This window comes from Sulfitobacter sp. TCYB15 (assembly GCF_040435955.1).
GTDB lineage: Bacteria > Pseudomonadota > Alphaproteobacteria > Rhodobacterales > Rhodobacteraceae > Sulfitobacter > Sulfitobacter pontiacus.
In genome coordinates this window covers 1,422,615-1,479,167 of record NZ_CP159193.1, presented here as the reverse complement: position 1 = coordinate 1,479,167, position 56,553 = coordinate 1,422,615, and the positions used below count along the sequence as shown (strand labels likewise).

The window sequence follows — 56,553 nt, the reverse complement described above, 5'->3', positions numbered from 1 at the left end:
GTCCAGCGACAGCCGTCCGCCTGCGCGAAACCACGTATTCACCCCTGTCAGCATCGCAATCACCGCCAGGGTCGCGATCTTGGTATCCGCGATGGCGAAATCCCCCGCCGCCGCCCCGTCGCGCAAGATCGTCTCTAGCCGGTCTTCATACTGGCGGCGCAATGCTTCGACCTCGGCGAAATTCTCGGGCGTGAGGTTGCGCAGCTCCATATAAGAGATGAACACCTCGTCCGGGCGGTCGGCGTGAAAGCGGATGTGAAAATCGACGAATTGGCGCAAGCGATCCACCGCGCTTTGACTGGGGTCACTGTCGCAGGCCGAAAGCAGGTCGTTCATATGGTCCTGCAAGAGGCTGAACAACAGCGTCTGCTTGTCCGGCGTGTAATTATACAATGCGCCCGCCTGCACCCCGACCTCCGTCGCCAGTGCCCGCATGGACACGGCAGCAAAGCCGTGACGGGCGAAAAGCCGCAACGCCGCCGCACGGATTTTGGGCCGAGTGATGTCAGAATGTGATCCGGTTGTACGCGCCATGGCTCAAAGGTTAATTGAACGCATGTTCAAAGGCAAACCCCTGCTTGCGCGATTTCCGTCGCTGGTGCATGACTGACCTATGACCCAACGTATCCTTCTTCCGCTCTGCCTTGCCGCGCTGACCCTGCCCGCGGCCTGCACGCAGTTTCCCGCGCTTGACAGCCGTGCCACGCCCGAGCTTCTCGCCTCGGACTACCCCGCGCTTGTGCCGGTCGATCCGCTGCTTGCCAAGGCCGAGGCCGGACAGGTGAACATCCCGCAAACCGAAAACGGGCTGACATCACGGGTCGAACGGTTGCAGGCGCGCGCGGCGCGTTTGCGCGGATCGGTTCTGTCGGGGTCGGAAAAGCAGCGTTTGTCCCAAGGTTTGCAATAAGGCGCATGCAATGTCGCGTTGCGTGCGCGGTGGGAAAGGGCTACATCGCGGCTAAACCCCCTAAACGCCGCAGCCCGCTGCCGCGCACCACCAAAAGGATTGCACCATGTCACAACCGCTTCGTCTTGGGATTGCCGGATTGGGCACCGTTGGGGTCGGCGTGGTGCGGATCATCCGCAAGCAGGCTGCCTTGATCGAGGCCCGCACCGGTCGCCCCGTCACCATCACCGCCGTCTCTGCCCGCAGCCGCGACAAGAACCGCGGTGTCACATTGTCGGGCTACGCGTGGGAAGATGATCCCGTCGCACTGGCAAAACGTGATGATGTGGATGTCTTTGTCGAACTGATGGGCGGCGACGAAGGCCCCGCCAAGGACGCGACCGAAGCCGCGCTTGCCTCGGGCAAGGATGTGGTCACTGCCAATAAGGCGCTGCTGGCGATCCACGGTCAGGCGCTGGCCGAACAAGCCGAAGCCGCGGGCTGTCTGATCCGCTACGAAGCCGCCGTGGCCGGGGGCATCCCCGTGATCAAGGCGCTGACAGAAAGCCTTGCCGGGAACGAGATCACCCGCGTCATGGGCGTGATGAACGGCACCTGCAACTATATCCTGACCCGCATGGAAGAGACCGGAAACGGCTATAACTCCCTGTTCGAAGAGGCCGAGGCGCTTGGCTATCTTGAAGCGGACCCGAACCTTGATGTGGGCGGGATTGACGCGGCGCATAAGCTGGCGATCCTGTCCTCGATCGCCTTTGGCACACAGGTGGATTTCGACGGGATCGAGATCGAAGGCATCCAGCGCGTCAGCATCGACGACATTCAGGCTGCCGCGAATATGGGTTATAAGATCAAGCTTCTCGGCGTCGCGCAAATGACCGGCCGCGGGCTGGAACAGCGCATGCAGCCCTGCCTTGTGCCCGACAGCTCTCCGCTGGGGCAACTCGCGGGCGGGACCAATATGATCGTGCTGGAAGGCGATGCCATCGGGCAGATCGTCCTGCGCGGCCCCGGTGCCGGTGAAGGCCCCACCGCCAGCGCCGTATTGTCTGACATCTGCGATATCGCACGCGGCTGGCATGGCCCGGTCTTTGGCCAGAAGGCGGCAACGCTCGCCTCGGCCACCGCGGCCCTGTCGCAGCGCCCCGCCGCCTTCTATCTGCGCATGGGCCTGCTGGACAAACCCGGAGCCCTGGCCAAAGTCGCCACCGTTCTGGGTGAGGCCGGGATCAGCATCGACCGCATGCGCCAGACCGAACACCGCAGCGATCAGGCACCCGTCTTGATCGTCACCCATAAATGTAGCCGCACCGCGCTGGACGAGGCTCTGGCCGCGATGGCGAAAACCGGTGTGCTGGCAAGCGATCCCGTGGCGCTACGGATCGAGGATCTGTAACCCCGAGGGGCGCGGCCGCCCCCCTGCCCTGCCCATTGTGGGGAGGATGGGACGGATGCCTTCGGCGAGGATTTTTGACCATTTGGAAGGGGGAGATGCATGAGCTTTCTAGGTGTTGATGCGTCTTTGACGGGGCGTCGCTGGGTGGGCCCCGGTGTCGAGGTGGAACGCGCGACCGAAGTTCTGGTGCAGCAGACCAGCCTGCCGCTGGCCCTGTGTCAGGTGCTGGCGCGGCGCGGTGTGGCGGCGGAAGAGGCCGAAGCGTTTCTTGCGCCGTCGTTGCGCGATCTGCTGCCTGACCCGCGATCCCTGCGCGACATGGAGAAAGCCGCGACCCGTTTTCTTGCTGCGGTCAAAGCGCGTCAGCGGATAGCCGTTTTTGCGGATTATGACGTGGATGGTGGCAGCTCTGCCGCGCTGCTGCTGGTCTGGCTGCGCGAGATGGGCTGCGCCGCGACGCTTTATGTACCGGACCGGGTCGACGAAGGATATGGCCCCAATGACGCCGCGATGGCCGAACTGGCGGCTGCCCATGATCTGATCGTCTGCGTTGACTGCGGGACCTTGTCCCATGGGCCGGTGGCCGCGGCGGTCGGGGCGGATGTCGTTATTCTGGACCACCACCTGGGCGGAGAGACCCTGCCCGACGCCTTGGCCGTGGTGAACCCCAACCGGCAGGATGAAGACGGTGCCTTGGCGCATCTTTGTGCCGCGGCAGTGGTGTTCTTGATGCTGGTCGAGGCAGGGCGCCAACTGCGCGAAGCGGGCACACGCGGGCCTGACCTGATGGCGCTATTGGATCTGGTGGGGCTGGCCACTGTGGCCGATGTCGCCCCGTTGATCGGCGTGAACCGCGCCTTTGTGCGTCAGGGGCTACGCGTCATGGCGCGGCGCGACAGATTGGGGCTTGCCGCATTGGCCGATGTGGCACGGATGGATACGGCCCCAGCGGCCTATCACCTTGGGTTTCTGCTTGGCCCGCGGATCAACGCGGGCGGGCGCATCGGGCAAGCGGACTTGGGGGCAAGGCTGCTGGCCTGCGATGATCCCCATGAGGCGCAGTCGCTTGCCGAAAAGCTGGACCTGCTGAACACCGAGCGCCGCGATGTCGAAACCGCCGTTCGCGCCGCCGCGCTGGATCAGGCAGAGGCCCGCGGCTTTGACGCGCCTTTGGTCTGGGCCTCGGGCGCGGGCTGGCACCCGGGCGTGGTGGGCATCGTCGCCTCGCGTTTGAAAGAGGCGTCGAACCGGCCGTCGATCGTGATCGGGTTCGAGGATGGCATTGGCAAAGGCTCTGGCCGCTCTGTCTCGGGGATCGATCTGGGCGCGCCGATCCAGCGGCTGGCGGCCGAGGGGCTGCTGATCAAGGGCGGCGGGCATAAGATGGCCGCCGGGCTGACCGTGGCCGAAGACAAGCTGGACGCCGCCATGGCGCGGCTGTCAGAGCTACTGGCCAAGCAGGGCGCGCATCTGGCCGGCGCGGCAGACCTGAAGCTGGACGGCATGTTGATGCCCGCCGCCGCGACGGTGGAACTGGCGCAGCAGGTGGAACAGGCAGGCCCCTTCGGGGCCGGTGCCCCTGCCCCGCGATATGCCTTTGCCGACATGCAGATCCGGTTTGCCAAGCGGGTGGGTGAAAGCCACCTCAAGATCAGTTTCGGCGACGGCAACAACACCAAAATGGACGCCATCGCCTTTGGTGCATTTGACGGCCCGCTTGGTCCGGCGCTGGAAAACCACGGTGGTGCACGGTTCCATCTGGCGGGCCGTCTGGACATCAATACCTGGCGCGGCCGACAGTCGGTGCAGCTGCGTCTGGAAGATGCGGCACCTGCGTAAAAATTTTTCATTTTCTTTCGATTTCTGCTTGCGCGCCTGCGCCGCATTCCTTAGAGAAGCGCTCACAAGCTAAGTGGCCCGTTCGTCTATCGGTTAGGACGTCAGGTTTTCAACCTGAAAAGAGGGGTTCGACTCCCCTACGGGCTGCCACTTGTGCCTTCACCCGACATTCAGAAGACACTGCGCCATGATGTTGGGCGAGATGTGTTTGCCATTGTTTCTGCGCTGTTTGATCCCGCGCGGCAGGCTGGACGGCTAAGCCCTGAGGTCTCTGACGGCGGTTTGCGGCTCGCCTATTACATCCGTAATCAGAAAACTGAGCTCAAAATCAGGTCAATTACATAAATCACGGCAGTCTTTAGGTGGGCATCAGGCACACCCGAGGATGACCACCATGAAAGCCAAGACCCTTACCGCCTAGGGTGGCGACGCGACGTTCGAAGCTGCCGACCTGCCCAAACCCATAGCGACCGACGGCCATGTTCTCGTTCGCATCATTGCCACAAGCATCAACACCGTGGATACGATGATCCGCTCTATGGGGGCTGATCTGCCGCTATCCCCTGCACTGCCGGCTGTTCTGGGCATGGATTTTGCGGGCGTGATCGAGGCTGTCGGTGACGGGGTGACCGCTTTTTCCGTGGGCGATGAAGTATACGGTTGCGCCGGCGGGGTCACCGATATTCAAGGCGCGCTGGCGGAATTCATACGCGCCGATGCCAGGCTGATTGCGCATAAGCCCAAATCCATCTCAATGCGCGAAGCGGCCGCCATGCCATTGGTCGGCATCACCGCCTATGAAGGGCTTGAGCGGGCAGGCATCGCGGCGGGCCAGAAGGTTCTGGTTCAGGGCGGTGCTGGCGGGGTCGGTCACCTTGCGGTGCAACTGGCCAAACACTTTGGCGCAGAGGTCTATGGCACAGGCACCGGCGACAAACAGATCGACGTCATCAAGGGATATGGCGCGACGCCGATTGATTTCGCCGCAGAAAAGATCGCCGATTACGTGGCCAAATATACCGATGGCGCGGGCTTTGATCTGATCTTTGACACCGTGGGCGGTGCCAACATGACAAACTCGTTCGAGGCCGCCGCCCTGAACGCCCATATCGCGTCGACCGTTGGGCTGCTGGAAATCGACCTGTCCCCTGCGCACTTCAAAGGGCTGTCGCTGCATATCATCTTTATGCTGCTTCCAATGCTTGCCAACCAAGGCCGTGCAAAGCACGGGGAGATCCTCACCAAACTGGCAGAGATTGTGGACGCAGGGGCGCTGAAGCCCTTGCTTGATGACCAGAGATTCGACCTTGATACGGTGGGCGGGGCCTATGACCGCCTGACCAGCGGGCAAGCCATCGGCAAGGTGGTCGTAGACGTCTGATCATAGCACCAGACTTGTGCAAAGGAGCTGCCAACGCACAGGCGATGGCAGCCCCTTATTGGCCCATTTCAACCGGAAACTGCTGGGCATCCCCCCATTGGCGCGGGGATTGCCCGTACATCCGCCTGAATTCGCGACTGAATTGCGACGGGCTGACGTATCCCACATCGACCGCCGCTTCGTTCACGGACATGCCGCCTGCGATCTTCATCGCCGCATTGTTGAGCCGCATGGATTTGACAAACTGGATCGGGGCCATCGTCGTCACCTGCTTGAACTTGCGGTGAAAGGCGGCGCGGCTCATCCCGGCGCGGGACGCCATATCATCAATAGAGATCGGCGCGTCCAGGTGAGAGGATACATGCGCGATCGACCGTGCGATCGCATTGCCCGCGCCGAAGGCCTGTCTGGCAAAACGCCCTGCCTCCCCCTTCAGGATCGCGTAGTAAAGCTCGCGCAGCCGTGCCTCGCCAAGGATCGCCGTATCCGCCGGATTGCCACCCAATTGCAGCAAACGCAGCAGCGCGTCGGCAAAGGCATCATCCCAAGCGGCCAGCCTGATCCCCTGCGCGCGCAAACCGCCTTTGACCTCGGGAATCACATTGCCGGTATTTTCCATCTCCATCGACAGTTCTGTCATCATCCGCTTATCGAGCGAAATGATAACCCCGTAGAGCGGGCTTTCGGCAGAGGCGGTCGGCGTGCCCGCCTTCACCGGCATCGACATCGGGCAGCACATATATCGGCTGTCGTCATAAATGTACCTCTGCCCGTCCAGCACGGCCTCTTTCGCGCCGCTGACGATAGCAATAACGCTGGGTTCATAGACCGCCGGCACGCAAGGAATCGCCTGCGTGGCCCGAAACAGGCGCACCCCGTCAATGCCGGTTCCCGTCAGCCCCTCTTGGGTCGCGTTGTTTCGGATTAGCTGTCTGATCTGGTCTTTGCTCATGAGGGCAATCTACTGCGTCACATCCGCTTTTCGCAAGCGCGTGATACAATCAGGCAAGTATTCGCGACGATCTCGCCTGTTTTGAGAGCCAACCGAGAGCTATTTACCCTTCAACACCAAACACAGCGCGCATCGCTGCCGCGCTGACATCGAAAAGGAACATGACGATGAAGGACACGACTTTCGGACCCAAAGGCTGGACACCTGATCGCCTTGGATCGCTCAAGGGGAAAACATATCTCATCACCGGCACGACGGCCGGTGCGGGCTTTCAGGCCACGCGCATCCTGCTGTCCAAGGGGGCAAAAGTCGTCATGCTGAACCGCAACGCCGACAAATCCATCGCCGCGGTCAAAACGCTCAAGGACACGTTCGGTCCCAACGCCGAGGTGAGCTTTGTGCGGATGGATCTGTCAGATCTGGCCAGCGTGCGCGCCGCGGCGGAGGAGGTACAACGCACCGTTCCCCGGATTGACGCGCTGATCTGCAACGCAGCCATCGCACAGGTGCCGACACAGCAACTGACCGTTGACGGGTTCGAAAGCCAGCTTGGCACCAACCACTACGGACACTTCCTGCTGTGCGGGATGCTGTTTGATCGCATTCAGGAAAGTGCGGGCCGGATCGTTGTGGTGTCCAGCCTCGGGTACAACATGGGGATCAAGACGATACAGTTCGACGACATGAACTGGGACAAGAACTATAGCGCCAACGCGGTCTACAGCCAAAGCAAGCTGGCGCAGATGATGTTTGCCTATGAGCTTCAGGACCGGCAGAAAGCCACCGACAGCCGCGTTGAAGTGTACGTCTGCCACCCCGGCGCGTCGGCGACCTCGCTGATCAGCACAAGCGGCGGGCTTTTCACACGGGTCACCTGGTGGATGATGAGCAAGACGCCAATGGTGCAATCCGCCGAAAAAGGCGCGTATCCCGAGGTCATGTGCGCGACCGAAGACGGGTTGGCACAGCGCGCGCTTTATGGCCCGACCGGATGGCTGCAAACCGGAGGGCCCGTTGGCAAAGGCACGCTGAACCCTCATGCCTACGACAAACCCGTGATGGAGAAACTCTGGACCGTCTCCGAAAAAGCGACGGGTCTTCACTGGGAAATCTAAGGGAAACGCGCGCCCGCATCCCGAGCGCAGCGCGCGTTTCACGCGACGATCCCCCCTCGCCATACGCCCCTTGAAGTACGGCATTAAAATCTGTGATTTTTTTGCCGTATTTCCCCGCTTTCTCATGCGGCTTGCACTTGCGCCCGCCGATGGCTTTGCCTAAAGAAGCGCTCACAAGTTAAGTGGCCCGTTCGTCTATCGGTTAGGACGTCAGGTTTTCAACCTGAAAAGAGGGGTTCGACTCCCCTACGGGCTGCCACTTGGTTTTCCATCCCTTTGTTATTTGCCTCTCGCCCGTTCTGCGGAACCGTGGCCTGCGTTATTTGCCTTTGTCCCGCGATGACGACCGCAAAAACGCAACTTGACGGGTGGGCGGACAACTGTCATCGAAACCGGGTCGGTTTCCTTCGGGAAATAATAGGGAATTCGCCATCCGCGCTTTGGTGTGGATGAACCGGAACTGCCCCCGCAACTGTAGACGGTGAGCTACCTCCATCATGCCACTGGGCCTCAAGGTCCGGGAAGGCGGGGACAGCCGCGATCCGTCAGTCAGGAGACCTGCCGACACTGAACCTGAAACACCGGGCGGGGTTGCTCGGGAGAGGATGATGATGGGACCGGATCTTACCACACGCGCAGACCAAAATGCGCCCGCGCGCCATTTGGCTGGCCCCTTCTCTTTCTATTCAAAGACCCCGGCATCGGACCAACCGGAGCCCTTGATATGAAACCAGTTTTTTCCAGCCTGACCCTGATTGCGAGCCTTGCGGGCAGCACCGCGCTTGGCGCAGAGACAGACTATCCGCTGACCATCGACAACTGCGGCCATACGCTCAGCTTTGACGCGGCCCCCCAGACCACTGTGACCATCGGGCAATCCACGACAGAGATCCTGTATCTGCTGGGCCAGCAGGACCGGATCGCGGGAACCTCTGTCTGGTTCAGCCCCGTTTTGCCAGAGTTCAAAGAGACAAACGATGCGATTGAACGGCTGGCGGACAACGACCCCAGCTTTGAAAGCGTGTTGGGCAAACGCCCCGATCTGGTCACCGTTATGTATGAATGGCATGTCGGCCCCGAAGGTATGGTCGGCACCCGCGACAGCTTTCACGAGGTGGGCGTGCCGACCTATGTGATGCCCACCGATTGCGCGGCCAAGGATAACTCTGTCGGCGCGGACGGCACGCGATCTGAACTGTTCACGACCCAGCAGCTGTATACCAGCATCGAAGAGCTCGCCCGTATCTACAACGCGCAAGACGCCGGTGCCACGCTGCTGGCAGACCTGCAATCGCGCGAGGCAAAGGCGGTCGAGAAAGCCAAATCGCTGAACCTGCCCCAAGGCACCTCGGCGCTGTTCTGGTTCTCGTCGTCCGAGATGGCGGCGGACCCTTATGTGGCAGGTCAACAGGGTGTGCCCGCCTATATGATGGACAAGCTTGGCGTCGAAAACGTCGTGACCTCGGCCGAGGAATGGCCGCTGGTCGGATGGGAGACTCTGGCGAAATCCGACCCGACCTTCATCGTGCTCGCCAAAATGGACCGTCGCCGCTTCCCCGCGGATGACATCGAGAAAAAACGCACCTTCCTGATGAACGACCCCGTCGCCCGCGAGATGACCGCGGTGAAAGAGGGCCGCATCATCACCATGGACGCCCATGCGATGGACCCGACCGTGCGTGCGATCTATGCGCTGGAAACGATGGCTGACGCGCTGTCCGGTTTCGATCTAGCCAAATGACCGCAATCGACCGCTCTGTGATGCGCAGGCCGCAGTGGCACTGGTGGGTGATCATCCCGCCGGTGCTGCTGGCCGCATTGCTGTTTGGTGCGGCCATCGGCGAGGTCTCTATCCCGCCGCTGGTGGTGCTGAAGGTGCTGGCCAACAAGGCGCTGAACGCGGGCTATGCGGTGGACAAGATCGACGAGGGCATCGTGTGGAACTACCGCATGGCGCGGGCCGTGGTGGCGATGTGCTGTGGCGCCGGTCTGGCGCTGTCGGGCGTCGTGTTGCAAGCACTGCTGCGCAATGCGCTGGCGGATCCCTATCTGCTGGGCATCTCCGCGGGGGCGTCCACGGGTGCTGTGGCGGTGACCATCCTCGGGCTGGGGGGTGGTGCCATCTCGCTGTCTATCGGTGCGTTCAGCGGGGCGCTGGTGGCCTTTGCCTTTGTCGCCTTGCTGGCGCAGGCGGCAGGGGGCGGTGTGGGTCTGCAAGCCGCGGGCGTGATCGTGCTGGCCGGTATTGCGGGCAGCCAGATGTTCAACGCTCTGACCGCGCTGATGATCACGAAATCGGCCAATGCCGAACAGGCCCGTGCCATCATGTTCTGGCTTTTGGGGAATATGTCGGGCGTGCGCTGGCCCGATGTACTAAGCGCCCTGCCCGCGGCGATGATCGGGCTGCTGGCCTGCCTGTGGCACGCCCGCGCGCTGGATGCCTTTACCTTCGGCAGCGACAGCGCCGCGTCCTTGGGCATTCCGGTGCGCCGCGTGCAGCTGCTGCTGATCGGCACGGCGGCGCTGGTCACGGCGGTAATGGTCTCGGTGGTGGGTGCGATCGGCTTTGTCGGGCTGGTGATCCCCCATGCCATGCGTATCGTCGTGGGGCATCGTCACGCGATCCTTGTGCCTGCTTCCGCACTGGCGGGGGCGGTGTTTCTGGTCTTTGCCGATGTAATTTCGAGGGTGATTGTACCGGGCCAAGTACTACCCATCGGCGTGGTGACCGCTTTGGTCGGCGCGCCGGTCTTTGCACTGATCCTGATTGGCAAAAGGACGTCGCCATGATTCTGTCCTGTCACGAACTGGGCTGGCGGGTGCGCAACCGCGCCATCGTCGATGACGTGTCCCTGTCCTTGCGGCCGGGCGAAAAGCTGGGGCTGATCGGGCCCAACGGGTCGGGCAAATCCACGTTACTGCATATGCTTGCCGGCATTCAGAAACCCTCGCGCGGGCGGGTCGAGCTGGACGGCGCACCGCTTGCAAAGATGCGCCAGCGCGATATCGCGCAGCGGCTGGCCCTGGTCGAACAACACGCCGATACCGCAGATCGCATCACCGTGCGCCATGCCGTTGAACTGGGCCGCACCCCGTGGTTGTCCGCCCTGCGCGGGTGGAGCGCAGGGGACGACGCCATCGTCACGCAGGCGCTGGCGGATGTGGATCTGTCGGGTTTTGGCGACCGCCACTGGCACACGCTGTCGGGCGGTGAACAACAGCGCGTTCATATCGCCCGTGCACTGGCCCAAAGGCCGCAAGTGCTGCTGCTTGACGAGCCGACGAACCATCTGGATATCCGCCACCAGCTGTCGATCCTTGAACTGATCCAGCGCTTGCCGACAACGGCGATCATCGCCCTGCATGACCTGAACCAAGCCACGCTCTGCGACCGGATCTGCGTCTTGCAAGATGGCAAGCTGCGCGCCATCGGCACCCCCTCCGAGATCATGACCGAAACCCTCCTGCGCGAGGTCTTTGGCGTCTGCGGGCATTTCCTTGTCGATCCGGCGGATAACGCGCAGGTGATCCGCTTTCACACGGCGACCCATTAAGCGCGCCAAGCGGCCACAGCTCTATCCAACTCCTTACGCATTTGGTCGGGAACCATCCGTCACGCTACAGGTTTTGCCTGTGGACCCTGAAGGAGTAGCTACAGATGACCGACAAGAAGCAAACCCCTCCCACAACCACAGACGCTGGCATTCGCGTTCAAAGCGATGAGCATTCGCTGACCGTTGGCCCCGATGGCCCGATCGTGCTGAATGACCACTATCTGCTGGAACAGATGGCGAATTTTAACCGCGAACGTATTCCAGAGCGCCAGCCCCACGCCAAAGGCTCGGGCGCATTTGGCACCTTCGAGACGACGCAAGACGTATCGAAGTACACGATGGCGAATATTTTCCAGCCCGGCGCGAAATGCGATGTGGTGATGCGGTTTTCGACCGTGGCAGGCGAACGCGGCAGCCCGGACACATGGCGCGACCCGCGCGGCTTCTCGGTCAAGATGTACACCGACGAAGGCATCTTTGACATGGTCGGCAACAACACCCCGATCTTCTTTGTCCGCGATCCAATCAAGTTCCAGCAGTTCATCCGCAGCCAGAAGCGCCGTGCGGATAACAACATGCGCGACCACGATATGCAGTGGGACTTCTGGACGCTCTCGCCCGAAAGCGCACATCAGGTGACCTATCTCATGGGCGACCGCGGCATTCCGAAAAACTGGCGCGAGATGAACGGGTATTCCAGCCACACCTATTCGCTGGTCAATGCCGAGGGTGAAAAGTTCTGGGTCAAGTTCCACTTCCACACCGATCAGGGCGACGGCAATGCCTACCTTAGCCAGGATGAAGCCGACAAGCTGGCGGGGACCAACGGCGATTACCACCGCGCCGATCTGTTCAACAACATCCGCGACGGGAACTACCCCAGCTGGACGCTCAAGTGGCAGATCATGCCTTACGAGGATGCCAAGACCTATCGCATCAACCCGTTTGATCTGACCAAGGTCTGGCCGCACGAGGACTACCCGCTGATCGAGGTCGGCAAGCTGACCCTGAACCGCAACCCCACCGATTTCCATACAGAGATCGAACAGGCCGCGTTCGAGCCGAACAATATGGTGCCGGGCGTCGGTCTGTCGCCAGACAAGATGCTGTTGGCACGGGGTTTCTCCTACGCGGACGCGCACCGCGCGCGGCTGGGTGTCAACTACAAGCAGATTCCGGTCAACAAACCCGTCTCGCCGACCCATAGCTATTCGAAAGACGGCGCGGGCCGGACTGAAAAAGTCTCTGATCCGGTATATGCGCCCAACTCATATGGTGGGCCCTCTGCGCAGCCGCATCAGCATGAAGCGGGCCTGTGGTATTCCGATGGCGACATGGTGCGTCAGGCCTATACCCTGCGCCCCGATGACGATGATTGGAGCCAGGCCGGCAAGCTCGTCCGCGAGGTGATGGATGCCGATGCCCGCGAACGTTTGGTGTCGAATGTGGTGGGGCACCTGTGCGACGGTGTCAGCGAAAAGGTGCTGGTCCGTGCCTTTGAATACTGGCGCAACATCGACAAAGACACCGGCGACAAGATCGAGGCCGGTGTGCGCGAGAAGCTGGGCGGGGAATCCAAAGCCCCCGGTATGGCCTCTGCCCTCAGCATCGGCGGCAAGTAACACCGCACCGTTCCAAGCCAAACGATCAGCGGGGCCTTAGCGGGCCCCGCTTTTCCATGTCTGGCCGACGGCGATTTAACCGACGGCGATATTGTCGATCAGCCGCACACCGGCCAGCCACGCGGCGGCCAACAGACGTGCGGGGCGGTTGGGTGTGGTCATCAGCTCCAACTGGTCAGCAGATCGCAGGTCAAGGTATTCCACCTGCGTAAAGCCCGCTCGTTCCACCCGCGACACCGCCGCCTCGCGGAGCGTTTCCAGATCGCCACCAGCAAGCAGCCCCTCTGACATCTCCTCCATCGCGCGGTGAAGTTCGGGGGCCCAGGTGCGGGCGCGGTCCGACAGCAGCAGGTTGCGCGAGGACATGGCCAGACCGTCTTCCTCGCGGATGGTGGGGCAACCGATCACCTCTATCGGCAGGTCCAGATCACGCGCCAGACGGGTCACCACCTGAAGCTGCTGATAATCCTTTTCGCCAAAGAATGCCTTGTCCGCCTGGGTCTGGGTAAAGAGTTTGGTCACGATGGTCGCAACCCCGTCGAAATGCCCTGCCCGATGCGCCCCGCACAGCCCTTGGGTGATGCCTTCGACCGACACAGTCGTCGCGAAACCGTTGGGGTACATCTGTTCCCCATCTGGCACATAGACGACATCCGCCTTCAGCGCGATCAACTTGCGCGCGTCCTCTTCCTCGGTGCGGGGGTAGTTCTTGTAGTCGTCAGGGTTGTTAAATTGTTTGGGGTTAATGAAGATCGTTACGATCACACGGTCGCACGCCTCTTTTGCGGCCCGCACGAGGCTCAGGTGCCCCTGATGCAGCGCGCCCATCGTCGGCACCACGGCGACGCTTTCGCCCGCGGCTTTCCATCCGGCGACCTTGCTGCGCAGTTCAACCAGCGTGCGGATAATTTCGGGTGTCATGTTTTGGAAACCTCGTCAGAAAATACATGCTCGGGTCCGGGGAAGGATCGCGCCGTGACCTCGTCGGCATAGGCCTGCACCGCGGCCTTTGCGTCATCGCCCAGATGGGCATAGCGTTTTACGAATTTCGCCTTGAAGGCGGTGAACAGCCCCAGCATGTCATCGACCACCAGAATTTGCCCGTCACATTGTGCTGACGCACCGATGCCGATGGTGGGAATGGCGACCGTTTCAGTGATCTGGTCCGCCAAAGCCTGCGGCACTTTCTCAAGCACCACGGCAAAGGCCCCTGCCCGCGTCACCGCCTGCGCATCGGCCATCAGCTGCGTGGCGGCCGCACCGCGCCCCTGCACCTTGTACCCGCCAAGCGTGTGGATCGACTGCGGCGTCAGGCCGATATGCGCCATCACCGGAATGCCGCGTTTGGTCAGGAAGGCGATGGTGTCTTCCATGACCTCCCCCCCTTCAAGCTTGACCGCACCGGCACCGGTTTCGCGCATCAAGCGTGCCGCGTTCTCAAAGGCTTGGGCAGGGCTTTGCTCGTAGCTGCCGAAGGGCATATCGATCACCAGCATCGACTGGGTCAGCCCGCGCCGCACCGCTTGACCGTGCAGGATCATCATCTCCATCGTGACCTCAAGCGTCGAGGGCAGCCCGTGCAGCACCATCCCCACTGAATCGCCCACAAGCACGAAATCGCAGATGCCATCCATCACTTGCGCCATCGGCGTGGTATAGGCGGTCAGGCTCACCAGCGGAGCCCCCCCTTTGCGGGCCAGAATATCCGTCGGCATGGGGGCGGTCTTGCGGGCTGTGGCGCTCATCTGTGGCGGTCCTTTTTGGTAAGGTCGTCATTGCAATCTATCGGGGCCATGGCGGGGCATGGGGCGGCTTGGCGATGCTTCTAGACCAAAACGTCGCGATGTAGGTAGCAAAAGAGCAAGAATTTTACCCATGTCGCTGCGTCAGTCGAATCCGATACTACTTGGGCGGGATCGGGGCCACTGGCTGCGCGCCCCGCCCCGTGGGCACGGTCAGCACCAGCAGGCAAAGCACGACCAGCCCGACGCCCGCCCAACCAAGGGGGGGCAAGCGTTCGCCCACCACGACAACGGCCAGCAGTGCTGCGACCACCGGCTCGATCAGCGTCAGGGTCGTGGCCGTACTGGCCCGCACCCGCGACAGCCCGTAGCCGAAACAGATATAGCCCAGAAACATCGGCACAAACGCCATATAAAGCCCGACCGCCGCATTGCCCCACGAGGCCAGCAGCGGGCCGCCGGTCGCCAGTAGCACCGGCATCAGCATCAGCCCGCCCAGTCCAAAGGTGGCACCCATGGCCACCGAAGACCGCAGGCCGCGCAGCATCATCGCGCGCGCAGTCCAGCTATAAAGCGCATAGGTAAACCCGCCGAGCAGACCCAGCACGACCCCCAGCGGCACATTGGTGCCCCCCACGGCCCCATGCCCGCCCTCGGCCAGACAGATCAGCACCATGCCCGCCACGCCCGCCAGCGCGCCAAGGCTCCACCGAAGGGTCAGCAAAGATCGCTCCATCACATATTCGATCAGCGCGGCAAACAGGGGCGCGGTGCCGATGGTGACGACGGTCCCGATGGTCACCCCCGCCAACCGCATGGAGCCATAGAACGCCAGCGGATAGATCATCACCGCCAAGGCCCCCAGCAGCAGCAACCCACGCTGCTGCCAAAGTTGCGCACGCGCATGGGCGATGCCCCGCAGCGCCAGCAGCGCCTGCCCGATGCCGCCGATCCCCATCGCCGCGGCACCGATCGCCGCAGCACTCACGTCAGGGGCAAAGGTCGCGGCGGTGCCGGTGGTGCCCCAGACGGTGCCTGCAAAAAGCACACCTGCCACGCCAAGCGCATTGCTCTGGCGGCCCGAGCTTTCCTGATCCGTCATCCTGTCATCCCCTGCGCTGAGCGGTCCTGTGGCGTAGTGATGACCCGCCAAGCGCCTGAGGTCAAAGCATCATTCGGACTGCAAGCGCGATACGATACTGCCTGCGGTAACGGTGCCGATTGTCTCTCCGTCCTCGACCACGGGGATCGCCTGCGCATCATCGCCGATCTTGCCAATCAGCTCGGCCACCGGCGTCTCGGCGGCGACGGCCCCGTCCGATGTCGCGGCGGGCGGGCCCATCACATCGCGGGCCGTCAGCACACCAAGCGGGTTCATATTGGCCACGAATTCCGCCACATAGTCCGACGCGGGGTTCGAAAAAATCTCGCGCGGGGTGCCGCATTGCACGATGCGCCCGCCCTCCATAATCGCGATGCGCCCGCCCAGTTTGAAGGCTTCGTCCAGATCATGACTGACGAAGATGATCGTGCGTTTCAACTCGCGTTGCAGATCAAGCAGCTCGTCCTGCAGGCGGGTGCGGATCAGCGGATCAAGGGCCGAGAAAGGCTCGTCCATCAGCAGGATCGGGGCTTCGGTGGCAAAGGCGCGGGCCAGCCCCACGCGTTGCTGCATCCCGCCCGACAGCTCGCTGACCTTGCGGTCGGCCCAATCGGCCAGCCCGACAAGCCTAAGCTGCGCCTCTGCCCGTTCAAGTCGTTCGCGTTTGGGAACATCGGCCAGTTCCAGCCCGAGCGCCACGTTGTCGCGCACCGTGCGCCACGGCAGCAATCCGAACTGCTGGAACACCATCGACACACATTCGCGGCGCACGCGGCGCAGATCAGCGGCAGAGCTGGCAGTGACGTCACAGCTCCAGTCGCCATCATGTACCCGCACCGATCCACGCACCAACGGGTTCAACCCGTTGACCGCGCGCAGCAAGGTGGATTTGCCAGAGCCGGACAAGCCCATCAGCACAAGGATCTCGCCCTGTTTGACGTCAAGCGTGCAGTTATGCACCCCGAGGATCTGGCCTGTCTCGGCCTCGATTTCGGCACGGTCTTGTCCGGCGTCCATCAAGGGCAACGCCTTGGCCGGTTTCGGGCCAAAGACGATGGACACATTGTCGAATTCGACGGCGTTTGCGGGGTTGGTCATTTGATCGCTCATTTTCGTGTCACCCGTAGCATCCGGTCCAGCATGATGGCGACCACGACGATGATCAGCCCCGATTCAAAGCCAAGCCCCGTGTTCACCTGATTAAGCGCGCGCACCACCGGCACGCCAAGGCCATCCGCCCCCACGAGGGCCGCGATCACCACCATCGACAGCGACAGCATGATCGTCTGGTTCAGACCGGTCATGATCTGCGGCAGCGCATAGGGCAGTTCGATTTTCCACAGGGTCTGGCTGGGCTTCGCCCCAAAGGCCTGCGCGGCCTCAAGCAGCGCCTTGGGGGTGGAGGCGATACCAAGCTGCGTCAACCGGATCGGCGCGGGCAGGACAAAGATCACCGTCGCGATCAGCCCCGGCACCATGCCGATGCCGAAAAAGACAATTGCGGGAATAAGATAGACGAAGGTGGGCAGCGTCTGCATCAAGTCCAGCACCGGTGCCATATAGCGGTACATGCGCGGTCGGTGCGCCGCGGCGATGCCGATGGGAACGCCGACGCCCATGCAAACCACACAGGCCGACAGCACCAGCGTCAGGCTTTCGGTGGTTTCTTCCCAGTAATCCTGATTGAGGATGAACAGAAACCCCAACACGATTAGCAGCGGGGTTTTCCAGTTGCGCTGGATCGCCCAGGTCAACGCGCCAAAGACAGCGATAACGATCAGCGGATGTGGCGTTTGCAGCACCCAGAGGATCGCGTCAATCAACCACTCCATCGCGACGGCCAGCCCGTCGAACAGCCAACCCGCGTTGATCAGCAGCCAATCAAAAACCGCCTCTGCGGCGTCATCAATCGGGATCTTGTTATCGGTGAGCCAGTTCATGGGAACCTCCGGAGGCTGGTATCATGCGATGATGGCAAAAAGGGCCCGCCCGATGGCAGGCCCTTTTCACATCCTAAGGGTGGATTACTCGACGATGGTCTTGGCGGCCGCCATCGCGTCGCCACCGTCCACGGTGGTCACGCCGTCCAGCCATGTGTCGAGCACATCAGGGTTCGCCTTGATCCAGGCTGTCGCCGCATCGCGGGGCTCTTCGCCGTCATCCAGAATGGCCCCCATGATCTCGTTCTCCATGGCGAGGGTGAATTCCAGATTGGTCAGCAGCTTGCCCACGTTGGGGCATTCCTCGACAAAACCGGCGCGGGTGTTGGTATGAACGGTCGCACCGCCCAGATCGGGGCCAAAGAAATCATCCCCGCCTTCCAGATAGGTCAGATCAAAGTTCGCGTTCATCGGGTGCGGCTCCCAACCAAGGAAGACGATAGGCTCGCCCTTGGCGGACAGGCGTTTGACCTGTGCAAGCATCCCCTGCTCCGAGGATTCCTTGACCTCGAACTCGGCCAGATCAAAGGCGTTATCGTCGATCATCGACTGGATCAGGCGGTTGCCGTCATTGCCCGGCTCGATGCCATAGATCTGACCGTCCAGCGCGTCTGCATTGGCAGCGATATCGGCGAAATTCTTGATCCCCATGTCAGCGGCGGCTTTATTCACGGCCAGCGTGTACTTCGCGCCAGTCAGGTTCGCGCGCACTGTGTCAACGCTGCCATCCTCGCGGTAGGGTGCGATGTCCGCCTCCATCGTGGGCATCCAGTTGCCAAGAAACACATCCACATCGCCTGCGGCCATCGACGTGTAGGTCACTGGAACGGAAAGGATTTTCACGTCTGTCTCATAGCCCAAAGCGTCCAGCACGACGGTGGTTGCGGCAGTGGTCGCGGTGATGTCGGTCCAACCTACGTCGGAAAAGGTGATCTCGTCACAGCTTGCGGCAGCAAGGCTGCTGGCAAGGGACAGGGTAAGCGCGGTGGTTGCTGCAAGAACTTTCATGGCAGAGGAACTCCCGTTATGTTTATTGTTGATCGCGTAATAGAGCGCGATTGCGCGCTTTGATGCAACCCGATTTCTACACGACCGCGCGGCAAGACGCGGCTCAGGCAAGGAGACACCCCATGATCGGCACCCCCTATTTTCCCATTTCCCTCTTCACAGGCCCCCGCGCGTGAGCGGTGCAAGCCCCGCGTGGATCGGGGTCGATGTCGCGGATGGGCATATGCATCTGTGGGTGCATGATCCACGCAGCGATGTGCTGGCGCAGGCCGACGGGCCGGTCGCTGCCTTGCCTGCGGAAGACGGCTTTGTCGCGGCCCTTACGGATTTGCTGTCGCCCTATCTGTCGGACCAACAGCGTTTGCCGGTGATCCTCGCGGGGCTGCCTGCCCTGCCCGCCAGCAGCCTGCGCCCCATTCCGGCAGAGCCCTTGGGCGGGGTGCTTGCCCTGGAGGTTGATGACCCGCGGCTGGAACTACGCGCGGTGCCCGGCCTGAAACAGGCCAACCCACCCCAGATCACGCAAGGGGCCGAGACGGCGATTGCGGGCTACCTTCAGGCAGCGCCCGAGTTTGACGGGGTGATCTGTTGCCTTGATGCACAGTCCACATGGGCCCACATCAGCGCCCGCGAGGTCGTCAGTTTTCAAAGTTTTCTCACCCCCATGATGGCCGCGCAGTTGTCCGCGACAGCCCCGCTATCAAAGGCGGTTGTCGGTGGTGGGTTGGATGAGGATACTTTCGACGCCGCCGTGAATGATGTCATGGCTCGCCCGCAAATCGTTGCCACCGCGCTGGCCGAGATTTCGGCGCACGCCACCATAGATGGCCCCACAATGGACGCAGGCTGGTCACGGCTGATGGGTTTGTTGATCGGGCTAGAGCTGGCCGGTGCCCGCGCCTATTGGCTGGGCCGCGAGGTGGTCATCCTCTCCGACAGCCCGCTCGCCCCGCTCTATGCACGCGGGCTTGCCGCCCAGGGTCTGACGGCCAGCCACGTCTCGCGCCGCGACCATGTGCGCGCCGGGCTGCAACTTTGCGCCGACGCAAGCGCCAGTTGATCTGACGCGCGCGAGATAAACGAGGACGCCCCCGGCCCTAGGCCGGGGTGCCACCGTTTTCAGGAAAGAAACACGCCGCGGCATGATGCCCCTGCGGCAGTTCTGGCCGCATGGCGCGGCATTTGTCGCGCACTTTCCAGCACCGTGGCGCAAAGGGGCAGCCATCGGGGATCGCCAGTGGCGATGGCAGTTCGCCTTGCAGCTTGATCCGCTCTTTCGCGCCGCGTGGGTCCGCTTGGGGCGTGGCCGACAGCAGCGCCTTGGCATAGGGGTGGAACGGCGCACCGAACACATCATCGCGGCTACCGCGTTCGACCGCGCGCCCCAGATACATCACAATAACCTCATCCGCCACGTGACGCACGACGCTCAGGTCATGGGAGATGAACAGATAGGCCAGTTGCAGACGTTCCTGCAGATCGACCAACAGGTTCAGCACCGAGCTCTGGATCGACAGGTCCAGCGCGGACACAGGCTCGTCCAGCACCAGCACTTTGGGGTCCAGCATCAACGCCCGCGCAATCGCGATCCGCTGGCGTTGACCGCCGGAAAACATATGCGGATAGCGGTCAAAATGTTCAGGCCGCAAGCCCACCAGACCGAGCATCTCGCGCGCTTTGGCGGTACGCTCCTTGCTGCTCATGTCGGGGCGGTTGATCTTGAGAGGTTCCTCAAGGATCGCGCCGATCCGCTGGCGCGGGTTGAGCGAGCCATAGGGGTCTTGGAACACGATCTGCACCGATTTGCGCAGCGATGCCCAGTCTTCGCGGACCACGGGTTTGCCATCCAGTGTCAGCGATCCGGCGGTCGGGTCTTCGATCATCGTGACCATCCGCGCCAAGGTCGATTTCCCGCAGCCGCTTTCGCCTACGACGGCCAGCGTTTTGCCCGGATAGAGCGCGAAATCGAGCCCGCCCACGGCCTTGAGCGTACGCGGCTTGCGAAACAGCCCGCCGCCGACTTCATAGTGACGCTCTAGCGCCGTTGCAGTCATCACAGGTGCGGTCATGATGCGACCCTTTCGTCTGTGTTCAAGGGGTAGAAACAACGCGCATAGCCCAGATCAGCGCCCAAGGCGGGCGGCGCTTCGGACTTGCATTTGGCGTTGGCGAATTTGCAGCGTGGCGAAAACAGGCATCCTGCGGGGCGGTCGAATTGCCCCGGCACCACGCCCGGAATGGTCGGCAGCCGCTTTTCCGTCGCCCGTTCCGGCAGCGCATCCAGCAGCGCCGAGGTATAGGGGTGGTGCGGCGCGTCAAACAGCGGGATCACCGGCTGCTCTTCGATCTTCTGGCCGGCATATTGCACGCTGACGCGTTCGGCGGTTTCCGCAACAACACCCATGTCGTGCGTGATCAACACCAGCCCCATGCCCGTTTCCTCGCGCAGGGACGCGAGCAGATCGAGGATCTGTGCCTGAATGGTCACGTCGAGCGCCGTGGTAGGTTCATCGGCGATCAGCAGCTTGGGCTTACAGGCAATCGCCATCGCAATCATCACCCGCTGGTTCATCCCGCCCGACATCTGGTGCGGGAAGGCCGACAGGCGCTTTTCGGGATCGGGGATCCCGACCTGTTCAAACAGCTCGATCGCGCGTTTCTGACGCTCGCGGCGGCCCATGCCAAGATGCACCCGCAGGGCCTCGCGGATTTGCCAGCCCACGGTGAAACAGGGGTTAAGCGATGACATCGGCTCCTGAAAGATCATCGCCAGATCATTGCCGACGATCTTGCGACGCGCCTTGGCGTCCATCGTCAGCAGGTTGTGCCCATCGAAGGTCAGCTCGTCCGCGGTGACGGTAGCAGTCCAGGGCAGCAGCCCCATCAGCGCCAGCATCGACACGGATTTACCCGACCCGCTTTCCCCCACAATCGCGAGGATCTCGCTTTCGTTCACGTCCTGGTCGACGCCGTCCACCGCCCGGAACTTGCCCGAGGCCGTGGCGAAATCAACGCTTAGGTTTCTGATACGCAAAAGTGTCATGGCTCAGCTCCGTTTCAGTTTCGGATCAAGCGCGTCGCGCAGGCCGTCACCCATGAGGTTGATCGCCAGCACGGTCACAAGGATCGCCACGCCGGGGAAGGTCACGACCCACCAGGCGCGCAGGATGAACTCGCGTGCTTCGGCCAGCATCGTGCCCCATTCAGGTGTGGGCGGCTGCGCCCCCATCCCCAGAAAGCCCAAGGCCGCGGCATCAAGGATCGCGGTCGAGAATGACAGCGCGGCCTGCACGATGATCGGCGCAAGGCAGTTGGGCAGCACGGTGACAAACATCAGCCGGAAGATCCCTGCCCCCGCTACGCGGGCCGAGGTCACGTAATCTTTCTGACGTTCCGACAGCACGCTGGCGCGGGTCAGGCGCACATAGTGGGGCTGCAACACAATCGCGATGGCGATCATCGCGTTGGTCAGCGACGGCCCGAGGATCGCCACCAGCACCAACGCCAGCAGCAGGGACGGGAACGCCAGCACGATATCCATGACACGCATGATGATGCTATCGACCCATTTGGGCGCAAAGCCCGCGATCAGCCCGATGATGATCCCGCCGGTCGCCGCGATAGAGACAACGACGACCCCCACAAAGAAGGAATAACGCGCGCCCACAATCAGACGCGACAGCATATCGCGCCCGAGCGGATCGGTACCCAGGATATGGGTCCAGCTGCCGCCCTCTTGCCACGCGGGGGGCTGTAGGGTGGCGGCGCGGAATTGCTCTGTCGCGTCATGGGGGGCGACCCACGGACCGAACAGGGCCAGAAAGGCAAAGACCGCAAAGATCCATAGCCCGATGACAGCGCCGCGGTTTTCGCGGAAGTAGAACCAGAATTCGCGCAAGCGGCCCGGACGTTCCTGGACCATTGCGGCTTCGGCAGAGAGTGCGTCGTCCATGTTATCGCTTTCTGATTTTGGGGTTGATGACGCCGTAAAGCATGTCGACGGTCAGGTTCACGACCATCACCATCACAGCAATCAGCAGCAGCCCGCCCTGAACCACGGGGTAATCGCGGCGGAAAATACTATCGACCATCCACTTGCCGATGCCCGGCCAGCTAAAGATGGTTTCGGTCAGGATCGCACCGGCCAGCAATGTGCCGACCGACAGACCAATCACGGTGATCACGGGGATCAGCGCGTTGCGCAGGGCGTGAATGCCGTTGATCCGCCCCGGAGACATGCCCTTGGCGCGGGCGGTGCGGATGTAATCCTCGCCCAGAACCTCCAGCATGGCCGACCGCGTCTGGCGTGCGATCACGGCCAGCGGGATTGTCCCCAGCACGATCGTTGGCAGAACCAGATGGCGCACCGCTGACAGGAACGCCCCCTTCTGACCCGACGCCAGACTGTCAATCAGCATAAAGCCGGTGGGGTTGGGGAAGTAATACAGCAGATCAATCCGCCCCGACACAGGAGTCCATTGCAGGTTGCCCGAAAAGACAATGATCAGCAGCAGCGCCCACCAGAAGATCGGCATCGAATAGCCCACCAGCGCCGTGGACATCAGCGCCCGGTCAAAGAACTTGCCCCGGTTCACCGCCGCAATCACCCCCGCCGGAAGGCCAAGGGCGATGGCAAAGATCATCGCGCAGACCGCCAGCTCAAGCGTGGCTGGGAAGAGCGTAAAGAATTCGTCGAACACCGGGCGCTTGGTGACAAAGCTGTTGCCCAGATCGCCCTGCAGCACGCCGGTCAGATAATCCCAGAATTGCACATAGATCGGCTGGTCATAGCCGAATTGTTTGGCCAGTTGGGCATAGCGCTCATCAGAGATGCCGCGCTCGCCCGCCATCACCTGGATCGGGTCGCCCGGCAGCGCGCGGATGAATCCGAAGGAGATCAGCGTCACCCCGATGAAAGTCGGGATGAACGTCAGCAGTCGTCCCAGAACATAGTTCAGCATTTTATCACCATCAGCTCTTTGGGGAAGTTGGTCAGCGTTTCATAGCCGTCGTCGGTAATCAGCACGTCATCCTCGATGCGCACGCCGAAATTTCCGATCTCGTAGAGGCCGGGTTCATTGGTGTAAACCGTTCCGGCGGGTAAAGTCATGTGGTTGCCCCGCATGATATAGGGGGCCTCATGGACCTCGCGGCCCAGACCGTGACCGGTCTTGGTGCGGATGCGGTCCCCATAGGGCGAGGCTTCCAGTACAGAGATCACGGCATCGTCGATGTCATGGGCGGTCACCCCCGCGCGGGTCACGGCAAGCCCTGCCATATTGGCGCGCAGCACGGTGTCATAGACATCGCGCCCCTCATCGGTAACGTGATCCAGAAAAACGGTACGGGTGATGTCGGCGGCAAAGCCGTTCTTGCGCGCGCCAAAGTCCAGCAGCAGCGCATCGCCCGCCTTGACCGCGTAATCCTCGCGCGCATGGGCATGGGGGCGGGCCGAGCCATCGGCGGCGGCCACGATGGGACCAAAGGACAGGTCATCCGCCCCTTCCGCGAAAAGCGCCTGCACCAGCGTCTGTTCGATCTGCTTCTCGCTCTGGCCCAGCTTGACGCTGTCCAGCGTGCGCTGGAGGGCGCGTTCGGAAATGCCGATCGCCGCGCGCAGGGCGGCGATATCCTCGGGGGTCTTGATCATCCGCAGGGCCGAGATTTCACGCTCTGCATCGGTGATGGTCAGATCGGGCTGTGCCTGTTTGAACGCATGGTGCACGAAGACGCGCATCACCTGCCCTTCGACCGCCAGCGACGTGATGCCCAAATGCTGCGCCAGCGCGGCAAATGCATCGGCATAGCCGGTCTGGTCGCGCCAATCAAACACCGCGCCGTCAAATCCGACCATGTCCCAACTGCCCAGTTCGAGGTTCGGCAACAGCACCGCCGCAGGTTTATCCGCAGGGATCACCAGAACAAAGGGACGCTCGTTGCTCATAAACCTATGGCCAACGGCGCGCGAGAAATTGGGTCCGGGCACCAGCGCCACGGCATCGACGCCCAGATCGGCGGCCACAGCGACATAGTCGGCAAGACGTTGAGAGAGGTTCTTTGACACGGGGGCTTGCGCCTTTCGTTAACGTGGCCGGGGCCTAGAATAGAGGAAGGGACGGCGCGACATGCACCGTCCCCATTGCTTTGTCATCGCTGTTATTGCGACAGGCCAACCTGGTTGAAGATGTGGCCACCCAGCGGGTGCACAACATAGTTTTCAACTTCGGGGCGCATTGGCATGTAAACAACCGAATGCGCGATGGTGGCCCAAGGGGCTTGGTCCTTGAAGATTTCCTGCGCTTTTTCATACAGCGGCGCACGCTCTTCTTGTGTTGGCAGAACCTTGGCTTCCTGAACCAGCGCGTCGAATTCCTCGTTGCACCATTGTGCGCGGTTGGATTTCTCTACGCCGTCGCAGCCCAGCAGAACCGCGAGGAAGTTGTCGGGGTCACCGTTGTCACCTGTCCAACCCAGCAGAACGGCACCATCGCGGTCTTTTGCTTTGGAACGCTCAAGGTATTCACCCCATTCGTAGGACACGATCTCTACGTCGACACCGACCTTCGAGAAGTCTTCCTGCATCAGCTCGGCCATACGGCGGGCATTGGGGTTATAGGGACGCTGGACCGGCATCGCCCAGATTTTCAGCGTCAGGTCGGATACGCCTTCGGCTTCCAGCGCGGCTTTCGCGGCTTCCGGATCGTATTTGTCATCCTCGATCGCATCGTTATAGGACCACATTGTCGGCGGCAGCGGGTTCTTGGCGATTTCGCCGGAGCCCTGGAACACCACGTCGATGATCGCTTGCTTGTCGATCGCCATGTTCAAGGCTTTACGCACATTGGCGTTGTCGAACGGAGGCATCTGCGTGTTGTACGCCAGATAGCCCACGTTCAGGCCCTCTTGCTCCATCACGACGACATCTTCGGCGTCTTTCATCGCCTGCACGTCCGCAGGGTTCGGATAGGCCATGACGTGGCATTCGCCCGCTTGTACCTTCTGGTAGCGCACGGAGGCGTCCGGTGTGATCGCAAAGATCAACGCTTCGACTTTCGCCGGGTCACCCCAGTATTCGTCGTTGCGCACGTAACGGATCACGGCGTCTTTCTGGTAGGCTTGGAAGGTGAACGGGCCGGTACCGATAGGCGCCTGGTTCAGCATTTCCGGCGTGCCGGCTTCCAGCATCGCGTCAGCATATTCCTTGGACACGATCGAGGCAAAGTCCATTGCCATGTTGGCAATGATCGGCGCTTCGGCGCGGGTCAGGTTGAACTGAACGGTGTAATCATCAACCTTTTCGATGCTTTCGATCAGGTCAGGCATCGACATCGCACCGTAGTATTCCCAGGTGCCACCCGATACTTGGTTGTAGGGGTTGTCGGCGTTGCCTTGACGGTCAAAGCTAAAGATCACGTCATCGGCGTTAAAATCGCGTGTGGGCGTGAACTGGGCGTTGCTGTGAAACTTGACGCCTTTGCGCAGCTTGAACGTCACGGTCTTGCCGTCTTCGGACACCTCCCAGCTTTCGGCCAGCGCGGGAATGGTTTCGGTGGTACCGACCTTGAATTCCGCCAAGCGGTTGTAGATCGGGTGGCTGGACGCATCAAAGGTCGTGCCTGCGGTGTACAGGGCCGGGTCAAAGCCTTCTGGCGACCCTTCCGAGCAATAGACCAGCGACTGCGCCTGCGCCGCAACGCCAAGCGTGCTCAGCAGCAGGCCCGTGGCCATGATATTCTTGAAAGACATTCGATTTACTCTCCTAGTTGGTAAAGTGTTATCTCCCCACGGCCTCTCTGGGCCGATGAGGGCGATAGGGTTAACGCCTGAGGGGTAACATTTCGCGCGAGCTCTCTGCCGGCGCGGCCTCACTCTGTCCGATTTCCCCGGACTTATCGTATTTCATGCGACCGACCCATAAGATGCGGGCCTGCCGGTCTGTTCTGTTGGCCCAGCAATGGGGCGTGGTACCCAGATAATGCAGGCTGTCGCCCGCCGTCATCAGATACTCCCGTTCGCCAACCATCTGCGAGATCTCACCCTCAAGGATGTAGATGATCTCTTCTCCAACATGGGTCACCGTTTCGGATTCATAGCCGGGCGGGACGTTCATCACATAGGATGTCATCTCGTGGCCCGCGCGTTCGGCACCGATCTGTTCATATTCAATCGACGATCCTGCCACCGCGAAACGGGGCCGTGCGGCACCGCGGGTCAGGCTGTCGACCGTGCGCGGGGTCCGCACGAAAAAATCCGCATCAACGTCAAGCGCGGCGGCGATTTGGCTCAGCGTGCCAAGCGTCGGTGTCGCGTTGCCACGTTCCACCTGGCTCAGATAGCCCACCGACACACCGGAGGCCGCCGACAGCTGCTGCAATGTCATCGCCATCCGATGACGCTGCATCCGCATGCGGTCGCCTAATCCCTCTGGCGGCGAAAGCGCCGCCGCCTGTATCGCAGTTGTTGACAAATAATCCCCCGAAGCACGCTTTGGCGTATCTTGGCGCTCAGACTGTCGCGCAACTTTGTTTACGTCAACAATAAAAATTATTGTCAGAGTGAAAACAGAGCCCTTGGTCGCGACGTCACCTGACCTCTTTTACACCGGACCCTCCCCCCGTAAGCGCCCATGTGATTCTATTTATACGTGCGCATCCACGCAGTCCAGTTTCTGCACATTTTTTAGGCAAAAGCTAGAAAAACAATGCAAACCGCGCGATGAACACTTGTACCCAGTTGCAACAATCGGTCCCGCACCACACGCTTGATCTATGGCTATGTCTTTACCCCTGCTGGTGTTTACGGACCTTGATGGCACGTTGCTGTCACATAGTTCCTATCGCTGGGATGCGGCCACCCCGGCCTTGGATACACTGCGCAGAATCGGGGCCGCAGTGGTGTTGGCGAGCTCCAAAACCGCGCCCGAGATCGCAGAGATTCGCGCCGAACTGGCATGGGATCACTGCCCCGCGATCATCGAAAACGGTGCCGGTATTTTACCGCCCGACAGCACCGACATGCCGAAAACGGACAGTTACGTGCGCCTGCGCCACGCGCTCGACAGCCTGCCTGCGGAGCTACGCGACCCGTTTTGCGGGTTCGGCGATATGACCGTGGCACAGATCGCACAGATCACCGGCCTGTCGCATACTGACGCCGCCAACGCGGCAGAACGGGCCTTTTCCGAACCCGGCATCTGGTCGGGCAGCGCCGAGTTGCGCAGCGCATTTATCGACGCCCTGCACGATCACGGTATCCATGCCCGTGAAGGGGGACGGTTTCTGACCCTTTCCTACGGGCGCACCAAAGCCGACCAGATGGCCGCGCTGACCGATGCCTTTGCGCCGCGCCATACGCTGGCGCTTGGCGATGCCCCCAATGACATAGAAATGCTGCAAGCAGCCGACTTTGGCGTCATTGTCGCCAACCCGCACCGCGACCCCCTGCCCCCGCTGCCCGGTGAGGACACCGGCAGGATCACCCGCACCACGCTCCCCGGCCCTGCCGGATGGAACGGTGCCGTGCTGGACCTGATCGCGCGGCTTAACCTAACCTAAGGAATGACAAAGCATGGCTGATTTTCATCAAAACGGGAATATCGCGACCCTGCACAATCTGCGCACCCGCTCGCTAGACGAAATGACCTACGAGCTCGAGACGTTTGCCCAGACCCGCAAAATGGCGCTGATCCTGCCTTGTCTCTACTCCGAGCTAGAGACCGAGGCGATGCCCCGCATTCTGGCCGAGCTGTCAAAGGTCACCTATCTGCACCGCATCATCATCGGTCTGGACCGCGCCGACGAGGCACAGTTCCGCCATGCGAAAGAGTTCTTCAAGGGCCTCAACCAGAACCACATCGTGATCTGGAACGACAGCCCGCGGATGCTGGCGCTTGGCGCGCAGCTGAAAGATATGGGCCTCGCCCCCGCCGAACAAGGCAAGGGCAAGAACGTCTGGTCCTCGCTCGGCTATCTGATCGCCTGTCAGGACAGCGCGGTGATGGCGATCCATGATTGCGATATCGTGACCTATACCAACGACCTGCTGGCGCGGCTGATCTATCCTGTCGCCAATGCGAATTTCCCCTATCAGGTCGCCAAAGGCTATTACGCGCGGGTGGGCAGCGACAAGCTGAACGGGCGGGTCACGCGGCTGCTGGTCAGCCCGCTGCTGATCGCGCTGAAAAAGGTCGTGGGCGACCGTGACTATATCGATTACCTGCGCGCCTTCCGCTATCCGCTCTCGGGTGAATTTGCCATGCGCACCAATATCTTGCCCGATCTGCGCATCCCCTCCGACTGGGGGCTGGAGATCGGCGTGCTGTCAGAGGCATGGCGCAACCTCGCGCCGAAATCCGTCTGTCAGGTCGAAATCGCCGACGACTATGACCACAAGCACCAAGATCTGAGCGAGGCCGACGCCGATGCGGGGCTGAACCGCATGTCCACCGACATCTGCAAGGCGATTTTCCGCAAGCTGGCGGCAGATGGCACGGTGTTCACACCCAATGTCTTTCGCACGCTCAAGGCGACCTATTACCGCTGTGCGCTCGACCTGCTGGATGCCTACTACAACGACGCCAAGATGAACGGGCTCAGCATTGACCGCCACAAGGAAGAACGCGCGATCGAGCTCTTTACCGAGAATATCATGCGGGCGGGGCACTTCTTTCTCGATAACCCGCACGAGACACCCTTTATCCCCACATGGAACCGCGTCCACGCCGCCGCGCCCGATTTCCTTGCCAATCTGCGCGAGGCCGCCGCAGCGGATGACGCCGAATACACCTAGCTGAGGGCCGCGCAGGCGGCGGGGTCAGAACCGGTTGGTGATCCACATGCATTGATAGGGGGCCAGCGTGATGTGATCTGCGCTGGCGTCAATCAAATCACCGCTGATCAGGTCCAGCCACGGTTGATCCTCGATCAGGTTCAGCGCCGCCGCCGAAATCGCGACAGAGGCGTCGCTGACGTTGTGCAGCGCAAAGATCGACTGTTTGCGGTCCAGACTTTGGCGCCACACGCCGAACACGCGGTCATCTTGCAGGTTCACGGTGAATTGCGTCGCATTGGGGTGAAACGCCTTTTGTTTCTGCCGCACCTTTAGCCGCGCCGACAGATCGCCCAAGACGCGCGCCTGCGCGCTGGACGCATCGGCCAGCCGGTCGCGCAGGCTCGGATAATCCCATCGGTGTCGGTTGATCGCGCGGCTCATCCCGCGATGTTCGACCTGCGCGTGATCATTGGGCGTCGCCAGCATGGCGTGGATGTAGAAGGCGGGTATCCCCTCCAGCGACATGACGATGGTCTGAGAACAGATGAACCGTGCATGATGATGGTCATCCGCGCCCTTAAAGGTCCGCGACAGCGCATCGTAAAAGGTCGTGTTCAGCTCGTACGGGCTTTGCCCGCCGTCGGGCAGGCTGCGCATCGACACCAACCCGCCGACCTGTAACACCGTATCAATGACCTGTTGTTTTTCATCCTCGGGCAACAACCCTTCGGCGGGGCGCATGCCGATGCCGTCGTGACTGGCGGTAAAGTTCAGATAGGCGCAGCCCATGGGGGCCGGTGGCATCGTGCGCTGCCAGCGCCGTAGATGCGCCCCATTGCCCGACATCATCGCATGCAAGATCAGCGGCGGCAGCGGGAAATTATAGATCGCATGGGCCTCGTCCCCTGCCCCGAAATAGCTGAGGTTTTCGGCCTTGGGCACATTGGTTTCAGTCAGCAGGATGATCTTTTCCGGCGCATAGTCGCACAGCAACCGCATCAGCCGGATAATGGCATGGGTTTGCGGCAGGTGGATCGACGGGGTGCCGATCTGCTTCCACAAGAACGCCACCGCATCCAGCCGGATGATCTGCACGCCATTATCCACATGCAGGCGGATGATCCGCAAAAACTCAAGCAGCACCTCGGGGTTGCGGAAATCAAGGTCGATCTGGTCATGGCTGAAAGTGCACCAGACGTGGCGCGGGCCGCTTGAGGTTTCTACCTCTTGCAACAGCGGCGTCGTGCGCGGGCGCACCACCTCGCGCAGATCATCCTGCGGCGAGGCTTCGAAAAAGAACTTGTCATAGGGGGCCTGCCCCTGACGGTAGGCGTTGAACCAGTTCCCCTGGCTCGACACATGGTTCAGCACCAGATCGGACATCAGCGTGAAATCGGCGGCAATGCGGTTGATATCAGGCCAATCCCCAAGCTGCGGGTTCACCGCGCGAAAATCGGACACCGCAAACCCGTCGTCAGAGGTATAGGGGAAGAACGGCAGGATATGCACGCTGTTCAATGTACCGCGCAGGTAGCGGTGCAAGAAGTCGTTCAACAAATCCAGCGGCTTATGCGCCCCGTCCACGATTGAGTTGCCATAGGTGATCAGCAGCGCGTCACGTTCCGACCAAAGCGTATTGCCGGCAATCCGGCCTCTTTTGCGGCGGGTTGTCCCCTCGGGCCAGAAGGCATCAAGGATCATGCTGGAAAGGATGTCGGCATCCAGATCGGGATAGACCTCTGCCAACACCGCGCTGAGCCGAGAGCCGAGAGAACGGGCACTGTCCGTCATGATGTCCTGCCTTGCCTGAATATCCTTTCCCAAAACCCTAACGCAGCCGCGCCCGTGTGACGAGCAACCAAAAGCGGCGCCCCCATAATCCTGGCACCGCTGCCCCCTGCGGCGCGTTTTAAGGCAAGCTGCACAATCTTGAAGCATTGCGCAGATTGAACGCCCGCAGTTCTACAGGCCCCGCAATTATGACGCGTACCAAAGCCAGCACGCCCAGCGCCCGCCGTCATCTACTGCAGCGCGTGTGGTTTCTCCCTCCCCTTCTGCATGGCGTCTGGCACAGTTTCACCGTGCACCGTGTGCCGCGCACGCCCAGCTTGCTTAGAGCGGTAAAGCGCCGCATCGGCGTCCGACAGGACATCTTCGGCCACGGCGTCCTGCCCCGCTTTGACCCATATGCTGCCGATGCTGGCAGAGATCCGGCACGCCGCGTCATCAAATTTGATCGGCTGTTCCAGTCGCGTGATAATCCGTTCGGCGACCTGTGCCAGATGCGCGTTGCCAGCAACGCCAGGCAGCAGCAGGGTAAATTCGTCACCGCCGACGCGGGCGACGGTGTCGATGTCCCTTGTTGCCTCCACCATGATCCGGGCCGCGGTTTGCAACACGTGATCCCCCGCCGCATGGCCCAGGCTATCGTTCACCGCCTTGAAGTAATCCAGATCGATCTGCATCACGGCAAACCCCTTGTTCCCCGCGATTAGCCGGGACAGCACGTGATCCATCGCGCGCCGGTTTTTCAAGCCAGTCAGCGTATCGGTAAACGCTTGCTCCTCCGCCGCGATCTTTGCGACCTCAAGCTTCTGGTTCAGCGCACGCGATGCCGCCATCGCCGCCGACTTTGCCTCCATCAGATAAAGCATCTCGACCGCGAGGTCGGTCGGCGCGAAATCGGCATTGCTCAGGCGATGGGTGCGGACGCCGTTCAGGATCGATATCCCGAATGACAGGTTTATCAGACAGTCGGTTTCCGAGCCTTCCATCTGATCTTCGCCACAAGGCAGCGGGACCAGAACCCCTTTAAAAATCTGCTCGGGCCGGTCATGCAACGCCAGATGCAGCTTGCGCCCCGCCATCGGGCGGATTTGCGCAATACTGTCGGCCATATTCGGTCGGCGCATGACAAACTGGTCGAAAAAATTGCTCCCGATCCAAGTGCCACGATGGCGCAGTTTGTGGATGGTGGGGCCCACATGCCGGATACGTCCGCAGGGCTGCACGATCACATGCATCGGGCATAGCACATTCAATGCCGCCTCATAGGCTGCCCCACCTGTCACCCGCGTGCACCCAGATCAAAGCTGCGCCCCTGCGCGTAGTGCCGGTCAATAATCGTGACGGTAATCACCTCCCCCTCCGGTGGGGCGGCTTTGCAATCGAGCAGGGCCAATGTGCCATAATCATCCGCAATCACCCGCATCACGCCCATCATCACATAGCCAAAGCCTTGAACTTTCCCGCGACAGGTGAGCGTAAAGCGCCAGTCATCAAGCTGCGCGACCTCCATCTGGGGCAGTTGCAGGTCTTCCACGGCGAGGGTGGCACGTTCTGGCAAGTCGTTGAGAGAATGCAAGAACTCTTCAAAATCGTCGCCGCCAAAGCGCAGCAAGCGCCGCACGCCTTCGCGGTCGGGGTTGGACACAAGCCAGGCACCCAGATCCTCCAGAAGATCGGGGATCGAGCGTTTCATCACGGCAGACAGGCGGTTGATAACCCGCGGCGTGATGGCATCGTCATAGGTGAGCATCGGTTCGAAATCCGCCGTGCCCATAACGGCGCAAAGATCGGCGCGCAGGGCGACCTGCGCCCAGACACGGTGGCCAAAGCTATCCAGCACGAACCGTTGGATCGTATGGTTGATCAGCCCGTGCATCGCGCCCCTTTCCGCCGTTTCACGGGGAAGATCGCGGATGGGAGTTAACAAAGACCGAAGGCTAAACCACCGCCGCGGCGGAATGCGCTTTGGTTTTGTCTCAAATGCAATCTAGCTGTCAGCCCTGCGGGTCATGCCTCTGCCAGTCCAGCCACGCGGGCAGATGGCCGATGTCGGGCAGCACCACATCGGCGGCCCCTTCTAGGTCCTGACGTGTGGCCAGCCCCGTCAGCACCGCAACGCAGGCCATACCCGCCGCACGGCCCGCCGCCATATCGTGCAGGCTATCCCCGATCATCGCGACTTCCGACGGGTCCACCCCCACGGCTTTGGCAAACGCCAAGAGCTGCCCCGGCGTGGGCTTTGCACCGTGGCCGCTATCGAAACCTGCGATAAAGTCAAAATATCCGGTCACCCCCGCGCCGCCCAAATGCGCGCGGGCGGGCGCCTCGGCGTCATTGGTGGCGACGCCAAGCACCAGCCCGCGTGCCTTGAACGCCTCTAGCAAGGCAACCAGCGGCACCGCCTCTGCCTGAGGGGCGTTTTCGGCCTCGTGGTTCAGCAGGTCCAAGAGATCCGTCTTCGCCATCTCGACCACATGGGGGGCCAGCGCATCTACGACCTCCCCCGGTGTGCCCGCAATAACGATACTGTCGGGCGAGAATCTCTGCGTCTCGTAATCAAAGCCGATCTGCTGCCCCAGCAAAGCCGCCCTCTCTCCGTCTCCCTTGCTGATCCGGGTCAGGAAAGCATTGGCCCATGCCTCCCATGTGGCGGCGAAGTCGAACAGGGTTCCGTCTTTGTCGAACAGCAGCGCTTTGATCATTTTCAGGTCCAATTCATCTGCGCGCCACCCGGAAGCGACTGACGGGCTTGCATGATACGGTCGTAAGGGATGTTCACGGTATCACAAAACGCCGTGACCCAGGCGTCATCCATCATGATGAAATCCAGAACCGCCCCAAGAAACACCGGATCACCGGCCTGCGTGCGCAGGTCTTCGGCAGATGCGCCCGTTGATCCCATAAAGGTGGGCATCAGGTCTTCGTTCGCGGCCAGCCAGGCCAAGGCCTGCAGGGCGACCGTCTCGGCGGCATCTTGCTTCATCATATTAATTTCCATCACGGTTTCTCAAACGAAACCCTTTGTTAACCAATCACGGCAACAAAGGGCGCTTAAGCCAGTTACACGTGAGTGGAGAATGAAGACAAGTGCCCGGTAAAGTCCTGATTGTGGATACGGTTGCGACCAACCGCATCGCGTTGAAAACCAAACTCATGTCCGCCTCCTACGAGGTATGGCAGGCGTCCACCGTGGCCCAGGCGGTCGACATCTCGCGCCGGTCGGGGCCTGATCTGGTCATCACGGCGCATCATCTGGACGGGCAAGATGCGACGGCCCTATGCACCATGCTCGCGGGGTCGCCGCGCACATCACGGATACCTGTCTTTGCCTTGGCCGATGGCGGTGGCGCGGCGCTGTGTTTGCACCTGCTGGCGAATGGCGCACAGGAAGCGATGGTCAAACCTGTCTGCGACAAGCTGTTTCTGGGACGGGTGCGCAGCATGATACGCGCGGGCCACGGGGCCACCCACACTGCGATGCGGGACGCGATGTGCCCCCCGCTCGGGCTGGAAGAAACCGCCGCCACCTTCACCCGCCCGGGCACGTTCCAGATCGTCAGCCCTGACAAGGCAGAGACACAGGTGCATATCACCCAGCTACGCAAACGTCTGCGGGGGGCTGTCAGCCAGACGACCATCCGCGACGCGTTGACCGGTATCCGGCAGAACGCGCTGCCCGATGTCTTCATCCTGACCCTGACCGGTGTCGAAACGCGCGACGAGGCGCAACTGCGCCTGATCTCGACCCTGCGGGCGAATACGACGACGCGGCACTGCGGTATTCTTGTGCTCCAATCCCGCCCCCACCCCGCCGGTGCCGCCCATGCGCTGGATCTGGGGGCCGACGATCTGATGCAGCATGGTTTTGATATCGATGAACTTTCGCTGCGGCTGACCGGGCTCCTGGCGCGCAAACAGCAGGGCGACACGATCCGGCGTGATGTCAATACACGCCTGCGCGAAGCGGTTTTTGATCCGCTGACAGGAATCTACAACCGCCGGCACGCCCTGTCAGAGGTCGCGCGGCTTGCCGTGCGCACCCGCCGCAAAGGGATACCGCTTGCCGTGATGCTGGCAGACATAGACCACTTCAAACGCGTGAATGACGCATTCGGCCACGCCTCGGGGGACGCCGTGTTGATCGAGACAGCACGCCGGCTGAAATCATGTCTGCGCCCGCTTGACGTTGTCGCCCGCATCGGTGGGGAGGAATTTTTACTCATCCTCCCGGGCATCACAGAGGCAGAGGCCACCCGTATGGCCAAACGCATATGCGAAGCCTACCGCACGACGCCATTTACCATCCCCGCCAGCGCGCAGCCTATCCATGCCACGATCAGCATCGGGCTATGTACCGCACAGCCTGAAACCAGCGACGCCTTCCCTGCCCCACTTGATGCCTCGGCCATCGCGGCAGAGCTGATCGACCGCGCGGATCAGGCTTTATACAGTGCGAAACACCGAGGGCGCGATCGCGTCGGTCTGATCAGGTCAGCGGCGTGAAATCACCCTCTCCCCACGGTTGCAAAGCCGGAAAAATGCCGCCACTCTCGCCGCGATACGCTTGCACATCTGGGACGTATCCCCCTGATCCTCGACAAAGGCTTTGCTATGCTGCCCGATAAACCGATGACCGGTATTGCCATGATGCTTGGCTTTTGCATCGTTGCCCCTGTGGGTGATGCGATTGCGAAACTGCTGGGGTCGTCCGTGCCGCTGGGTCAGGTCGTGTTTATCCGCTTTGCCGTGCAATTGCTGATCTTGCTGCCGCTGGTACTGCTGACGGGCAGGCCGCTGGCGATGCGGGGCCGAACGCTGTGGCTCGCCTTTGTGCGCACAGTGCTGCATGTCATCGGGATCGCGATGATGTTCACCGCGTTGAAATACCTGCCGCTGGCCGATGCTGTGGCGATTATCTTTGTCATGCCCTTCTTTATGCTTCTGCTCGGCAAGTACGTGCTGGGGGAAGAGGTCGGCACCCGCCGGCTTCTCGCCTGTATCGTCGGCTTTTGCGGCACACTGCTGGTGGTGCAACCCAGCTTTGCCGAGGTGGGCTGGCCCGCATTGCTCCCCGTCGGCGTAGCGCTGAACTTTGCGCTGTTCATGCTGGTGACACGGCAGATCGCCAAACACACCGACCCGATCAGCCTGCAAACGATCAGCGGGTTTATCGCCGTGGTGATACTGCTGCCCTTGCTGGGTCTGGGCCAAACCCTTGCGCTGCCCGCCTTGGGCTGGCAGGTCCCTGATGCAAACGCCTGGATGCTGCTGATCGCAATCGGCGTCCTTGGCAGTGTGGCACATCTGCTGATGACATGGTCCTTGCGCTACGCCCCCTCGGCCACGCTGGCACCGATGCAATATCTCGAAATTCCCGTGGCGACGCTGGTCGGGTTGATCGTCTTTGGCGATCTGCCCAATGCGCTGGCGGCGCTCGGGATGGGGATCACCATGGCCGCCGGTCTCTATATTATTCTGAGGGAGCGGGCCACGCAGCGGCGTCTGGCTGCAGCAGCGATTGTGCAACCTGCGGAATGAGCACCCTGGGCACCATCACCAACGCAGCGGGACGATCCACCCTAAGGGTCGCGGGCCCCGTCGCACGGTTCGATGTCCCCAACCGCCCCAGCGGCGAAAGCTCTAGCCCGTCAAGCGGCCACTCAAGCCCGCTGCTTTCCCCGTGGACCGCCGCCAGCGGGTATATCGACACCACATCCTCCGCCCGCGTCGGCAGATCAAGCCGGGGCGGCGCGAGGAAAATCACCTGCTCTCCGGCGATGAGCAGGCAACGCTGGTGCGGATGCCGCGCCAGCGAGCTCAGGGCGGCAAGCTGATGGTCCACGCGCCCGCCCGAAAACCCCACCGCTATGATCAACGGCGCGGCCACCGACCGCAGCGCCTTGTCGAAATCGGTGGTTTCCTGCTCTGCCAGTTTGAACTGCCGCGCGGGCGGGATTTGCGACAGGGTCTCGGGTGTGACAGAATCGAAATCCCCCACCAGCGCCGCGATCTCTACGCCTGCGTCGCGGGCCAGATTTGCACCGCCATCGACCGCCACACACATCGGGGCAAGCTGCAACGCCTCGTTCAGGTCGTTCGGGCCGAGCTCCCCGCCCCCAATGACGGTGACAGGGCTGCGGCTTGCCACAATGGTTGTTTTCACGCGGTTTTACCTCAAATTGGAAACAATGCCGCAATTTTGACATTAAATGATACGTTGCAGGGCACAGATTCGAGCCGAATTGGTCTTGAACCTTATGGTAAACAGTAAGCTGCAAATAGGCAGAGGACGACCATCCGATGATGAATAACAACAAAATTCTGACGGTCTCATACGGCACTTTCTCGTGCACGTTGGAAGGCTTTGACGATTCATTCGGCACCATGAAGGCCATCGCAGAGTATTTCCGCGACCTGTCGTCGGAGGATCGGTATTTCGGTGCGGAACCCGCACAGCCCGATGCGGAGATGCTGGCCCATATCGCCCAGAAAGAAATCTCGCGCCGCGTCGAAGCGCGCCAGCAGGACGGTCAGATCGTCCTGAGCGCGCAGACCCCGGAACAACCCGCAGCGCCAGCGCAGCCCGCCCCGGTGCGCGAAGCAGCCGAAACACCCAAGGCTCCTGCCGCGCCGCAGCCGCAGGTCAGCAGCACCGCTGCCGGTCCGTCCGTGGTGTCGACCTCCTTCGCGCCGCGCCGGCCCAAGGAAATCTCTGCCTATTATGACGCCTACCGCATCAACGCGCTGAAATCTGCCGAGGCAGAGGCCGCACCCGCGCCTCAGGCCGAAGCCGCTGCACCGCGCGACGAGGTGGTCAGCCGTGAAGTTGCCGCGCCAAAGCCCGAAGCCACGCAAGCCGAAGCGGCCCCTGCATCTGCGGCCCCCGCCCCCGAGGTGGATATCGTCCCCGGCCAACCCGACGAAGATGTCGAAGCGTTTTTCGCCGACAGCCCGCGCAACGAGGTGACCGTCGACGACCAAGACGCCGAAATCCAGCCCGTTGCGGCCCCTGTCGTTGATAGCATCGCGGCCAAACTGCAGCGCATCCGCGCCGTGGTCGCCAATCAGGACGCCCCCGCCGCACCGCAGCCTCAGGTCTTTGACGACGAGGACACAACCGACGCAGAAGACAGCACCGACGATGTCATCGCGAACGCGATCAACGACATCCAGGGCGCGCTGGACGCCGACGATACGGTCGAAGACATCGCACAATCCTCCGACCTCGAAGCTGAAGAAGACGTTACCGCCGCACAAGAGAGTGAAGAACAGCACGAAGACGTTGCGGCTGATGAAGTGGCAGAAGCTGACGCCGCGCAGGTTGACGCTGACGAAATCGGTGAAGCCGAAGAAGACACAGCGCCCCGTGGTCGTGTGCTCAAGGTCAAACGCGCCGACATCGACCGTGCCATCGCCGAAGGCGAGCTGGAAGAGGTCGAAGAAGACGCGCCTGCGGTTCTGGAAGAGCCTGAGAAGCCCACCCTGCGTATCCAGCGCGACCCCGAATCGACGCTTTCTGACGAGGATGAAGAAGATCTGGCCCGCGAGCTGGCCGAGCTTGAGGCAACATTGTCCTCCGCCGCTGCCGATACGCTGACCGACGCGCCCGAGGACGCCGAAGAAGCTGTCGCCGATGAGGACGACGCGCCCGAGGAAGAGACCGCCGAGGAAGCCTCGCAGGAAGACACGGCCCAGGAAGAAACCGTCGACATTGATGTTTCCGAGGATGACGCCGAAGAGGTACAGGCCGAGGTCCAAGCCGAAACCGCGGCAGAGCCCGAAGCCGAAGCCCCCAAAGCCGCCCCGCAACGCCGCAGCCTGCCAACGCTCGACGCGGACAGCGGCCCGGATATGAACCGTCTGCTGGCGGAAACCGACAACCAGATGGACGAACCCGAAGCCGCTACACGCCGCGACGCGATCACCCATCTGCGCGCCGCCGTGGCCGCGAAAAAGGCCGATATGGCCCTTGGTGCGCCCGATGCTGCGGAACGCGAAAACAACGCCTACCGCAGCGATCTGGCCGAGGTGGTCAAACCGCGCCGCCCCGCGTCCACCACGGCCCGCACCGAACGCCCCGCCGAACCGCGCCCTGCCCCGCTGAAACTGGTAGCGGCACAGCGGATCGACACGGACCAGCCACGCAATGTGGCCCCCGTACGCCCCCGCCGCGTGGCCGCAGTGGCCCCCGCGCCGGTGCCGCAAGCCGGTGGCTTTGCCGAGTTCGCCGAGGAAATGGGCGCGACCCAGCTTCCCGACCTTCTGGAGGCGGCCGCGGCCTATATGGCCTTTGTCGAAGGCATGGACGATTTCTCGCGTCCGCAGTTGATGAACACCGTACGCCAAGGCGGCGCAGAGGATTTCAGCCGCGAGGAAGGTCTACGCTCCTTCGGTCAGCTGCTGCGCACCGGCAAACTGCAAAAGCTGGAAGGTGGCCGCTTCAAGGCCTCCGAACAGATCGGGTTCCAGCCGGATGCACGCGCCGCTGGCTAAGCGAGCAAAACATGACAACCGAAACGAAAAACGGCCCCCGAGGGGGCCGTTTTTTTATGCGAGAATGATGGTGTGAAACGCTCTAAGACGTGCAGGCGAAACGGGTTATTCCGCGTCGTGATCCGCGTTCGGGTCAGCCTGACCGATCCCCTTGAACACAGATTTGAACGGGATCGCCCAGACCACTCCAAGCGCGATATAGATCACCAGTTCGATCCAGAAGGGTGGCCGGTCAAACAGCGACACGGTGACCACCGCCGCAATGATATAGAGCGGCAGCCCAATCAGCAGAATGACCAGCGCCCACCGGCGGCGTGCTTTATATCCAAGGGCCATTGTGTCGTCCTTTCATCACGTGCCAAGGGCCCCGAAGGGCCCCGGCGTGTCAGATCAATCGGCGAAGGGGTCGGTGACCAGAATCGTGTCTTCCCGCTCTGGCGAGGTGGACAGCAGCGCCACGGGGCACTGGATCAGCTCTTCGACGCGGCGCACGTATTTGATCGCGTTCGCGGGCAGATCGGCCCAGCTACGCGCGCCTTCGGTGCTTTCGGTCCAACCGGGCATTTCCTCGTAGATGGGGGTGCAGCGGGCTTGCTGGTCGGCCGCTGTGGGCAGATAGTCCAACTGCTGCCCGTCCAGCTCGTACCCGGTGCAGATCTTGAGCGTTTCAAACCCGTCCAGCACGTCCAGTTTCGTGAGCGAGATACCGGTGACGCCGCTGGTCGCGCAGGTCTGGCGCACCAAAGCCGCATCGAACCAGCCACAGCGACGCTTACGCCCGGTGGTGGTGCCGAATTCATGGCCCCGCTCGCCCAAACGCTGACCGTCCGCATCATGCAGTTCGGTCGGGAACGGGCCTTCGCCCACGCGGGTGGTATAGGCTTTGACGATGCCCAGCACATAGTTGATCGCGCCCGGTCCGATGCCGACACCTGTTGCCGCCTGCCCCGCAATCACGTTCGACGAGGTGACGAAAGGATAGGTGCCAAAGTCGATGTCCAGCAGCGCGCCTTGCGCCCCTTCGAACAGGATACGCTTACCGGCCTTGCGCTTTTCGTTCATCACCTTCCAGACAGGTGCTGCGTATTCAAGGATCTTCGGTGCGATCTCTTTCAGCAGTTCAACCAGCCCGTCGCGGTCGATGGCTTCGACGCCCAGACCCTTGCGCAGCGGATCATGGTGCTGCAACGCGCGGTCGACGCGGGCTTCAAGCGTGGCTGTATCGGCCAGATCGGCGACGCGGATGGCGCGGCGGCCGACTTTATCCTCGTAGCACGGTCCGATGCCGCGACCGGTGGTGCCGATTTTGGTCCCCTTGGACGCGGCCTCTTCGCGGGCGCGGTCCAGCTCGCCGTGGTAGGGCATGATCAGAGGTGTGTTTTCCGCGATCATCAGCGTTTCCGGCGTGATTTCTACGCCTTGGGCGCGGATCGTCTCGATCTCTTTCAGCAGGTGCCACGGGTCCAGCACAACACCGTTACCGATGACCGAAAGCTTGCCGCCGCGGACAACGCCCGAAGGCAGCGCGTGCAGCTTGTAGACCTTGCCGTCGATGACCAATGTGTGGCCCGCGTTATGGCCGCCCTGAAAACGCGCGATGACATCGGCCCGTTCGCTGAGCCAGTCCACGATTTTGCCTTTTCCTTCGTCGCCCCATTGGGCGCCTACGACTACGACGTTGGCCATGAAGATATTCCTTTAACAGTTCAAATAACCGTGCAAACCCGTGGAGGTATAGCGACGACCGTCGGGGACCGAAACTGTAAAATGCAGCCAAAACGCCGCCGCGTCATTTTTCTGGGCATTTATCAGCTTGGGGCCGTGAAACTTCGCAACGGGCCATAGACTTTGCCTGGGCTGCACCGATATTCCATGCCGGATCAAAGAAGGAAGTACCGCAGATGGGATTCATCATACGTTGGGCCTGCGCCTTTGTCTTGCTGGCCGCGACCTTTAACCCGACCCCCTATAACTATGTCACCTGGGCGCAGCGATACGGGCATATGAACCTGTCCATCGCGGTGCTGCTGGGGCTTTTGCTGTTCATCGGCTACGTGATCTATCTCCGCGCGACGCTACGCTCTATCGGCGGGCTGGGGATGCTGCTGGTGCTGGCGCTGGTGGGGTCAAGCCTTTGGGTGCTTTATGATCTGGGCATCCTAAGGCTGGACAACCGCAGCTTTAACCTATGGCTCGGCCTTGTCGCGCTGAGCTTTGTGTTGGGCATCGGCCTCAGCTGGAGCATCTTTCGCAGGGCGGTATCCGGTCAGGCAGACGTGGACGATGTGGAAACCTGAGGCGGCTTTCACACGGGCTTTCCGCCCAAGCGGCACCGCGGGTGCCAATCCTCCCTTGCCCCCATAGGCAAACTTGCCTAGACACGCCCAAAGTCCAAAACGCAGAGCCGTAGGTACCCATGGAAAATGTAGTCCTGATTGTCCATCTCATTCTGGCCCTTGGCCTGATTGCAGTCGTGTTGCTGCAACGGTCCGAAGGGGGCGGCCTTGGCATGGGCGGCGGCGGTGGCGGCGGAGCCGTTTCCGGTCGCTCGGCAGCCACAGCCATGGGCAAACTGACCTGGGTTCTGGCCGCGGCCTTTATCGTGACCTCGATCACGCTGACCATCATCGCGGCTGAAAAATCTGCCGGTTCTTCGGTTATCGATCGTCTGGGCGGCACGCCACCCGCGCTGAACCAGGGTGACGCACCAGCGCTGCCCGATGCCGACGCGCTGCTGCCACCGACACCTGCGGAAAATACACCGCAAGTACCGACTGCGGATTAATCCAGACACTACAACAGCTTGAGGTTGGGCCAAGATACGCAACAGGATGTTGCGGCTTGGCCTTGCTTTTTCCATCCGAATCCTGTTAGGCTTAAGTCCCGTGATGCTGCGGTTTTCCGCAGCTCAATTGCTTGGCTTTTGCCGCATCAAATCTGAACTCACGGGGGCCTTCATCACATGGCACGCTATATTTTCATCACCGGTGGTGTGGTTTCCAGCCTTGGCAAAGGCCTTGCCTCTGCGGCCTTGGGGGCCTTGTTGCAAGCGCGCGGATACTCCGTCCGTCTGCGCAAACTGGACCCCTATCTGAACGTCGATCCCGGCACGATGTCGCCCTTTGAACATGGCGAGGTTTTCGTCACCGACGATGGCGCCGAAACCGATCTGGATCTGGGCCACTACGAACGCTTTACCGGCGTGGCCGCGCGCAAGACGGATTCGATCAGCTCGGGCCGGGTCTATTCCACCGTGCTCGAGAAAGAGCGGCGCGGCGACTATCTGGGCAAGACCATTCAGGTGATTCCCCACGTCACCAACGAGATCAAGGATTTCCTGCACGTCGGCGATGACGAGGTCGACTTTATGCTGTGCGAAATCGGCGGCACCGTCGGCGATATCGAAGGCCTGCCCTTCTTCGAAGCGATCCGCCAATTCAGCCACGACAAGCCACGCGGCCAGTGTATCTTCATGCACCTCACCCTGCTGCCCTATCTCGCGGCCAGCGGCGAGCTGAAGACCAAGCCGACGCAACACTCCGTCAAGGAACTGCAAAGCATCGGGATCGCGCCGGATATTCTGGTCTGCCGCTCCGAACACCCCATCCCCGAGAAAGAGCGCGAGAAAATCGCCCTGTTCTGTAACGTCCGCAAAGAAGCCGTGGTCGCGGCCTATGACCTGAAAACCATCTATGACGCGCCGCTGGCCTATCATGCGCAGGGTCTGGATCAGGCAGTGCTGGATGCTTTCGATATTTCCCCCGCGCCCAAGCCCGAACTGTCGGTCTGGCGCGATGTCTCTGACCGCGTGCACAACCCCGAAGGCGAAGTGAACGTCGCCATCGTCGGCAAATATACCCAGTTGGAAGATGCCTATAAGTCGATCGCCGAGGCGCTTACTCACGGGGGCATGGCCAACCGCGTCAAGGTCAAGATCGACTGGGTCGATGCCGAGGTCTTTGATCAAAGCGATGATGTATCGGCCCACCTCGAAGGGTTCCACGCAATCCTCGTGCCCGGCGGCTTTGGCGAACGCGGCACCGAGGGCAAGATCAAGGCGGCGCAATATGCCCGCGAGCAGAAAGTCCCCTATCTGGGGATCTGTCTGGGCATGCAGATGGCCGTGATCGAAGCCGCGCGCAACGTGGCCGGTCTGACAACCGCAGGCTCGGAAGAATTCGACCACGAATCCACCGGCAAGAAACGGTTCGAGCCCGTGGTCTACCACCTCAAGGAATGGGTGCAGGGCAACCATAAAGTTGAACGCAAGGTCGACGACGACAAAGGCGGCACCATGCGCCTTGGCGCCTATGACGCGACGCTGAAAGAAGGGTCGAACGTGGCCAAAGTCTATGGCACCACGTCCATCGACGAACGTCACCGCCACCGCTACGAGGTCGATACCGCCTACCGCGAGCAGCTTGAAAAAGCGGGTCTTACCTTTTCGGGCATGTCGCCCGACGGCATGCTGCCGGAGATCGTGGAATGGTCCGATCACCCGTGGTTCATCGGTGTGCAGTTCCACCCCGAACTCAAATCCAAGCCCTTTGATCCGCACCCCTTGTTCAAGGATTTCATCCGCGCCGCCAAGGAAATGTCGCGGCTGGTCTGACCCTCGCGAAAGGCGGCCAACGGCATGCTCAGCTACCAACATATCTACCACGCCGGCAATCTGGCCGATGTTCACAAACACAGCCTGCTGGCGTGGATGTTGGGGTATCTGACCCGCAAGGACAAACCGCTGTCCTATATGGAAACCCATGCGGGGCGCGCGCTGTATGACCTGTCAGACACGCCCGCGCTGAAAACAGGCGAGGCGGCGCAGGGCATTGGCCGCGTGCGCGGCTGGTTCGACGATGCGCATCCTTACGCACAGGTGCTTGACCAGATCACCGGTGAACATGGCGCAGACGCCTACCCCGGTTCGCCCCTGCTGGCGGCCAAGCTGCTGCGCGACAGCGACAGCATCCATCTGGCCGAACTGCACCCCGGCGAACATGCCGCACTTGATCTGGCGATGTCGCCCTATGACGTCAAATGCCACCACCGCGACGGGTTCGACATGGCTTTCGCCCTGACCCCGCCCACGCCGCGCCGTGGCCTGATGCTGATCGACCCCAGCTTCGAGATCAAGACAGACTACGCCGATATCCCGCGCCACATTGGCAAGCTGGCGCGCGCGTGGAACGTCGGCATCATCGCGCTATGGTATCCGATTTTGACCAATAAAGCGCATCAACCGATGCTCAGCGCGCTGATGGGGGCCCACCCCGAGGCCCTGCGTCACGAGGTCAGCTTTGCCCCTGCCCGCCCCGGTCACGGGATGGTCGGGTCAGGCATGTTCGTGCTGAACCCGCCCTTTGGGCTGAAAGAAGAAGCGGCCCGTCTGGCGGCCAAGTTCAAAACCCTACCCCGATAAGGAGCCCCCGATGCCCAAAGGTTACTGGATCGCTAACGTCGACGTGCATGATGCCGAAGTCTACGACAAATACCGCGCCGCCAACGCCAAGCCCTTTGCCGATTTCGGGGCGAAGTTTCTGGTGCGTGGGGCCGCGCCCGACATCCGCGAAGGCACGTCGCACCCGCGCATCGTGGTGATCGAATTTGCCTCGCTGGCCGATGCGGTGGCCTGCTATGAAAGCGAGGGGTATCAGGCGGCCAAGGATATCCGGTCCTCCGTCTCTGACGGGAATCTGGTCATCGTCGAAGGGTATGACGCCTAAGGCCCCGACAGGCCCCCTGACGCCCCCGCCCCGCCTGCCCCTGCGGCATTGCGCTTTTTATACATCACCCCTTTGCGAATATGGGAAAAACGGAACGCTGCGCGCGGAATCGGGTTAGCCTCATGTGCCCGCAAGGATAAAGAGTTGCCATGTTTGAACGTCTATTCCCCCGCCGCAAGCCGGACCCCAAGCCGCTGCCACAGCCGACCCCCCAGCTTGCCCTTGGCGCGTTGCTGGTGCGTGTGGCGCTGGCCGACCGCACCTACCGCGCTGCCGAAGTGGGGCAGATCGACCGCATCCTCGCCCAGACCTTTGGCCTGAAACCGATCGAGGCCGCGAAACTGCGCGCCACCTGCGAAGCGCTGGAACGCCACGCCCCCGGTACGCCCGAATTCGCCCAGATCCTGCGCGAGGAAGTCGCCTATGACGACCGCAAGGCGCTTGGCGATGCGATGTGGTCTGTGGCGCTTGCGGATGGCGCACGTGACGACGACGAAGAGATCCAGCTGCTGGCGATTGAAACCGCGCTTGGCCTCAGCGACGCCGACATGACCGCCGCCCGCGAAAAAGCGCTGAACGCTTTGTGACCTTGGCCTTGCGCCGCAACCGCTCTATATCACGCCCATGTTCGCAGAATTCATCAAACGGCTGACCCAGCCTGATCCCGCCCAGCTTCCCGATGGGGATGCCCGCCTTGCGCTGACCGCGCTTTTGGTGCGCATCGCCAAGTCGGATAATGAATACGCCCCGTCCGAGCGCGCGCGCATCGACCAGATCATCGCGAAACGCTATGCGCTGGACGCTGACGGCACCGCCTCTCTGCGGGCAGACGCCGAAGCGCTGGAGGCCGAAGCCCCCGATACCGTCCGCTTTACCCGCGCGATCAAGGATGCCGTCCCCTATGACGACCGCCTTGCCGTGATCAAAGCCCTGTGGGAGGTCGTGCTGGCCGATGGCAGCCGCTCTGACGAGGAAAACGCATTGCTGCGTTTGGTGGCCAACTTGCTGGGGGTCACAGACACCGACAGCGCCATCGTGCGCAAGCAGATTGAAGACAAAGACTAGTTTACGCGCAGGCGGTGAATTTACGCGGGGTCAAGCGTTGAATTATTGGGCAAAACCCAAGTTCTGGATTGCAAATCCCCCTTGAAATCACCTTAACTTGCTGCGGAATGCACAATAAGGCAGCACAGTGACAGATCAGCCCCCCGTTATTGAGATCAACAATCTTCACAAGGCTTATGGCCCTCTGGAGGTGCTCAAGGGGGTGTCGGTCAAGGCCCCGCGCGGGCACGTCATCTCGCTGATCGGGTCGTCCGGCTCCGGCAAATCGACGCTGCTGCGCTGCTGCAACCTGCTGGAAGACAGCCAAGAGGGCGATCTGCGCTTCAACGGCGAGGCCGTCACCTGGAAAGGCACCGGCCACCACCGCCGCCCTGCCGATCCAAAACAGGTGCTGCGCATCCGCACGAACCTGTCGATGGTGTTCCAACAGTTCAACCTGTGGTCCCATATGACGATCCTGCAAAACGTGATGGAGGCCCCGCTGACCGTCCTGCGCCGCGACCGTGCCGAGGTTGAGGCCGCCGCGCGGGCCTATCTCGACAAAGTGGGTATTGGCGACAAATGCGATGTCTTTCCAGCGCAACTGTCGGGCGGCCAGCAACAGCGCGCCGCCATCGCACGCGGGCTGTGTATGGAGCCCGAAGCACTTCTATTCGACGAACCGACCTCGGCGCTGGACCCCGAGCTTGAGCAAGAGGTCGTCAAAGTCATCAAGGATCTGGCCGCCGAAGGGCGGACCATGATGATCGTAACCCATGATATGAAACTGGCGGCCGATGTCTCGGATCACGTCGTTTTCCTGCATCAGGGTTTGATCGAAGAACAAGGGGCCCCCGAAGACCTGTTCGGCGCCCCTAAATCAGAACGTCTGCGCGGGTTCCTCTCGGCCACTCACGCAGAGTAAAACCACCTAAAAACAATAAACTGGGAGACTTCAAAAATGAAAACACTCGTTCTTGCAACCGCCGCACTGGCGCTCAGCACCGGTTTCGCCATGGCAGACGCCCACGGCAAAACCATCCGCATGGGGACCGAAGGGGCCTACCCTCCCTATAACTTCCTGAATGACGCGGGCGAAGTAGACGGCTTTGAGCGCGAAGTCGGTGACGAGCTTTGCGCCCGTGCCGAGCTGACCTGCGAATGGGTCACCAACGAATGGGACAGCATCATCCCGAACCTGACATCGGGCAACTACGACACCATCATCGCCGGTATGAGCATCACCGACGAGCGTGAAGAAGTGATTGATTTCACACAGAACTACTTCCCGCCCGCGGCGTCCGCCTATGCGGCGAAATCGGCGGATGCCGATGTGATGGGCGGTGTTGTTGCAGCACAGACCAGCACGATCCAGGCCGGTCACGTGGCTGAATCCGGTGCCACCCTGCTGGAATTCGCCACCTATGATGAAACCGTCGCAGCCGTGAACAATGGCGAAGCGGATGCGGTTTTCGCCGACAAGGACGCGCTGGTCCCCACGGTCGAGGAATCCGGCGGCGAGATGGTCTTCGTCGGTGACGACGTGCCACTGGGCGGCGGCATCGGCCTTGGCCTGCGCGAAAGCGACACAGAGCTGAAAGCGAAATTCGACGCCGCGATCCAGTCCATGAAGGACGATGGCAGCCTGAACAAGCTGATCATCAAATGGTTCGGCGAAGACGCCAATACATTCTGATCTTGATCGGGGCGGCGCAGATGCCGCCCCTTTTCTCTGCCTGCCGATCTGAGTAAAGACCCAAATCCAGACGCCCGCCAAAGGGCGCATACCACCGGGACATTCCGCCATTTTTGCCTGCACCGACCCAGAAACGCTTTCCGGCCTGTCGTGGCTGACGTGCTACCTGACCACGGGCAAGCATTTGGCCTTTTATGGTGCATTCGGCACCGTCTTGCTGCTGCTCGCCATCACCGCCCCCGCAGCACTTGCCTTTGGCTTTGGCGGCGCGATGGCCGCGCGGTCGCCCTTTGCGCCGCTGTCATGGCTGGGCCGCGCCTATATCGCCATTGTGCGCGGTGTGCCCGACATCGCCTTCTTCCTGTTTTTCGTCATCGCGCTGGATCAGGGCATCGAATACCTGCGCCACAAGGTGAAATGCCCCGACTGGGATCAGCCGATCCGTCAGGGCAGCGACTTTATCGTCTGTCAGGCCGCCAAGATGCCGCTTGGCAACTCTGCCCAATGGGTCCACGAGGCCTATGGCTTTTCGCTCGCGGTGCTGACCTTTGCGATCGTTTTCGGGGCCTTTGCCGCCAATGTGCTTTATGGCGCGATGCGCGCTGTGCCCCGCGCCCAGATCGAAACCGGCGAGGCGTATGGCATGACCCCGCGCCAGACCTTCTGGCGTATCCTTGTGCCGCAGATGTGGGTCTATGCGCTGCCCGGTCTGGGGAACCTGTGGATGGTGCTGATCAAGGCCACCCCGTTGTTGTTCCTGCTGGGCGTCGAAGACATCGTTTATTGGGCGCGTGATCTGGGCGGAGCCAAGACCCCGCGCTTTACCGATTACCCCCATCCCGACTGGCGCATGTGGTATTTTCTGGCGCTGCTGGTGTTCTACCTCTGCTTTACCCGTGTGTCTGAAATCGTGCTCGACCGGCTGATGCGCCGTCTGACCAAGGGTCAGGCCACCGCCGGCGGCGAAGCACAGCGAAAGGCAGCGGCATGACCTGTTGGGAAACCATCCAATCCTACGGGCTGCGCTCGCTTGGCTATGGCGAACGGCTGCTGCCGCGCAGCGACTTTACGCTGTGTGACCAGTTCACCCTGATCGGGTCGGGCATGATCTGGAACATCTACTACGGTTTTTTCGCGCTGGTCAGCGGCTTCCTGCTGGCGACCGCGCTGGCCGTGGCCAAGGCCCACCCCAGCCCTTGGCTACGCAAACCGGCCGAATGGTTTATCTTCCTGTTCCGCGGCTCGCCCTTGTTCATCCAGTTCTTCTTTGGCTATTTCCTGTTCCTTAGCCTAAAATCTGTGCACCCGTTCTTTGATATGTTCACCTCTGCGTGGCTTGGGGCGCTGATTGTTCTATTCTTCAACACCTCTGCCTACTCGGCCGAGATCTTCTATGGCGCGCTGCAATCCATCCCCAAGGGCGACACCGAAGCCGCCGATGCCTACGGCATTTCCGGCTGGTCGCGGTTCAAGCGCATCGTCTGGCCCACCATGCTGCGGCTGGCATGGCCCGCCTATACAAACGAGGCGATCTTCCTGTTTCATGCGACAACGCTGGTGTTTTTCACCGGTTTTCCGGCGCTGCAACAACGCGGGGACGCACTGTATTACGCCAGCTATTTCGCGGACAAGACGTTTAACCCGTTTATCCCCTACCCGATTTTGGCGGGCTACTTCATTTTGCTGACGCTGGTGATCATTGCCATCTTCGGGCTGATCAACCGCCGTTTGAACCGCCATGTGCCTCAGGCTGCGGTGCGGAAAATTCGCTTGCGTCTAAATCTGATCCGGTAGTATCTGTTTTTTGATCAAATTATTTAGCGCGTGGGCGCTACCCCCGGTTTTCACGTTGTAAGAACGCCGTTCATGCCCGCCGCTTGCAAGGTGTGATATGAAAAACTGGCTCCGCAAACATCCTCAGGTCCGCACAATCCGTGTGGCCGCCGCCGACCTCAATGGTCAGGCCCGCGGCAAGCGCATCCCCACGCGCTTTGCCGACAAGGTGGTAGAGGACGGTACGCGCTTTCCCATGTCGGTGCTGAACCTCGATATCTGGGGCGAAGACATTGACGACAGCCCGCTGGTGTTTGAAAGCGGCGATGCCGATGGCATCCTGCACCCGACCGAACGCGGCTTTCTGCCGATGCCCTGGCTTGATGCGCCCTCGGCCCTGCTGCCGATCTGGATGTTCCACGAGGACGGGCGCCCCTATGGCGGTGACCCGCGCCATGCCCTGCGCGCGGTGGTCGAACGCTACAAGGATCGCGGGCTGACGCCGGTCTGCGCGGTCGAGCTTGAGTTTTTCCTGATCGACGATTCGGGCCGCAAACTGCAGGTGCCGCTGTCGCCACGGTCGGGCAAACGCCGCAAAGCCGCCGAAACCCTGTCGATCCGCGCGCTGGACCAGTTCGATGAATTCTTCACCGATCTTTATGACGCCTGCGAAGAGATGGACATCCCCGCCGATACCGCCATTTCCGAAGCGGGTCTGGGCCAGTTCGAGATCAACCTCATGCATTGCGACGACGCCCTGCGCGCCGCCGATGATGCCTGGCTGTTCAAGATGCTGGTCAAGGGCCTCGCCCGCCGCCACGGCTTTGCCGCAAGCTTCATGGCGAAACCCTACGAGGATTACCCCGGGTCGGGCCTGCACACGCATTTCTCGGTGCTCGACAAGAACGGTAACAATGTCTTTGACGACGGCGGCCCCCAAGGCACGGCGATCATGCGTCACGCTGTGGCGGGTTGTATGAATGCCATGGCCGGTTGCGCGTTGGTCTTTGCGCCCCATGCCAACAGCTTTGACCGTATGGTGCCCGGTGCCCACGCCCCCACGGGGATCTCTTGGGCCTACGAGAACCGCACCTCCTCCATCCGTATCCCGTCCGGCAGCCACAAGGCGCGGCGGATCGAACACCGTGTGTCGGGCGGCGACGTGAACCCCTATCTCATGCTGGCCGCCGTGCTGGGTGCTGCGATGAACGGCATCGAGGACGGGGCAGAGCCCCCCGCCCCCATCACCGGCAACGCCTATGCCGCCGACCTGCCGCAAATCCCCGGCGACTGGAAATCCGCGATCGACGCCTTTGAAAACTCTGCCGAGGTAAAGCGTATCTTTGCCCCCGAAATGGTGCGCAACTTTATCCTCACCAAACGGCAAGAGCTGCATTATATGCAAGAACTGACCCCGCAAGAGCAGGTCGAAATCTATCTGGACACGGTGTAATCAGATGCCCCCTATGAAAATCGGTATCCTTCAAACCGGCCACTCCCCCGACAATATGAAAGACGCGCTTGGCGATTATGGCGATATGTTCGTCAAATTGCTGGGCGGGCACGGGTTCGACTTCCAGATCTGGTCCGTGGTCGATGGCGACTTCCCCGCCTCGGCGGTAGATGCGGACGGCTGGCTGATCACCGGATCGAAACACGGTGCCTACGAGGATCACGACTGGATCCCCCCGCTGGAACAGCTGATCCGCGCCATCCGCGAAGCAGGCCGCCCGCTGGTCGGCATCTGCTTTGGCCACCAGATCGTTGCACAGGCCCTTGGCGGCAAGGTCGAGAAATTCGCCGGCGGCTGGTCCGTGGGCCGCACCGAATACACCATCGACGGAGAGACCCTGGCCCTGAACGCCTGGCATCAGGATCAGGTCACCCAACTGCCCGAAGGGGCCAAGGTGGTCGGCGCGTCCGACTTCTGCGCCAATGCGGCCCTGCTATATGATGATCAGATCTGGACCATCCAGCCCCACCCCGAATTCACCCAAGACTTTATCGACGGGCTGATCCGCACCCGCGGCAAGGGCGTGGTGCCCGATCACCAGCTTCAGGCGGCCTCTGCCCTGCTGGACGCCCCCACCGACAATGCAAAAATCGCCGACCATATTGCAGATTTCCTCAAGAAAGAGAGATTATGATGTCCGACTGGCTTGAAGAGCTTCCCCCCGCAGCACGCGAATATCTGGAGGGCAAGCGGCTCGACGAAGTTGAATGTATCATCCCCGACCTCCCCGGCATCGCACGCGGCAAAGCGGTGCCCGCCACAAAATTCGCACGGCAGGAATATTTCCACCTGCCCGACAGCATCTTCTACCAGACCATCACCGGTGAATGGGGCGACGCCGCCGGTGCCGACGGGTTCATCGAAAAAGACATGATCCTGCGGCCCGATATCTCGACCGCGACCGCCGCCCCCTGGACCGGCGACTGGACGCTGCAAGTGATCCACGACGCCTTTGACCGCGACGGCAATCCGGTCGAATATTCGCCGCGCAATGTGCTCAAACGCGTTGTCGATCTTTATCGCGCACAAGGGTGGGAGCCGGTTGTCGCCCCCGAAATGGAATTCTTTCTGGTCGCGCGCAACCTCGACCCCGCGCATGAGATCAAACCGATGATGGGCCGCTCCGGCCGCCCTGCCGCCGCGCGTCAGGCCTATTCCATGACCGCCGTCGATGAATTCGGCCCCGTGATCGACGACATCTACGACTTTGCCGAAGCGCAGGGGTTCGAGATTGACGGTATCACCCAGGAAGGCGGCGCGGGACAGCTCGAGATCAACCTGATCCACGGTGACCCCGTGCGGCTGGCCGACGAGGTATTCTATTTCAAGCGTCTGATCCGCGAAGCCGCCCTGCGCCACGATTGCTACGCCACCTTCATGGCGAAACCCATCGCCAACGAACCCGGCAGCGCCATGCATATCCACCATTCGGTGCTGGATGCTACGACGGGCAAGAACATCTTCTCCGGCCCGCAAGGGGGCGAGACAGATGCCTTCTACCACTTTATCGCCGGCATGCAGAACCACATGCCCGACGCGCTGGCCGTCATTGCGCCCTATGTGAACAGCTACCGGCGCTACGTCAAAGACCACGCCGCGCCGATCAATCTGGAATGGGGCCGCGACAACCGGACCACGGGCATCCGCGTGCCCCTCTCCGGCCCCGCGTCACGCCGGGTCGAGAACCGCCTCGCCGGGATGGATTGCAACCCCTACCTCGGCATCGCCGCCTCGCTCGCCTGCGGCTATCTGGGCCTGATGGAACAGAAAAAGCCCAAAGCCGAATTCAAGGGCGACGCCTATGACGGCGACGGGGATATCCCGCAGGTGCTGGGATCCGCGCTGGATCTGTTTGAAGAGGCCACGACCCTGCACGAGGTGTTGGGCCCCGAGTTCGCCCGCGTCTACGCCATCGTCAAACGCGCGGAATACGAAGAGTTCCTGCATGTGATTTCCCCCTGGGAACGCGAGCACCTGTTGATGAACGTCTAGGCCCGCCGCACCCGCGGGAGCCTTCGGCGAGGATTTAAGACCATTTGGAAGCGGCCAAGGGGGCCGATCTGCAATGAACCTGCTTTACGCAAACGACGCGCCGGGGCGCTATCCAGACAGCTGGTACGCCGCGACCGCAACCCCGACCGATGCCTACCCCACGCTCAAGGGCGATCAGCGCGCGGATGTCTGCGTGGTGGGGGGCGGCTATACCGGCCTGTCGGCTGCGCTGCATCTGGCACAGGCCGGTCGCCGCGTCGTGCTGGTCGAGGCGCAGCGCGTGGGCTTTGGGGCCTCGGGGCGCAATGGCGGGCAATTGGGGAGTGGTCAGCGCGTCGAACAGGACACGCTGGAAAAGATGGTCGGACGCGACACCGCAACGCGACTATGGGATCTGGGTCAGGACGCCAAAGCGCTTGTCAAAAGCCTGATCAAGACCCATGACATCGATTGCCACCTCAAGCCCGGCGTCGCCTGGACCGCCAGTTCTGCCGGTGACGTAGAGCATCTGCACACCTATGCCGGCTTCTTGCAGGACCGCTATGGCTACGACCAGATAGAGGTGTTGGACCGCGACGCGCTGCGCAACGTCTGTGCATCGCCCGCCTATCGCGGCGGTATTCTGGATATGGGGGCCGCGCATCTGCATCCTCTCAACCTCGCCCTCGGGCTGGCACGGGCGGCGCAGGCGGCAGGGGTCGAGATCTATGAACGCAGCGCCGTGCATCAGATCACCGAAGGCAGCCCCGCCACTGTGCAGACCGACGGCGGGCGGGTGACGGCGGACCATGTGATCCTGGCCTGCAACGGCTATTTGGGCGGGCTGAACCGCAAGGTCGCGGCCAAGGTCATGCCGATCAACAACTTTATCGTCGCCACCGAACCCTTGGGCGACCGCGTGAAAGACGTGCTGCCCCGGGATGTCGCCGTGGCCGATAGCAAATTCGTGGTGAATTATTTCCGGCTCAGCCATGATGGGCGGCTGCTGTTCGGCGGCGGCGAAAGCTATGGCTACCGCTTTCCCAGCGACCTCGCCGCCAAGGCGCGCAAACCCATGGGCCAGGTTTTCCCTGCGCTGCGCGACGTCAGGATCGACTATGCCTGGGGCGGCACGCTGGCGATCACCATGAAGCGGCTGCCCTTTCTGGCCCGCGTGGCCCCGAACATCCTGTCGGCTTCGGGCTATTCCGGCCACGGCGTCGGCACCGCGATCCACGCAGGACAGCTGATGGCCCGTGCGATCCAGGGCGATGGCGACGGCTTTGACACGATGAGCGCCCTGCCCACGCCGACCTTCCCTGGCGGCGGCGCGCTGCGCAGCCCGCTGCTCGCGCTCGCCATGAGCTGGTTCAGCCTGCGCGACCGTCTGGGGATATAGTCACAAAACATTCATGAAGCGGAACGGGGAAAAGACTTGGTCCCATAGGCGCATTGTTTTACCATTCTGAAAACAAACATTCAGGATATTGAAATATGACCCTGCCCGACATGCACAGCGCCGAAGCCATTCCCGACACAGCCCGCGCCGAGATAGAGCAGCTGTTGCAAAGCGGCGATCTGTTTCGCTACACCGCTGCCGCCGATGCGCCGGTGTCCCTGCTGGAGGCCGAGTTTGCGCAGATGATGGGCAGCCGCTATGCGCTGGCGGTGTCGTCCTGCTCTGCCGCGCTGTTTCTGTCACTGCTGGCGCTGGACCTGCCGCAAAACGCCAAGGTGCTGATCCCCGGCTTTACCTTCGCGGCCGTGCCCTCTGCCGTGATCCACGCCAATTATACGCCGGTGCTCTGCGAGGTCGGGGAAAACTACCGGATCGATATGGCGGATTTCGCCGCCAAGCTGCCGGGTGTCCACGCCGTGATCATCAGCCACATGCGGGGCCATACCTCGGATATGGATGCGATCATGCAGCTGTGCGATGCCGCAAACGTGCCGGTGATCGAGGATGCGGCCCATTCACTCGGCACCCTCTGGCACGACCGCAAGATCGGCACCATCGGCAAAATCGGCTGCTTTTCCTTCCAGTCCTACAAGATGGTAAACGCGGGCGAAGGCGGCATCCTGATCACCGACGACGCCGATCTGGTGGCCCGTGCGATCATCATGTCCGGTGCCTATGAGCACAACTGGAAGAAACACCCCGGCATCGCGGACGCCTGCGCGCGCTGGCAAAACAAACTGCCGCTTTATAACCTGCGTCTCAACAACCTGTCAGCGGTTCTGGTGCGGGCCCAACTGGCCGAACTGCCCCGCCGTGTGGCCGACGGGCTGCGCAACCATGACTACGTCGCGGCCAAGCTGAACGCCGCCCCCCAGATCGACGTCCCCGCCCCGCTGCCCCCCGAAACCCGCGCGCCGGATTCCATACAGTTCAATTTGGTCGGGCTGGACGATGCCGCCATCCGCGCCTTTGCCGAAGCCAGCGCCAAGGCCGGCGTCAAGGTTCAGGTCTTCGGCCAAAGCACCGACAACGCGCGCGCCTTCTGGAACTGGCAGTTCATCAAGGACCTGCCCGACCTGCCCCGGACCCGCGCCATGTTGATGACCGCCTGCGACGTGCGCCTGCCCGTGCAACTGCAACCAGCCGAGCTCGACGCGATTGTGAATGTGCTGCTCGGGGCGCTGGCGACGGTGACGAAATCCGCCGCGGCCTGAGGCTTCATTTTGCCAGATAAACTCCCGCCGGAGGCATCCGGCAGACACACCAAAGCCCACCCGTCAGCGGGTGGGCTTTAACCGTTCAAACGGGGGCCAATCGCCGTCACTTCAGCTTGGAGAGTTTTTCCTGCAGCTCGGCCAGTTGTTGTTTGATCGCATCCAGACTTTCGGCGTCATCGCCCTTGGCGCTGGCGGGGCGCTGATCGGTCTTGCCCATGCCGTTCCAAGGCGTCGGCATATTGCCGGTCATCGCCTTCATGAACGCTTCTTGCTGGGCCTGCATGACCTCGAAACCGGGCATCTTCGCCATCGGGTTGATCGTGTTCATGTTCTCAAGCACCCGCGCCTGACCGTCGCGCAGCATGTCAAACGATGTCTTGAGGAACTGCGGCACAACGCTCGCATCGGGGGACATATAGCTGCGCACAAGATCGTTCAGCACATCCACGGGCAGCACGGATTCACCACGGCTTTCATGTTCGGCGATGATTTGCAGCAGATACTGGCGGGTCAGATCGTCGCCTGATTTCAGGTCCACAATCTGCACC

General features: G+C 61.6%; 55 protein-coding genes, 2 tRNA genes and 1 riboswitch (2 of these 58 running past the window's edge). Of the genes, 33 read left to right on the top strand and 24 right to left on the bottom strand.

The genetic code is table 11. The features are described from left to right. On the bottom strand, window positions 1-534 hold the 5' portion of the coding sequence (locus tag ABM428_RS07070) for a TetR/AcrR family transcriptional regulator (protein WP_132996829.1). 54 nt of this gene lie to the left of the window's left edge; the window shows 534 of its 588 coding nt (coding positions 1-534); its start codon is at window positions 532-534; its stop codon lies beyond the left edge, outside the window. Between the two features lie 79 nt (window positions 535-613). Here ABM428_RS07070 and ABM428_RS07065 point away from each other — a divergent pair, with 79 nt between their 5' ends. From ABM428_RS07065 to ABM428_RS07045, 5 genes are all read left to right on the top strand, one after another. Continuing rightward, entirely contained in the window at window positions 614-910 is a 297-nt protein-coding gene (locus ABM428_RS07065) for a hypothetical protein (protein ID WP_132996830.1), read from the top strand. Window positions 911-1,016: 106 nt separating this feature from the next. Next, window positions 1,017-2,303: a homoserine dehydrogenase gene (locus ABM428_RS07060; RefSeq protein WP_353628328.1), complete on the top strand. Its 1,287-nt coding sequence runs from the start codon at window positions 1,017-1,019 to the stop codon at window positions 2,301-2,303. A 99-nt stretch (window positions 2,304-2,402) separates the two neighbouring features. After that, window positions 2,403-4,142 (top strand): single-stranded-DNA-specific exonuclease RecJ, encoded by a 1,740-nt coding sequence (gene recJ, locus ABM428_RS07055; RefSeq protein ID WP_132996832.1) that lies wholly within the window; start codon window positions 2,403-2,405, stop codon window positions 4,140-4,142. A gap of 75 nt (window positions 4,143-4,217) precedes the next feature. Next, a tRNA-Glu gene (locus ABM428_RS07050) sits at window positions 4,218-4,292 on the top strand. A gap of 301 nt (window positions 4,293-4,593) precedes the next feature. Then, entirely contained in the window at window positions 4,594-5,523 is a 930-nt protein-coding gene (locus tag ABM428_RS07045; protein ID WP_353628341.1) for a zinc-dependent alcohol dehydrogenase family protein, read from the top strand. A gap of 55 nt (window positions 5,524-5,578) precedes the next feature. On the opposite strand, the gene ABM428_RS07040 is transcribed toward ABM428_RS07045, so the two are convergent. Next, the gene (locus tag ABM428_RS07040; RefSeq protein ID WP_132996833.1) at window positions 5,579-6,475 is read right to left on the bottom strand and encodes an AraC family transcriptional regulator; all 897 of its coding nucleotides are present in this window, start codon (window positions 6,473-6,475) and stop codon (window positions 5,579-5,581) included. A gap of 167 nt (window positions 6,476-6,642) precedes the next feature. On the opposite strand from ABM428_RS07040, the gene ABM428_RS07035 reads away from it, so the two are divergent. From ABM428_RS07035 to ABM428_RS07010, 6 genes are all read left to right on the top strand, one after another. After that, window positions 6,643-7,590: an SDR family oxidoreductase gene (locus ABM428_RS07035; protein ID WP_132996834.1), complete on the top strand. Its 948-nt coding sequence runs from the start codon at window positions 6,643-6,645 to the stop codon at window positions 7,588-7,590. Window positions 7,591-7,774: 184 nt separating this feature from the next. Beyond that, window positions 7,775-7,849: transfer RNA gene (locus tag ABM428_RS07030), tRNA-Glu, on the top strand. A gap of 122 nt (window positions 7,850-7,971) precedes the next feature. Next, window positions 7,972-8,171: riboswitch (cobalamin riboswitch) on the top strand. 143 nt (window positions 8,172-8,314) lie between these two features. Further along, on the top strand, window positions 8,315-9,331 hold the full coding sequence (locus tag ABM428_RS07025; RefSeq protein ID WP_353628327.1) for an ABC transporter substrate-binding protein: 1,017 nt from the start codon (window positions 8,315-8,317) through the stop codon (window positions 9,329-9,331). A gap of 20 nt (window positions 9,332-9,351) precedes the next feature. Next, window positions 9,352-10,380 carry an iron ABC transporter permease gene (locus ABM428_RS07020; protein WP_353628340.1) on the top strand — a complete coding sequence of 343 codons (1,029 nt, stop codon included), beginning with the start codon at window positions 9,352-9,354 and terminating at the stop codon, window positions 10,378-10,380. Beyond that, window positions 10,377-11,144 carry an ABC transporter ATP-binding protein gene (locus ABM428_RS07015; RefSeq protein WP_237278837.1) on the top strand — a complete coding sequence of 256 codons (768 nt, stop codon included), beginning with the start codon at window positions 10,377-10,379 and terminating at the stop codon, window positions 11,142-11,144. Before ABM428_RS07020 ends, ABM428_RS07015 begins: the two co-directional genes overlap by 4 nt. 104 nt (window positions 11,145-11,248) lie before the next feature. Next, a complete protein-coding gene (locus ABM428_RS07010; RefSeq protein WP_037943874.1) occupies window positions 11,249-12,766 on the top strand; it encodes a catalase in 1,518 nt (505 codons plus the stop codon). A gap of 75 nt (window positions 12,767-12,841) precedes the next feature. Here ABM428_RS07010 and panC read toward each other — a convergent pair whose 3' ends face one another. The 6 genes from panC to ABM428_RS06980 form a co-directional block, all read right to left on the bottom strand. Then, complete coding sequence (gene panC / locus ABM428_RS07005) at window positions 12,842-13,687, bottom strand: pantoate--beta-alanine ligase (protein ID WP_132996850.1); 846 nt, start codon at window positions 13,685-13,687, stop codon at window positions 12,842-12,844. Next, on the bottom strand, window positions 13,684-14,511 hold the full coding sequence (gene panB / locus ABM428_RS07000) for a 3-methyl-2-oxobutanoate hydroxymethyltransferase (protein ID WP_009826594.1): 828 nt from the start codon (window positions 14,509-14,511) through the stop codon (window positions 13,684-13,686). The genes panC and panB overlap by 4 nt, the downstream gene beginning before the upstream one ends. Window positions 14,512-14,668: 157 nt before the next feature. Then, window positions 14,669-15,610: a DMT family transporter gene (locus tag ABM428_RS06995; protein WP_132996851.1), complete on the bottom strand. Its 942-nt coding sequence runs from the start codon at window positions 15,608-15,610 to the stop codon at window positions 14,669-14,671. Between the two features lie 69 nt (window positions 15,611-15,679). Beyond that, the gene (gene choV / locus ABM428_RS06990; RefSeq protein ID WP_005852516.1) at window positions 15,680-16,708 is read right to left on the bottom strand and encodes a choline ABC transporter ATP-binding protein; all 1,029 of its coding nucleotides are present in this window, start codon (window positions 16,706-16,708) and stop codon (window positions 15,680-15,682) included. A gap of 8 nt (window positions 16,709-16,716) precedes the next feature. Further along, complete coding sequence (gene choW, locus ABM428_RS06985) at window positions 16,717-17,550, bottom strand: choline ABC transporter permease subunit (RefSeq protein WP_009826591.1); 834 nt, start codon at window positions 17,548-17,550, stop codon at window positions 16,717-16,719. 84 nt (window positions 17,551-17,634) lie between these two features. Then, on the bottom strand, window positions 17,635-18,558 hold the full coding sequence (locus tag ABM428_RS06980; protein WP_005852512.1) for a choline ABC transporter substrate-binding protein: 924 nt from the start codon (window positions 18,556-18,558) through the stop codon (window positions 17,635-17,637). Window positions 18,559-18,730: 172 nt separating this feature from the next. Here ABM428_RS06980 and ABM428_RS06975 point away from each other — a divergent pair, with 172 nt between their 5' ends. Continuing rightward, window positions 18,731-19,618 carry a 2-dehydro-3-deoxygalactonokinase gene (locus tag ABM428_RS06975; RefSeq protein WP_353628326.1) on the top strand — a complete coding sequence of 296 codons (888 nt, stop codon included), beginning with the start codon at window positions 18,731-18,733 and terminating at the stop codon, window positions 19,616-19,618. A gap of 37 nt (window positions 19,619-19,655) precedes the next feature. On the opposite strand, the gene ABM428_RS06970 is transcribed toward ABM428_RS06975, so the two are convergent. The 7 genes from ABM428_RS06970 to ABM428_RS06940 all read right to left on the bottom strand — a co-directional run bounded on the left by ABM428_RS06970 (window position 19,656) and on the right by ABM428_RS06940 (window position 26,965). Next, window positions 19,656-20,627, bottom strand: a complete 972-nt coding sequence (locus ABM428_RS06970) for an ABC transporter ATP-binding protein (protein ID WP_005852507.1) — start codon at window positions 20,625-20,627, stop codon at window positions 19,656-19,658. Then, entirely contained in the window at window positions 20,624-21,601 is a 978-nt protein-coding gene (locus ABM428_RS06965) for an ABC transporter ATP-binding protein (RefSeq protein WP_005852505.1), read from the bottom strand. The genes ABM428_RS06970 and ABM428_RS06965 overlap by 4 nt, the downstream gene beginning before the upstream one ends. A 3-nt stretch (window positions 21,602-21,604) precedes the next feature. Then, a complete protein-coding gene (locus ABM428_RS06960; protein ID WP_005852503.1) occupies window positions 21,605-22,510 on the bottom strand; it encodes an ABC transporter permease subunit in 906 nt (301 codons plus the stop codon). Between the two features lies 1 nt (window position 22,511). Further along, window positions 22,512-23,519, bottom strand: coding sequence for an ABC transporter permease subunit (locus ABM428_RS06955; protein WP_005852501.1), 1,008 nt, complete (start codon window positions 23,517-23,519; stop codon window positions 22,512-22,514). Continuing rightward, window positions 23,513-24,622 (bottom strand): Xaa-Pro peptidase family protein, encoded by a 1,110-nt coding sequence (locus tag ABM428_RS06950; protein ID WP_353628325.1) that lies wholly within the window; start codon window positions 24,620-24,622, stop codon window positions 23,513-23,515. Before ABM428_RS06950 ends, ABM428_RS06955 begins: the two co-directional genes overlap by 7 nt. Window positions 24,623-24,714: 92 nt before the next feature. Continuing rightward, entirely contained in the window at window positions 24,715-26,304 is a 1,590-nt protein-coding gene (locus ABM428_RS06945; RefSeq protein ID WP_037943869.1) for an ABC transporter substrate-binding protein, read from the bottom strand. Window positions 26,305-26,374: 70 nt separating this feature from the next. Then, entirely contained in the window at window positions 26,375-26,965 is a 591-nt protein-coding gene (locus ABM428_RS06940; RefSeq protein ID WP_050766225.1) for a helix-turn-helix domain-containing protein, read from the bottom strand. Between the two features lie 361 nt (window positions 26,966-27,326). Here ABM428_RS06940 and ABM428_RS06935 point away from each other — a divergent pair, with 361 nt between their 5' ends. Both ABM428_RS06935 and ABM428_RS06930 read left to right on the top strand, forming a co-directional pair. Beyond that, window positions 27,327-28,112 carry a mannosyl-3-phosphoglycerate phosphatase gene (locus ABM428_RS06935; RefSeq protein ID WP_132996856.1) on the top strand — a complete coding sequence of 262 codons (786 nt, stop codon included), beginning with the start codon at window positions 27,327-27,329 and terminating at the stop codon, window positions 28,110-28,112. Between the two features lie 13 nt (window positions 28,113-28,125). Beyond that, entirely contained in the window at window positions 28,126-29,346 is a 1,221-nt protein-coding gene (locus tag ABM428_RS06930) for a glycosyl transferase (RefSeq protein WP_353628324.1), read from the top strand. A gap of 24 nt (window positions 29,347-29,370) precedes the next feature. Here ABM428_RS06930 and ABM428_RS06925 read toward each other — a convergent pair whose 3' ends face one another. The 5 genes from ABM428_RS06925 to ABM428_RS06905 form a co-directional block, all read right to left on the bottom strand. Beyond that, complete coding sequence (locus ABM428_RS06925) at window positions 29,371-31,119, bottom strand: sugar phosphorylase (protein ID WP_353628323.1); 1,749 nt, start codon at window positions 31,117-31,119, stop codon at window positions 29,371-29,373. 230 nt (window positions 31,120-31,349) lie between these two features. Then, a complete protein-coding gene (locus tag ABM428_RS06920) occupies window positions 31,350-32,351 on the bottom strand; it encodes a GGDEF domain-containing protein (RefSeq protein ID WP_353628339.1) in 1,002 nt (333 codons plus the stop codon). A 44-nt stretch (window positions 32,352-32,395) separates the two neighbouring features. Next, the gene (locus ABM428_RS06915) at window positions 32,396-32,992 is read right to left on the bottom strand and encodes a heme NO-binding domain-containing protein (protein ID WP_306285748.1); all 597 of its coding nucleotides are present in this window, start codon (window positions 32,990-32,992) and stop codon (window positions 32,396-32,398) included. Window positions 32,993-33,110: 118 nt separating this feature from the next. Then, entirely contained in the window at window positions 33,111-33,818 is a 708-nt protein-coding gene (locus tag ABM428_RS06910) for an HAD family hydrolase (protein ID WP_353628322.1), read from the bottom strand. Between the two features lie 2 nt (window positions 33,819-33,820). Then, the gene (locus ABM428_RS06905) at window positions 33,821-34,114 is read right to left on the bottom strand and encodes a DUF3572 domain-containing protein (RefSeq protein ID WP_009826578.1); all 294 of its coding nucleotides are present in this window, start codon (window positions 34,112-34,114) and stop codon (window positions 33,821-33,823) included. Between the two features lie 89 nt (window positions 34,115-34,203). Between ABM428_RS06905 and ABM428_RS06900 the strand changes: the two genes are divergently transcribed. Both ABM428_RS06900 and ABM428_RS06895 read left to right on the top strand, forming a co-directional pair. Then, on the top strand, window positions 34,204-35,619 hold the full coding sequence (locus tag ABM428_RS06900) for a diguanylate cyclase domain-containing protein (protein WP_132996859.1): 1,416 nt from the start codon (window positions 34,204-34,206) through the stop codon (window positions 35,617-35,619). Between the two features lie 108 nt (window positions 35,620-35,727). Continuing rightward, a complete protein-coding gene (locus tag ABM428_RS06895; protein WP_132996860.1) occupies window positions 35,728-36,654 on the top strand; it encodes a DMT family transporter in 927 nt (308 codons plus the stop codon). Here ABM428_RS06895 and ABM428_RS06890 read toward each other — a convergent pair. Continuing rightward, the gene (locus tag ABM428_RS06890; RefSeq protein ID WP_132996861.1) at window positions 36,587-37,279 is read right to left on the bottom strand and encodes a thiamine diphosphokinase; all 693 of its coding nucleotides are present in this window, start codon (window positions 37,277-37,279) and stop codon (window positions 36,587-36,589) included. The two genes, ABM428_RS06895 and ABM428_RS06890, sit on opposite strands and share 68 nt — an antisense overlap. Before the next feature lie 137 nt (window positions 37,280-37,416). Between ABM428_RS06890 and ABM428_RS06885 the strand changes: the two genes are divergently transcribed. Beyond that, window positions 37,417-39,609: a hypothetical protein gene (locus ABM428_RS06885; RefSeq protein WP_353628321.1), complete on the top strand. Its 2,193-nt coding sequence runs from the start codon at window positions 37,417-37,419 to the stop codon at window positions 39,607-39,609. 105 nt (window positions 39,610-39,714) lie between these two features. Here the strand turns inward: ABM428_RS06885 and ABM428_RS06880 are convergent, their stop codons facing one another. Together ABM428_RS06880 and ABM428_RS06875 are read right to left on the bottom strand one after the other, a co-directional pair. Then, window positions 39,715-39,945, bottom strand: a complete 231-nt coding sequence (locus ABM428_RS06880) for a DUF2842 domain-containing protein (protein ID WP_353628320.1) — start codon at window positions 39,943-39,945, stop codon at window positions 39,715-39,717. A 54-nt stretch (window positions 39,946-39,999) separates the two neighbouring features. Beyond that, window positions 40,000-41,295, bottom strand: a complete 1,296-nt coding sequence (locus ABM428_RS06875; protein WP_353628319.1) for an adenylosuccinate synthase — start codon at window positions 41,293-41,295, stop codon at window positions 40,000-40,002. Window positions 41,296-41,510: 215 nt separating this feature from the next. On the opposite strand from ABM428_RS06875, the gene ABM428_RS06870 reads away from it, so the two are divergent. From ABM428_RS06870 to ABM428_RS06795, 16 genes are all read left to right on the top strand, one after another. Next, a complete protein-coding gene (locus ABM428_RS06870; protein ID WP_005852469.1) occupies window positions 41,511-41,906 on the top strand; it encodes a DUF6524 family protein in 396 nt (131 codons plus the stop codon). Between the two features lie 119 nt (window positions 41,907-42,025). Further along, window positions 42,026-42,394, top strand: a complete 369-nt coding sequence (secG, locus tag ABM428_RS06865; protein WP_037943847.1) for a preprotein translocase subunit SecG — start codon at window positions 42,026-42,028, stop codon at window positions 42,392-42,394. A 177-nt stretch (window positions 42,395-42,571) separates the two neighbouring features. After that, entirely contained in the window at window positions 42,572-44,221 is a 1,650-nt protein-coding gene (locus ABM428_RS06860; protein WP_005852465.1) for a CTP synthase, read from the top strand. A 24-nt stretch (window positions 44,222-44,245) separates the two neighbouring features. Continuing rightward, complete coding sequence (gene rlmJ, locus ABM428_RS06855; protein ID WP_288959902.1) at window positions 44,246-45,028, top strand: 23S rRNA (adenine(2030)-N(6))-methyltransferase RlmJ; 783 nt, start codon at window positions 44,246-44,248, stop codon at window positions 45,026-45,028. Between the two features lie 10 nt (window positions 45,029-45,038). Beyond that, complete coding sequence (locus ABM428_RS06850; RefSeq protein WP_005852461.1) at window positions 45,039-45,332, top strand: DUF1330 domain-containing protein; 294 nt, start codon at window positions 45,039-45,041, stop codon at window positions 45,330-45,332. Between the two features lie 149 nt (window positions 45,333-45,481). Further along, window positions 45,482-45,919: a TerB family tellurite resistance protein gene (locus ABM428_RS06845; protein WP_074635615.1), complete on the top strand. Its 438-nt coding sequence runs from the start codon at window positions 45,482-45,484 to the stop codon at window positions 45,917-45,919. Between the two features lie 37 nt (window positions 45,920-45,956). After that, on the top strand, window positions 45,957-46,397 hold the full coding sequence (locus ABM428_RS06840; RefSeq protein WP_005852457.1) for a TerB family tellurite resistance protein: 441 nt from the start codon (window positions 45,957-45,959) through the stop codon (window positions 46,395-46,397). A 127-nt stretch (window positions 46,398-46,524) separates the two neighbouring features. Beyond that, a complete protein-coding gene (locus ABM428_RS06835) occupies window positions 46,525-47,301 on the top strand; it encodes an ABC transporter ATP-binding protein (protein ID WP_005852455.1) in 777 nt (258 codons plus the stop codon). A gap of 36 nt (window positions 47,302-47,337) precedes the next feature. Next, entirely contained in the window at window positions 47,338-48,072 is a 735-nt protein-coding gene (locus ABM428_RS06830; protein WP_005852453.1) for a transporter substrate-binding domain-containing protein, read from the top strand. A 109-nt stretch (window positions 48,073-48,181) separates the two neighbouring features. Next, the gene (locus ABM428_RS06825) at window positions 48,182-49,063 is read left to right on the top strand and encodes an ABC transporter permease (RefSeq protein ID WP_081781238.1); all 882 of its coding nucleotides are present in this window, start codon (window positions 48,182-48,184) and stop codon (window positions 49,061-49,063) included. Continuing rightward, on the top strand, window positions 49,060-49,866 hold the full coding sequence (locus tag ABM428_RS06820; protein ID WP_037943841.1) for an ABC transporter permease: 807 nt from the start codon (window positions 49,060-49,062) through the stop codon (window positions 49,864-49,866). The genes ABM428_RS06825 and ABM428_RS06820 overlap by 4 nt, the downstream gene beginning before the upstream one ends. Before the next feature lie 97 nt (window positions 49,867-49,963). Next, a complete protein-coding gene (locus tag ABM428_RS06815) occupies window positions 49,964-51,298 on the top strand; it encodes a glutamine synthetase family protein (protein ID WP_005852447.1) in 1,335 nt (444 codons plus the stop codon). A gap of 13 nt (window positions 51,299-51,311) precedes the next feature. Beyond that, on the top strand, window positions 51,312-51,992 hold the full coding sequence (locus ABM428_RS06810; protein WP_132996868.1) for a type 1 glutamine amidotransferase: 681 nt from the start codon (window positions 51,312-51,314) through the stop codon (window positions 51,990-51,992). After that, window positions 51,992-53,350: a glutamine synthetase family protein gene (locus tag ABM428_RS06805; RefSeq protein ID WP_037944976.1), complete on the top strand. Its 1,359-nt coding sequence runs from the start codon at window positions 51,992-51,994 to the stop codon at window positions 53,348-53,350. The genes ABM428_RS06810 and ABM428_RS06805 overlap by 1 nt, the downstream gene beginning before the upstream one ends. A 73-nt stretch (window positions 53,351-53,423) precedes the next feature. Then, window positions 53,424-54,728: an FAD-binding oxidoreductase gene (locus ABM428_RS06800; RefSeq protein WP_132996869.1), complete on the top strand. Its 1,305-nt coding sequence runs from the start codon at window positions 53,424-53,426 to the stop codon at window positions 54,726-54,728. 95 nt (window positions 54,729-54,823) lie between these two features. Continuing rightward, on the top strand, window positions 54,824-56,002 hold the full coding sequence (locus tag ABM428_RS06795; RefSeq protein WP_132996870.1) for a DegT/DnrJ/EryC1/StrS aminotransferase family protein: 1,179 nt from the start codon (window positions 54,824-54,826) through the stop codon (window positions 56,000-56,002). Window positions 56,003-56,108: 106 nt separating this feature from the next. Here the strand turns inward: ABM428_RS06795 and phaR are convergent, their stop codons facing one another. Beyond that, window positions 56,109-56,553 carry the 3' portion of a polyhydroxyalkanoate synthesis repressor PhaR gene (gene phaR / locus ABM428_RS06790; protein WP_005852439.1) on the bottom strand. 122 nt of this gene lie beyond the right edge of the window, so the window shows 445 of its 567 coding nt (coding positions 123-567); the start codon falls outside the window, past its right edge — the gene reads right to left on this strand; it ends in the stop codon at window positions 56,109-56,111.

Bases quoted from the DNA above. Each gene is read 5' to 3' on its own strand.
- ABM428_RS07065 (WP_132996830.1), top strand. From the start codon at position 614: ATGACCCAACGTATCCTTCTTCCGCTCTGCCTTGCCGCGCTGACCCTG.
- ABM428_RS07060 (WP_353628328.1), top strand. From the start codon at position 1,017: ATGTCACAACCGCTTCGTCTTGGGATTGCCGGATTGGGCACCGTTGGG.
- recJ (WP_132996832.1), top strand. From the start codon at position 2,403: ATGAGCTTTCTAGGTGTTGATGCGTCTTTGACGGGGCGTCGCTGGGTG.
- ABM428_RS07040 (WP_132996833.1), bottom strand. From the start codon at position 6,475: ATGAGCAAAGACCAGATCAGACAGCTAATCCGAAACAACGCGACCCAA.
- ABM428_RS07035 (WP_132996834.1), top strand. From the start codon at position 6,643: ATGAAGGACACGACTTTCGGACCCAAAGGCTGGACACCTGATCGCCTT.
- ABM428_RS07025 (WP_353628327.1), top strand. From the start codon at position 8,315: ATGAAACCAGTTTTTTCCAGCCTGACCCTGATTGCGAGCCTTGCGGGC.
- ABM428_RS07020 (WP_353628340.1), top strand. From the start codon at position 9,352: ATGCGCAGGCCGCAGTGGCACTGGTGGGTGATCATCCCGCCGGTGCTG.
- ABM428_RS07015 (WP_237278837.1), top strand. From the start codon at position 10,377: ATGATTCTGTCCTGTCACGAACTGGGCTGGCGGGTGCGCAACCGCGCC.
- ABM428_RS07010 (WP_037943874.1), top strand. From the start codon at position 11,249: ATGACCGACAAGAAGCAAACCCCTCCCACAACCACAGACGCTGGCATT.
- panC (WP_132996850.1), bottom strand. From the start codon at position 13,687: ATGACACCCGAAATTATCCGCACGCTGGTTGAACTGCGCAGCAAGGTC.
- panB (WP_009826594.1), bottom strand. From the start codon at position 14,511: ATGAGCGCCACAGCCCGCAAGACCGCCCCCATGCCGACGGATATTCTG.
- ABM428_RS06995 (WP_132996851.1), bottom strand. From the start codon at position 15,610: ATGACGGATCAGGAAAGCTCGGGCCGCCAGAGCAATGCGCTTGGCGTG.
- choV (WP_005852516.1), bottom strand. From the start codon at position 16,708: ATGACCAACCCCGCAAACGCCGTCGAATTCGACAATGTGTCCATCGTC.
- choW (WP_009826591.1), bottom strand. From the start codon at position 17,550: ATGAACTGGCTCACCGATAACAAGATCCCGATTGATGACGCCGCAGAG.
- ABM428_RS06980 (WP_005852512.1), bottom strand. From the start codon at position 18,558: ATGAAAGTTCTTGCAGCAACCACCGCGCTTACCCTGTCCCTTGCCAGC.
- ABM428_RS06970 (WP_005852507.1), bottom strand. From the start codon at position 20,627: ATGACCGCACCTGTGATGACTGCAACGGCGCTAGAGCGTCACTATGAA.
- ABM428_RS06965 (WP_005852505.1), bottom strand. From the start codon at position 21,601: ATGACACTTTTGCGTATCAGAAACCTAAGCGTTGATTTCGCCACGGCC.
- ABM428_RS06960 (WP_005852503.1), bottom strand. From the start codon at position 22,510: ATGGACGACGCACTCTCTGCCGAAGCCGCAATGGTCCAGGAACGTCCG.
- ABM428_RS06955 (WP_005852501.1), bottom strand. From the start codon at position 23,519: ATGCTGAACTATGTTCTGGGACGACTGCTGACGTTCATCCCGACTTTC.
- ABM428_RS06945 (WP_037943869.1), bottom strand. From the start codon at position 26,304: ATGTCTTTCAAGAATATCATGGCCACGGGCCTGCTGCTGAGCACGCTT.
- ABM428_RS06940 (WP_050766225.1), bottom strand. From the start codon at position 26,965: ATGCGGATGCAGCGTCATCGGATGGCGATGACATTGCAGCAGCTGTCG.
- ABM428_RS06935 (WP_132996856.1), top strand. From the start codon at position 27,327: ATGGCTATGTCTTTACCCCTGCTGGTGTTTACGGACCTTGATGGCACG.
- ABM428_RS06930 (WP_353628324.1), top strand. From the start codon at position 28,126: ATGGCTGATTTTCATCAAAACGGGAATATCGCGACCCTGCACAATCTG.
- ABM428_RS06925 (WP_353628323.1), bottom strand. From the start codon at position 31,119: ATGACGGACAGTGCCCGTTCTCTCGGCTCTCGGCTCAGCGCGGTGTTG.
- ABM428_RS06920 (WP_353628339.1), bottom strand. From the start codon at position 32,351: ATGCATGTGATCGTGCAGCCCTGCGGACGTATCCGGCATGTGGGCCCC.
- ABM428_RS06915 (WP_306285748.1), bottom strand. From the start codon at position 32,992: ATGCACGGGCTGATCAACCATACGATCCAACGGTTCGTGCTGGATAGC.
- ABM428_RS06910 (WP_353628322.1), bottom strand. From the start codon at position 33,818: ATGATCAAAGCGCTGCTGTTCGACAAAGACGGAACCCTGTTCGACTTC.
- ABM428_RS06905 (WP_009826578.1), bottom strand. From the start codon at position 34,114: ATGGAAATTAATATGATGAAGCAAGATGCCGCCGAGACGGTCGCCCTG.
- ABM428_RS06895 (WP_132996860.1), top strand. From the start codon at position 35,728: ATGCTGCCCGATAAACCGATGACCGGTATTGCCATGATGCTTGGCTTT.
- ABM428_RS06885 (WP_353628321.1), top strand. From the start codon at position 37,417: ATGATGAATAACAACAAAATTCTGACGGTCTCATACGGCACTTTCTCG.
- ABM428_RS06880 (WP_353628320.1), bottom strand. From the start codon at position 39,945: ATGGCCCTTGGATATAAAGCACGCCGCCGGTGGGCGCTGGTCATTCTG.
- ABM428_RS06875 (WP_353628319.1), bottom strand. From the start codon at position 41,295: ATGGCCAACGTCGTAGTCGTAGGCGCCCAATGGGGCGACGAAGGAAAA.
- ABM428_RS06870 (WP_005852469.1), top strand. From the start codon at position 41,511: ATGGGATTCATCATACGTTGGGCCTGCGCCTTTGTCTTGCTGGCCGCG.
- secG (WP_037943847.1), top strand. From the start codon at position 42,026: ATGGAAAATGTAGTCCTGATTGTCCATCTCATTCTGGCCCTTGGCCTG.
- ABM428_RS06860 (WP_005852465.1), top strand. From the start codon at position 42,572: ATGGCACGCTATATTTTCATCACCGGTGGTGTGGTTTCCAGCCTTGGC.
- rlmJ (WP_288959902.1), top strand. From the start codon at position 44,246: ATGCTCAGCTACCAACATATCTACCACGCCGGCAATCTGGCCGATGTT.
- ABM428_RS06850 (WP_005852461.1), top strand. From the start codon at position 45,039: ATGCCCAAAGGTTACTGGATCGCTAACGTCGACGTGCATGATGCCGAA.
- ABM428_RS06845 (WP_074635615.1), top strand. From the start codon at position 45,482: ATGTTTGAACGTCTATTCCCCCGCCGCAAGCCGGACCCCAAGCCGCTG.
- ABM428_RS06840 (WP_005852457.1), top strand. From the start codon at position 45,957: ATGTTCGCAGAATTCATCAAACGGCTGACCCAGCCTGATCCCGCCCAG.
- ABM428_RS06830 (WP_005852453.1), top strand. From the start codon at position 47,338: ATGAAAACACTCGTTCTTGCAACCGCCGCACTGGCGCTCAGCACCGGT.
- ABM428_RS06820 (WP_037943841.1), top strand. From the start codon at position 49,060: ATGACCTGTTGGGAAACCATCCAATCCTACGGGCTGCGCTCGCTTGGC.
- ABM428_RS06815 (WP_005852447.1), top strand. From the start codon at position 49,964: ATGAAAAACTGGCTCCGCAAACATCCTCAGGTCCGCACAATCCGTGTG.
- ABM428_RS06810 (WP_132996868.1), top strand. From the start codon at position 51,312: ATGAAAATCGGTATCCTTCAAACCGGCCACTCCCCCGACAATATGAAA.
- ABM428_RS06805 (WP_037944976.1), top strand. From the start codon at position 51,992: ATGTCCGACTGGCTTGAAGAGCTTCCCCCCGCAGCACGCGAATATCTG.
- ABM428_RS06800 (WP_132996869.1), top strand. From the start codon at position 53,424: ATGAACCTGCTTTACGCAAACGACGCGCCGGGGCGCTATCCAGACAGC.
- ABM428_RS06795 (WP_132996870.1), top strand. From the start codon at position 54,824: ATGACCCTGCCCGACATGCACAGCGCCGAAGCCATTCCCGACACAGCC.